Here is a 57,671-nt window from a genome sequence, read left to right on the forward strand (position 1 = left end):
ATTTTGGAGGCTGGCAAGCCTTTTTATTTTTTTGCTTGTGCAGCGTTATGTATTTTTACGCTGCATTACTATGTACTTTTATTTTGCCATATACAGTAGTTAAACTTTCAAGAAGACGGTCACTTAACGTAAAAAATTTTTTCTTTCGGTAATGGTCAATTGCTGTTTTCTTGGCAATAGAAAATATCCACGTTTTTATGCTGGACTGTCGCCTGTAAGAGTGGTAGCTTTTAATGACCTTTATAAATGTTTCCTGTGTTAGATCTTCTGCTTCCTGCTCATTGCCGGTAAAATAAGCTAAAAAGGAATATACCTCTTGGACATATTGACGGTAAAGGTAAGTTATTTCATCTTGTGGCGGATCAGCGCTCACTTTTGTCCCCCCTTTTTTTTTAGTTCAATGAATTAGTCGTATTATATTTATAAAAGGTTACAAAAATGGTAAAACAAATTACTACAAGAATTTCCATCAGGTATAGAATTTAAAAAGTGGAAATATGAATTTAAATATTTGGATACGAGATTTATGATGAAATAACCTCTTTTAAAAGGAGATATTTTTTAGAGAAACATATTAAAAAGGCAGATTAGCTGTTACCTTGGTAAAAGTAATTGTGTGACAATATGTTATAAGGTAAACTTAATTTAATGATTACAAAGGAGCCTATGCCTATGTTTGCGATAATTGCAATAGATGTTTTTGAAGGGAAATTCAAAAGAATATCAAGGGGGTACAGTAAGTAATACACCTGCTGTTGACCCCCAAAAAAATAGGGGGATTTTGATTTGATTAAGGAATATAGTGAAAAGTTTTTAAAAGGCAAAGACATTGTTTTGAAGGAAATTACAGCCGAGTATTATGAGGATTTCTTTTTGATCGAGAACGTTTCTGAAAGTCGTTTATTAATGAATGATGATACGCCATATCCACCGACAAAAAGTGACCTTGAGAAATTTTTAAATGGCATGAGTTCAGACCATGATGGTTATTTGTTCGGGATATATCGAAAAGAGGAAAATAAATTAATTGGCTCGATCGGGGTTTCTTCAGTTAATTGGAAAAACAGCACTTGCGATGTAGGGATTTCCTTAGGTCCAGATTTTCAAGGCAAGGGCTATGGCACGGATGCGATGAAGACATTAATAACGTTTATATTTAATTATCTGAACATAAATAAGATTAAGTTAAATGTTTTTGGATTTAATCAAAGAGCGATACGTTCATATGAAAAATGCGGTTTTAAAACAGAGGGTATCTTAAGGGAGGAACTTTTCCGTTTCGGCAAATTTAATGACATTTATGCCATGGGCTTGTTAAGAAGTGAATGGATACAATCCTAGATTAGTGGACGGTAAAAGGGAGCGTGGAAAACATCGTTCATGCTAAAGATGTTTTGTCCGATCAATTGTTAGCAAATGGCAATGACCCAAGCTGGTACATGCCATTTTCAGAATCAGTTGAAAATCTATCAGAGGAAGAGGCATTTTGGAAGCCAAATGAAGATAGCAATAGTATCGCTGAAATTGTGCAGCATTTGTTATATTGGAATGACACATGGCAGACAAGGTATGAAAAATCAGATGTCAATGCGGTGCCTTCAATTGGAGATAATAATAAAAGCTTCATCATACCAGAAAACAAAACATTTAATGACTTGAAAGAGCAGCTATTAAGGGTACTGTTGCGGTGGCAAGATCTATTAAGTGAAGAAAAGGTCGAAAGTGATGTGAATGGCTTCCCTGTATCTGTAAAATGGTGGGGGGTTCTAGGGAATGTAACGTCTCATAACGCCTATCATATTGGCCAAATCATATATATTCGCAAGCTGCAAAAAAGCTGGATTCCAAGTTAATTAAAGAGTTAAATCAAAACGGCTTCTCCTTTATGGAAAAGCGGTTTTTAAACTGTGGGCAAGGTGTTTCCTATTTCAAGCAAGCCTTTCTAGTCATATCAAGATGGCTGCACACCAATAGGAAGTTTTTTGTGATCATTTTGCCTAAAGAAGGTTTTCCCATAGCTGATAAGGAATTGTATTTAGAGGCGTTTTTGACACATATATTTAATTGAGCAAGATTGAACGGCAAAAATAATGTCAGGAGGGAAAAATGAGAAAAAGCCTGATCCTATTTATCATCATTTCATTCATTTTAGCTGGTTGTTGGGGAGAGAAAACAATTGAGTTTAGCGGTAAAACTAAAAATTGGTCAGTTAAATATATTTCCCATATTTATAGTTCAAATAGCGAAGGGATTGAATATACCATTAGATATATAGGTGATGGTCCAGCTCCTAAAACTATTGATTACAAATTAGGCAGTAATTCGGTAACAGGTCGTACCTTAGACGATAAAAGTTTTTCGATTAAAAGTAATGGAGGTAGTTGTTCGGGTTGTGGTGTGACCGACGAACATGATGACATTGAAGCGACAATAAAATGGAACGGACATAAGGAAACGTTTATTTTAACAACCGAGTAAATAAAGAGGAGGGTTTTGATGGGATATGTCACCGCAGGGTTAGTACTCATCATTCTAATAATAATCACTACAGTAAATAGCAAAATAAGTATGTTAGAAGCACAGATCAAGAGCATGAGGTACACCTTAGACCAAGTTGCCGATCAAGTAGATGTACCTGAACATCCCATAAATGATAAGCTGCGTCACCTTCTTAAAGAGGGAGAGGAAATTAAGGCAGTCAAAGAGGCTAGACAGGTTCTGGGGCTTTCTTTGTTGGAGGCTAAACAACATGTTGATGCCTTGAAATCCTGTAGTTAGCTCACCTGATTATAAGAGGAGTGAACGATGATAAAAAGCTGGGTCCGAATTTAATGCAGTCCTTTCTCTTTTAACACTTTTCTCTGCGCTTTTCCTTTTTTGGAAACATAGTTATTTTTCCACCAAGCAACGAGAGTAGCACCAACAGTGAGCACACCGGTTACAACAGTGTAAACTTGTTCATCAGACCAAGGCAATGGATTCCATCCGAACATAGTCAACACCTGGTTCACTAAGGCGATCAACAAAACAGATGTACGGGCGATTGTCCCTTTATCCATAGTCTTTCATCCATCCTTTTAGATTCTATTAGAGTATTTTAAATTAGCATATGCTCTATATTTTATAAAAACACTTCATACAACCTAGTAGAAAGCCTGAAATTCGGCCATTTTGAGCCCTTTTTTGCCGGTCCCGGACTAGTAGATTTTCAAAGCTGTTATTATTAGCGGAAGGGGCGCTAGTGATATACGCGCGCCCGCGGAAGGGAAACGGCATATGGTTTACGTGGGATCGGTACAGGGATCGCCATAATCCACCCACGCTTGACAGTTCCAACGCTCCCCATCAGGCTTGCTCCTGCGTGAAATCCACTATGCCCCAAAATATTCCTTATTCAACGTTTTAAAGGTATAATATACAAAAAAAGTGCCGGCTGAATTTGGGGTGAAATAATGGGCTTTCTTACGGATAAAGTGATATATATTGCTCTATTTATTTTAATCATACATACAATAGAAACGCTTGCATATGCTGTACGGCTTTCGGGGGCGAGGGTGGGTCTGATCGCTTCTGCATTGTCCCTTTTTAATTTAATGGTTATCGTGTCTAGAATGGCGAACATGATGCAGCAGCCTTTTACAGGTAGTCTGGTAGATACAGCCCCATCGTCAGACACGCTTTCCTTTGTGGAAAGTCAATATAGAGTCATTATCGGTGCATCGACGATCGGAACGTTAATTGGCATCATTCTGCTTCCTACTTTTGTTGCGTTATTTTCAAGGGCAATCATTCATTTATCAAAACAAAAGGGCTCAATCCCTTCTCTCTTCAAAACTGCGTTCTCCTTGGATTACATTAGAAGAGGGCTTAATCAAATGCACTTTCCAAACCTGTCATATCTAAAAGGGGTAACGCTTAAAAATGTCCCAAAAAGATTATTCTTTATAAATATGGTGGTGACGTCAATCTACACTATTGGCGTGTTATCGGCTTTGTACGCAGCGCTTCTAGCCCCGGAAAGGGCGTCCACAGCCATCATGGCTTCGGGATTAATAAATGGGATTGCAACTATACTTTTGGTCGTTTTTGTAGATCCGAAGATTTCCGTTTTGGCGGATGACGCTATTAATAAAAGAGGAAGCTATTTAAAATTAAAAAACGTATCTCTCATGATGATTGTCTCTAGATTCCTTGGTACGTTACTTGCGCAGATCTTATTTATACCCGGGGCTGAGTATGTGGCTTGGTTTACTAAGTTTATTGTTTGAAAAAAAGGGCGATTTGTTAAATTAAATTAAGTCACTAAAGGTGTTGAATCATGCCCGTGGACCGGAAAAAGCAGCGCTAGCGGTAACGTATCTATTATCCTTTAGGTGCCTTCACTTTTGCAGTTTAGCTTGACATGTCCCACTTTTCGGCATGGCTTTCAACCAATTCCATAAACCTTTTCATCGCCGGCGTGAGCCATTTGTTCTTGTGATATGCCAGTTGTGTTGTGATCGATTGTTCGGTATGAACCCAAGGCAGGCAGACTAACTTTCCTCGTTCCAATTCCTCATTTACTGAAATCCGGGAGAGATAGGCGATGCCAAGTCCGCACATCACGCATTGTTTGATGGCTTCGATATTCTGAAAATTAATCTGTGAACATTCGACGCCTCCTTTTTTTATCCAATACTCTATAAAATCTCTATAACTACCCGGTTCCGTTAGTAATAATGTTTCTTCCTGCAGATCCGCCGGCCCGACCTCGGTTTTTTTCGTAAGAGGATGCCCAGGGGCCGCCAGCATGACTAATCTCTCACGGATCAGCTTGTAAATATGAAGATCATTATCTTCTTTTTCAATATCGAACAAAAATGATAGATCGAGTTCTCCTGCTTTTAGTTTATGGCGTAATTCCTTGTTATCACCCGGATACAATTCGATAGTCACTTGAGGGTACGTATTCTTAAATTCTTTTAGGATAGAAGGCAGGCGGTGAACCATCGTTGACTCGTTCGCACCGAGGCGGATAGTCCCTGTCAACTGTCCGCTTATTCTGGATGATTCTACTGCCTCCTTGGAGAGGCGGAGTATTTCATTGGCATAAGATAGCATCTGTTTTCCTGCCTCGGTTAAAATGACCTTTTTCCCTAATCGGTCAAATAGGGGGTTGCCAATTTCCTCCTCCAGGGTTTGGATATGATTTGTAATCGTTCCTTGAGTGTACCCCAAATGTTCACCAGCACGGGTAAATCCGCCTTTTTCAACCACAACGATAAATGTTTTCAAATGACGAAACTCCAAATTTCCATCCGCCTTTCATCATTCATTAATTTTATTAATGAATTTTATTAAAACCATTGATTTTACATCTTGCTTCGCTGATTATACAATAAATATGTAAAAAAATCATAAAAAAACGCTCGTCAGAACGAAAGAGGATGGATATTATGTCAATGGTCGATGTCAAACAAGGTGTCAGGATCGAAAAGGATTTCTTAGGATCAAAGGAAGTACCAGGGGATGCATACTATGGGATCCAAACACTGCGTGCCGTCGAGAATTTCCCAATTACCGGAAATCGGATTTCTGAGGACTTAATTAAAGCTTTAGCTATTGTGAAAAAAGCGGCGGCTTTAGCGAATATGGATGTGAAGCGATTATATGAAGGGTTAGGACATCCAGTTGTTATGGCAGCAGATGAAATCATAGAAGGAAAATGGCATGATCATTTTATTGTTGATCCAATACAAGGTGGGGCGGGCACATCCATAAATATGAATGCAAATGAAGTGATTGCCAACCGTGCTCTCGAATTGCTTGGGCACGAAAAAGGGGAATATCATCACTTAAGTCCAAACAGCCATGTCAACATGTCGCAATCAACCAATGATGTATTTCCGACTGCGATTCATATTTCGACACTAAACCTGCTGAATAAATTACTAGATACGATGCAAGATATGCATCATGTGTTGAATAAAAAGGCGGAACAATTCAATCATGTGATTAAAATGGGACGCACACATATTCAAGATGCTGTTCCGATCCGTCTTGGCCAAGAGTTTGAAGCCTATAGCCGTGTGTTGAAGCGTGATATTGATCGTATTCAACACTCGCGTCAGCATTTATATGAAGTGAATATGGGGGCAACGGCTGTTGGTACGGGTCTAAATGCGGATCCCCGTTATATCGAAAATGTGGTGAAGCATTTAGTCGAAATTAGTGGTCTTCCCCTTGTTGGGGCCGAACATCTTGTCGATGCGACCCAAAACACCGATGCATATACAGAGGTGTCAGCGGCATTAAAGATATGTATGATAAACATGTCTAAAATAGCTAATGACCTTCGTTTAATGGCATCAGGACCCAGGGCTGGATTTGGTGAAATTACATTGCCTTCCAGGCAGCCTGGCTCGTCCATTATGCCAGGAAAAGTAAACCCAGTTATGGCCGAAATGATTAACCAAGTAGCTTTCCAGGTAAGCGGTAATGACCACACCATTGGGCTTGCATCTGAAGCAGGGCAGCTTGAACTAAATGTGATGGAGCCGGTTCTTGTCTTTAATTTACTTCAATCGATCAGCATCATGAATAATGCATTCCGTGCTTTTACGGATTACTGCCTGGAAGGGATAGAAGCAAATGAGGCGCGCTTAAAAGAATATGTAGAAAAAAGTGTGGGTATTATCACAGCGGTTAATCCGCATATCGGATATGAAGTAGCAGCCCGTATTGCGAGGGAAGCTATCCTAAAAGGCAAATCTGTCCGCGAGTTATGCTTACTATATGATGTTTTAACAGAGGATGAGCTTGATCTTATTTTAAACCCTTATGAGATGACGAGACCGGGCATTTCAGGGGCCACTCTATTTGATAGAGAATAACCAGGTATTGGCATGGTAAAAGCTATAAGCTATTCTTTCAGCATCTTGCGAAAGAATAGCTTTTCTCATTTACCCGCAGTCAAATCACAGGATAATATGGCTTATAGTGCGGGTTAATGTAATATGGCGGTCTTGATCCTATTTTCGGCTTTATCTGAGTGATTGGTTGTATAACGGACCTTAAGAATAAGGTTTTATCGATGTCGCCATCTCGAGTGCAGCGATGACATCCCTTTTTGAATGAATACGGTAGACATTCCTTTGCTCCTGCCATTTGATTGTGGTTCCAGGATGGTCCTTCCAGGTGCTGACATCTATTTCACCATACTCATGAGGGGCAGGCAGCATATGGGTCTCCAAATAATCAACGATTTTTTTCGCTAATTCTTTGTTTTCAGGATAATTGTTATCACGGTAGGATGGATCGGTTGGGCTGTCTATTTCAATCATCCAACGGCCTTCGTTCCATGCCGTATATACATGTCCGGCGGCCCCGCCTGTTCTCGCTTTAATCCCATGGCCCAAATCGAGATTGCCCTGAGTAACCTTAGGCTTTGGATTGAGCGCCTTATTTGCCTCATCCGAACTTTTATACTCTTTGCCGCTCACCTTTCCGATGACTTTATCAGGATCGTAACCCTTTGCGGTGTTGACCGGCACCGGCTTAGACATTTCAAGTAAGACCAGTTCATAACTATTAGTGTCCGACCCGGTGTTCGCTGTTAGGTACATATCAGCATCCAGTGGAAATTTTGCAGGTCCCATCTTTGGAACGGTTGTATCCAATTGCCCCATTGCTGCTTTCATCACATCTTTTGGTGAGTGGGAATCAGTATCTTCTGTTTGATTTGATGTATCATTTGAAACTGTTGCTTTGGAATCATCCTGAGTTGAGCCTGAGTTTTCCTTTGTGCTTGAATCTTCTCCCTTTGTGCTTTGTGTGCTTGAGTTATCCTTTGGCGCGGTTGAATGATCGGTTTGTTTCACTTGTTTTGTATCATCGTTCCCGCTGCATCCGGTGAGTGTCAAGGCACCTAGGGAAACAATTAAGATTAATGTAAAAACTTTTCTCATGTGTTTTCCTCCTTCATATAGACTTATTATTTCAATACCCTATTCGTACCATAGTTAATTGCCCCTTTTATTGAACATGTAAGGATTCGATGATAATGATTATTTAAACAAACGTTTGATTAAGAATATTGAACGGCAAAATATATTAAAGAAATGGATTTACTGTCTGTTGTAAATGTTAGTAAGTGGAATAGTCCGTCATTTTCTGGTATTATTCAAGCGTAAATCAGTGGGGAGAGGATGTTCATATAATGAAGGCGAACTTCTGTTTAAATTGCGGAAACAAAATGGAGACTAGGGACATCAATGGAACAGATAGAAGGGCGTGCCCGGCTTGTGAATTTGTCCTTTGGGGAGATTACAGTATTGGTGTTGGAGCTCTTGTTATGAAAGATGACAAGGTTTTATTGGTGCGGCGGATGGAGGACCCAGGTAAAGGGCTTTGGACAAACCCAGGGGGCTACAGCGAGCAATTGGAGTCTATCGATCAGACTGTTGTCCGCGAGGTGTTGGAGGAAACAGGTGTGACAACCAAGGTGAAGAGCGTGGTTGCCATTCGTGACCTTCCCCGGGAAGTGCATAATGTATACATTACCTTTGCGATGGAATATGTAGAGGGCGAGCCAGTACCGGATGGTGTCGAAGTGGATAAGGCAGGCTTTTATAGTTTGCAAGAAATGGAGACGATGAGTGTTGCGGGTCTAACACGTATTCTCGTAAATACGGCATTGCAGGGTCAAACCAATGGCCTAGAATACAGTAAAGACCCATATAAGGACGCAAGACTATTTAGTATTCCAACTAGCGGCGAGTAATAGTATAAAAACCCTTTCGCTAATTTTATTTCCAAACCGACAAATTTCCCGGGAAATTTTAGACAAGAAACGAGTGATTCTATGAATTTATTTGTGATAGGCGATATTCACGGTTGCTATCACACTTTTAAAGAACTTCTGGATAATCATTGGAACAAAGAAACAGAAAGGGTTATACAACTAGGTGATTTAATTGATCGAGGAGGGTATTCCCCGCAAACGGTCGATTTTGCAAGAAAAATAAATAATACCTACCCAAATCAAGTCATATTTTTAAAGGGAAATCATGAGTTTGAAATGATAGACCATTTTTTGCATGACCCGAACCATAATTGGTTACGGCAAGGTGGAGAAGACACGTTAGCTGAATATCAAAAGTCGGAAAGATCTATTGAAAATGATGTCAGCTGGTTTCAAAGGTTGCCTTTATTGTGGGAAAATGAAGACGTGTTAGTCACCCATGCCGGTATTTCACATCATGCAAGTAACCCATTTGACGAAGATGATTCATCTAGCGTGTTATGGAATCGTGGGAAATTGAAAAATATTAATAAGCTGCAAATTATTGGACACACACCATGCCGAGAACCTAGCTTCGATGAAGAAGGCAATGCCTGGAACATTGATACTGGTGCAGCTTATGATGGCTATTTAACTGGCATAAAGGTAAGTCCTGATGGCAGCGTAAGAAAATTTGTTAAACAGCAAACAGATTGGCGTGATAAGGCATTAATTTGAATGGAGGATGAATATTTCCGACACGCTATGCCACGTATCGGAAAGACAAATAAAAGCACGGATTCTATTTAACAAGGGGTGTAACCGATGACTGCTGTATTTAGTGTGTTAAGCATCGTGTGGGGTCTTATTATATTAATCATTTTCTCCCCCAAACTAAAGAATAAGGATTTAAAAGAGTATAAAGAAAAAGGCGGGGATGTTGATGATGGATTCCCCTTGCTGGTCATTTCGAATTGGATCCTTAGAAAAACGCCAATAGTATTTATAAAAGGTGTCGTTCTGACCATTGGATTAGTTTTCATTGGCATTGGTTTAGCATTGGTTTAGCGGGCTTTCTTACGAGCTGGTAAGGGCGGATGAGGATTTAATAGTTTCTTGGATTATAAAACATTGTGTTTGATTTATTAATTAAAATGAATGGCGGGATGCTGATATGACTTTAGAACAGGTTTATTTGGAAAATGTCCATGCAAGCTTTACAAGTATGAAAAAGCTTGCTGAAGGAGCGATTGACCAGCTGAGTTTTGAGGAGCTTCACTATGCACCTAATAGCGAGTCGAACAGCATTGCACTGTTGGTAAAGCATATGAGCGGTAACATGAAGTCACGATTCACATCTTTTTTAACAACTGATGGTGAAAAGCCGGACCGTGATAGGGACGCGGAGTTCGAAGGCGGTTATGAGTCAAAGGATCAACTATTGGATGTTTGGCATGAAGGCTGGGAGACGGTATTTCAAGCCTTATCTGAATTAAAGGAAGGGGATCTTTTGAGGACTGTGACCATCCGCAGTGAACCCCACACCGTGCTAGATGCCCTGCAGAGGCAAATTGCTCATTATTCAAACCATATTGGGCAGATTGTTTATACTGGCAAGGCCATTAAAGACGGAGAATGGCAATGCCTTAGTGTACCAAGAGGATCATCGCAGGAATTTACGAAAAAGACAAAAGAAAAATATGTTTAAAAAGAATGGGGCTGGGACAAAACTACAAGAGTTCATTCATACGCCGAACAATAAGGATATAGGCCTAAATTATGGTGTTTTTTAATGCGGAAGTTTACCTGTGGATACATTTGCAAGGCTAGTGACTCATATTCCGTTATTTGCTCAAAATCCTTGCAAATCCGAAGCGTAGTCAAAATACGAAAGACTCCTACGGGAACAGCACGTGTCCGAAGACCTCGCAAGGAAGCGATTTTTGCTTTCTGAGGAGGCTCGGGCCGTGCCCGTGGAAAGCAAAGTATTTTGACGGAGCGCTTCTTTGTTTTTTTCTAATAGTAAAAAACGTCTGTCCCAGCCTCTTTTTGGTTAAGCGATTCGATTCATGCCTTTGGAAGGAGAAATGGACCGCTGGCGGGCATGCAAAGGGTTGGATCGGCCCCATGGATGGCAAAAAGGAGCTTCAAGGGGGACGAATAAGGGTTATTCATGCCTGTGGAATTTTTACCAACTTCGGGTGTTCATTGCCACTATGAACGACCTCGAGACCGTATTTTTACCGACTTCGGGTGTTCATCGGCACTATGAACGACCTCGAGACCGTATTTTTACCGACTTCGGGTGTTCATCACCACTATGAACGACCTCGAGACCATATTTTTACCGACTTCGGGTGTTCATCGCCACTATGAACGACCTCGAGACCATATTTTTACCCACTTCGGGCTTTCATCACCACTATGAACGACCTCGAGACCGTATTTTTCATGCCAGATGGACAATATGCCTGGATAGTGACGCTGTATGACGATGCTGTGGCGGTTTTGAAGGACGACAGACTCATTAAGGATCCAGCAAGTCTTTTTGAAAACGAGGAAGAAAGGGTGGCCTATAAATTGGAAAGCGGTGTTTTCATGAACACAATGCTCTTCTCGGATATGCCTGATCATAGACGGCTTCGCGGGTTGGTTCATCAGGGGTTCACACCACGCATGATCAAAGGACTGCGAGGGCGGATCCAGGAGATTACGGGCGAACTGCTGGATGATATTCAAAAGAAAAATAATATGAATGTCATTCTGAAGACCGTGATAAGTTCCGTGAGTGGTCAAATACACTGGTCGAAGCCAGCAACAACCCCGACCAAGTGAAAATGTTAAAGAGGATATGGAAGCCTTTGTTGGCTATATCCATCAACTGATTACGTTAAGGCGGCAAGCCCCGCAGAATGATTTAATCAGCAGCTTGATTCAGGCTGAAGAGGAAGGAGACCAGCTGACTAAGCCTGAACCGGAGCTTATTAAATCAGCAATAGAAGAATTTCTACGTTATAACGGACCGGTAGAGTTCGGTATAAACCGTTGGGCCGGCGAGACGATTGAACTTGCCGGGCAGATTATTCCAAGGCGAGCTGGTTTTAGTTGCCCTTGATTCGGCGGACCAAGACTCCGAGCAATTTAACGATCCTGAAGTGCTCGATATCACTCGCAAGCAAAATCGCCATTTAGCATTTGGTAAAGGCATTCACTTTTGTCTCGGCGCACCATTAGCCAGACTTGAGGGAGAGATCGCCATTAGCACCTTATTAAGCCGGATGCCAGATTTACAATTAAACATTGATCCGGAAAAGCTTGAATGGCGCCCCGGCATGTTAATGCGCGGTTTGAAGCATTACCTGTATCATTTTGAGGTATAGAAACCATAAAAAAACATCACCCTCTACAAGGGCGATGTCTTAGGGCCTTACACTACTCTTCGCCAAATTAAAGCGCCATTTTGGCCGCCGAAACCAAAAGAGTTAGTTAGCACGTTTGTCATCTCATGCCGGACTGCCTGATTTAAAACTAGATTAGCAGGTGCGATAGGATCGGGATCAGGACAATGGAGTGTTGGCGGGATCAAGCCTGTTTGGAGCGACATAAGGCATGAGATGCTTTCAATCGCACCGGCGCTGCCAAGCAGATGGCCAATAGCTCCCTTGATGGAATTAACCGGGATATCCGTGAGAAGATCACCAAATACCTCTTGTAAAGCAATGGATTCAGCTTTGTCGCCAGCAGGGGTTGCTGTGGCATGGGCATTGATATAATCAATATCCTTTGCGGCCAATCCAGCTGTTTCAAGCGCTCTGTTAATCGCAATGGCCGCCCCTTCCCCATTAGGATGAGGTGCTGTTTCATGATAGGCGTCATTCGAGGCACCGTATCCCGTGAGTTCGCCATATATTTTCGCTCCGCGCGCCAACGCACGTTCATAAGATTCCAATACCATGATGGCTGACCCTTCTCCAGCGACCATTCCGTTGCGATTAAGATCAAATGGCCGGCTCCAAGCACTTTTATCATCCGGTCCGCTGGTTGCTATGGCGCCTGCTGAACGAAGACCTGAGAGAACAACAGGCGAAAAAAGGTATTCCGCACCGCCGGCAAGAACCAGATCCACTTCACCGCGCTCGAGCCAGTACATTGCCTCACCGATTGCATTGGCTGATGCGGCACAAGCAGTCGTATAGGTCATGACTGGACCTTGTATCTTGTGCTGCATAGCAAGTGCAGATGCTGCCGCATTTGGGATCGATTTAGAAAGAAGACGCGGACTCATCCGTTTGACAGAATTAATGGCTAGATCACCCGCACCTTCCCCAAGAGTGTTAACACCGCCATAGGCTGTTCCTACCGAAATCCCCATCCGATGCGGCGGGGGCCAATCCTCCGGCAATCCAGCATCACTCACAGCTTCAGCTGCTGCAATTAGTGCAAGTTGTGTAAAACGATCAGTATTTTTCACTTGTTTTTTTGATAAATGATCGAGTGGATCAAACTCGGGGATTTGGGCCGCTGCCGGGGTCCATTTTCGCCATTCGGAACGGTTCGTTTCTTGTATTGCAGATTGTCCCTTAAGTAAGGCATCCCAAAACCGTGGGACGCCTATGCCGAAAGGTGTAATGGCGCCAATCCCGGTTACGACGACTCGTGATTTAGTTACAGTCACTATTTCATCTCCTTATTTTCCGAAGCAGCTTTATCAAGACGTTCATTTGCAGGCTTATGAAAACGGAATTTTTGCTGAGAGGCCATTCTTTAACTATCAGACAACTCGCTTAATTATTTCGATAATTTGCACTATGTATTATAATCCTAGAATATTATTAACTCAAATATTTGGTTTCATACTCTATTTGAATGTCCTTGTAATAAAGCTTCATTTAAATGTTTTTAAGAGGGAATCCAAAATGTTTGGCGAACTCTTCTATTGATATAAAAAAGGAGGGGTTTTTGTGTTTGAAACTTTAGACGGCTTTTTAAAACTCTGGGAATACGAAGCGGCATCAACCCAAAAGGTTATGGATCAGCTCACTGATGAGTCACTTGGCCAAGAAATCACCCCGGAAAATTGGACGTTAGGGCGTATTGCATGGCATACCGTTTGCGCCATCCGCATCATTACATCAAATACGGGTCTAACTTTTCAAGCCCCTGATAAAGATAATGCTGTACCAACCTCAGCAAAAGTTATTGCAGATCAATATCGTGAAGTGAGTTCAGCCTTTGCCGAGGCTGTGGAGACACAATGGACTGATAAAGAGTTAAACGTTATTAACGATTTTTACGGAGAACAGCAGCCTAATGCATTATTTTTGCAAATCGTGATCCACCACCAAATCCATCACAGGGGACAGATGACGGTCCTTTTGCGGCAGGCGGGATTGACTGTTCCCGGGGTTTATGGTCCTGCAAAAGAAGAATGGGCCGAGATTGGGATGGAATCGCCAAAATAAAAAGTTGCAAATTCCTTGCGGGCGCTTTTGGTGCCCTTTTTCTTTTTCACCTTTTTTAAAAATAACTTCACCTAATTTTCCCTTTTTATGATACCTTTGTTAAAAAGGGGTGGTGATTTGAACCGAAATCGGATTCTTTTGGGGTTGCTTGGCCTCTCACTCGTTCTTTTAGTTGGTGCACTCACGTACAGTTTCGTTCGCAATGATGATTCGTATAAGTATTTCACAGGACTTGGAGATAGCTTTTCAATTTCTCCGGATGATAAGAGCATTGTTTTTTCTTATTATCAAAATGGTAAAGAAGCGATTTATACAGCAAAGATTGATGGGAGGGATGTCACCAAAATTACTGAACCTAATCATCACCGCCATCATGATCCGAAGTATTCTCCTAATGGGGGAAAACTCCTTTACCTGTCCAAAAACAATAAAGGGGTTAATACTCTCTGCATTTCTAACCGGGATGGGACAAAACCGCGACGATTAACAGATAAAAGTATCCATGTTGGAGATACCGTTTTTTCTCCTTCTGCCGATAAAATTTATTTTACCGGTATACCTGCAGAGGATTTAAAGAGGAAGGAAGGTGAAAAGAAGAACGGTGTTGATCTCTATTCGGTGAGTGTTGACGGTAGCCATATGAAGCAATTGACTAATGACGACCGATTTACGATGGATAATCTCTCAATTTCCAAGGACGGGAAGGTCATCTATTTTAGTGACTTTGATGGCAACAGCGAAAAAATTCGTTCGTATTTACTTGAAGAAGGTAGGGAACGTGGTCCAATTTCACCAAAGGGACTTTCAGGAGATATGTCGGCTTATCATTCACAGCTGTCACCGGACGGCAAGTGGTGGGCTTTTACCGCAGTCTCCAAGAAAGCCCAACATAGTTCTCTTTTTGAATATGACTTATTTTTGATGGATACTAAGACTGGTCGTACCAAAAGGATGACGGATCTTAATGATTCTGTGATGTCACCCGTATTTTTTCATCACGGTCAAAAAATTGCGTTTCTCGAAAACACCAATTGGGCTGCTGAGCCAGCCGAATACCGTTTGAGAACGATCAACCTTGAAAGTAAAAAACTTGGCACAATTCATCTGGATATGCCAGCTGCCCATGAAAGCGTGTGGTTCGGCAAGCTATTAGATCGATCAGTGAACGGCTTCACAATCGCTGTGCTCTATATTATTTTATTTGCTTTAGGTGCCGTATACATGCACTATAACCATCCAAAGAGGAGTTATCTGCCTGCAATTATAAGTTTTGTTCTCTCTATATCACTGTTTATCGCTAGTTTCATAGTGGCAGGAACCATTGATCCGTGGATGGCTATCGGCGTTGGTATAGTATCAGCTGGTATATTTATTTGCTCGATCATCGTGTTTATTTTTACTTTTGGTTTTAAGCGTGTGACTTCGGCTTTAAATAAAAAAAGATTATAGGGGTAAATATAGAAAAAGTACCGAGCGTCATACTCGGTACTTTTCGGCTCAGACTTTAGGAAAAGCCTTCTTAATATACTTATACAACTCCCCATCCACTCCGTATTGCAATGGGTTCCCTGGGTTTTCTGCATGGAAACGTTCTGCTGCTTTAACGATCTCAGGGTCTCCGCCGGTGAATTTGTTCGTCATGTCAATCCATTGTTTGGCCAGTTTCACGACTTCAGGGCTTTCAGCCGGAGTTCCCTTTCCTAATTCTTCACGTATCTTACTGAGTAATTCAGACCATTCTTTATCATGTTTCTTTTTATCCTCTGGACTGAACCCTTCGCCCCGCTTTTTCATTTTATCTATTTGCTCTTGTGTTAAATAATTATTCATATTAATCACCTCAATTAATTTAATAAATTGTTCTGCCGACACTTCCTGCTTAGCTGTTAACAATTGATTGATGTCCAGCAGCTTGCTACGCAGGTTTTCCTGCATTTGGATCTGTTCATTCAATCGTTCCAGCTGGATCCGAATCACTTCATCTGGCTTGAAGCTTGGGCTTTCAATCATTTCTTTGATCTCCTCGAGTGCAAACCCTAACTGCTTAAGTGATGTGATTTGCTGCAGTTTGGCAATATCAGCTTCGGTGTAAATTCTGTGTCCGCTATTAGTGTGCTGTGATGGTGAAAATAATCCGATCTGATCGTAATGATGGAGGGTGCGAACTGTGAGACCGGTCTGCTTAGCTAATTCTCCTACTTTCCAAACTTTCATCATCATCTCCTCATTTCGCGCGATTCATTTTTACCGGTAATTTTACTTTACAACCTAACGTTGCGTAAGGAGCAAGTATTTTATCCATTTTTTTATTTTGGTTTTCAAAATGCATCTCATGGTTAAGGCCACTAATGCGAGAAAACAGAATCAAATTTGTTATGCCCGCTTCGCTACAGCTATCGCTCATTCCACAACAAAATATAAAGTCGGAAAATTGAGACGCAAATCTTGTTTTCTTAATTTACATATGAAAATTGGAAGTGTTGTTCTCGAAAATTATCGGAATATCTAAGCGCTAGTCACAAAGGTAAAATTTCTTAAATATAATAATACGGATAATGACCATATTTTATAAAGGAGCATTCCTGTTAGAAGGATTTTCGGGGACTTGAACAAAAGCCAACACTCGTTCGTCGTTACCATCAGCTAGAACAGGATATCGAAAGCATGACTCAACACTTAGTTGAGCTTGTAAAAACGTCTGTAGAGTACGAATGGCTATCAACGGTTCCCGAGCTTGGAGATACAATGATTGTTGATCTATTAGCTGAAATCGGAAGTTTTTCACACTACAAAGATCCACGCCAACTCATCAAACTCGCGGGGTTAACGTTACGTGAAAACTCCTCTAGTCAGCACAAAGGACAAAAAAAGACCTGGACAACAGGATGACACGGAGAAGCTGGCAAAATATTCACCATTCGACAGTCCCTAAAGGAGCTTCGCTAGCCTCTGCCTTATGACTAGACCAAACGAAGGAATGTAGACACATTGATGTCCAGAGACATGGGAGGGTACGTCATCATATGCTACGCAGAGATCCATTGTGCATCGTAAATGAAACTATCATCTCAACCATTATTATCCAGCAGTGACCGCGTAGTGTACTACCGTTTGAAGATTCATGAATCTATAGAAACATTAATAATCAGCGTGTCAAAAATTTTTTTTGACACCCTTAAAACGGCTTAAGCAGTTGATACATCAACATTTATAGAGGGAGGAAAACAATAGAATGCCTTATAATAATATGTCATCTCAAATGTATCCCGGACAACAAGTGCCTTATTGTCAAATGCCATCCCAGGAATATTTTGGCCAACAGATGATGCCTATGGACAGTCAGATGTTTGGTGATCCACAGATGGTTCCTCATCCGGTTCTTCTTGTTGCAAGACAAACAGCGCCTAATCAAATTGAAATATTTTATGATCAGCCAACTGATCTGGAATCTGCGACAAAGGTACAAAATTACTGGATTAGAAATAATTTAGATAGGCCACACGACATTGCTACAGTTGAAAGTGGTAATATGATGCTCATACCTGCCAATAGTCTTATGCCTAGTATGGCAAGAATCACTCCTGTTGACCATTCAAGAAAAAGGTTTGTCATAACATTTAATGTGAATGCGACACCCGGTGTCCATTATACAGTTCTGCCATGCTTTGTTAATTTAGAAGGGAGACAAGGGTTTAGAGGAGAAAATTGGAATCAACAAAGCATGAAAACCTTTATCGCACGATAAATTGAGTAACATTTAAAGCCAACAATCATTGCTTGAAATGCTTCTTTGTAGGTAAACATTAACGGCCTTTCTCCGAACGATTTCTGGGAAAAGGCCGAAGTTTAATATGCTGCTCTCTCTTTGTTATCCGGATAGGATTTGGATCCATAGGTCATCTGTTATTTGTCTTGACCCAAGAGGATTAATGGGTGATCCGGAAGTGACGCGGTACTTTGAAAACGTAGTGATTGAAGCCAGGGTTAAAACCGAAGAATCAGAAGACCGAGTCAAAGAATTGCAAGAAAAAACCGATCAGCGTTGCCCTGTTTTTACAATGTTAAAAGCTGCGTGCATTGAACTTGAACCAGACTGGACGAAAGCCTAATGCCTTTTCGCATAGAGTGGACTGTGCTACTTGATCTTAAATAAAGCTCTATGTACTGACAGGTATTGCAGTTCTTATTGTGATTATTTTTTATTGTCCCCCCATGGAAAGAGGCCATTATTGATTTATTTCAGTTAGAAACTATTGCAGAGATTCGTGATTCCATCCGCTCTATTGGAATATGGGGTCCGATTCTGTCCATTTTACTGATGATCTTACACAGCTTCAAATGTTGTTTCTATGTTCACTTTGTTCACAGCATATGCCCCTTCGGTTTTTTGGATTTAATTAGTTGTATGCACCCAAACCTTCGAATGTGTGGCTGCGGACCCAATTTTGGCGATGTTGTCACCGGGGTCAAAGTGATCAAGTATAAGGATTATTTTTATAGTACTCTGAAATTCCCTCTAGAGAATGGACAAAAAACAGCCATATCATGACGCTGTTTATGCTTTTCTATGTGTTTAAAAAGGTTTTTCAGGCAGGAGGGACTCAAGATTTTTCGTACATCATATAGGGAAAAGCATTTATCCTATGCTTCCTTTCAGTTCTTCTCCAGCCTTTTCTACATCGATTTTTAACGAAAAAAGTGTTTTTTGCACAATTTTTTCTTTTTTTAATTGGCTGAGCGTAGCGCTTACGGTTTCACGGGTCGATCCGATCATAGTAGCAAGATCATGATGCGTAATTTTAATATCAATGGTTTGCCACTGATTCGTTCTTTTTCCAAAACGCTCGCTTAATTTTAATAATAAAGCCAGCATACGGTAACGCACACTCCTTAACGCAATTTGTTCACTCAATTCATACATTTCTCTCAGACGGGCGGATAAAATTTCAATGAACTTAATAGCTAGGGTTGGACTCTTTTTCATTAAAGATTCCATTTCTTCTTTGCCGATGATGCAAATATAAACATCGGTTAGAGCTTCCGCGTACACATCATCATCGTGGAGAGAAAAAGTTGATGTTTCCCCAAAAACGTTGCCGTCCCCAAGCAAATCGACGGTGAGTTGTTTTCCTTCCTCGTTGGATCGATAAAGGCGGACAGTCCCTTTTTTTAATAAAAAAAGCGCATGCATGGGCTTTAAAGGGTTCAAGACAATGGTTCCTTTTTTCATCGGGTACATATCACTCATTTTGTCAATGACCTTTAGTTCATCCATTGGCAGCTCTTCAAATAAATTGATTTGTGACAAAAGAGACAGTTTGTTCATATTGGCATTCCTTTCTCTTTTTGGTTCATTATACACCACACAATCCCATTTTGTTTTGTAAGGTAGCTTACGGTAATTGGGGTGCCCTTTGGATAAAATTATGTTGATGAGGTGATTGGTTATGAAACAGGCCATTTGCTATACGATCTTCGGTTGTCCGAAATGCCAATCTGTCATGAGGTATCTTAATAAAAAGGATGTTGATTTTGAAGAGGTCAATATAATGGAACAACCCGAGCGGGCGAATGAGGTTGAAAATGTAGTGGGAGAAATCGTAACACCGGTTTTAATCGTTGGTTCAAAGGCAGTCGTAGGGGACGATTTAGGGGGTATTGAGCGAATACTGTTTGGTTCAGGTGACCTAAAATAGGATTTTTAAGCATGCTCAACATGCAGTTCAAGACAACTTTGGGGAGGAAAGGAAATGTCGATATTCCCAAGTTTGCCGTTTACCATGCCGTTCCTTACAAAGGACTCCTTTGCCCAACAATCTGAAAGGGTTATATTTTTAAGGTCTCGTTTGTCGAAAATGTAAGATACCTTACGGCTTCGGTAACTTTATTCATATAAAATGAAATAAATAGCGCGTTTGCATGCAGTGGAGTTGATTCTGTGAAAACATGGCCAAAGTGGTTCAAAATCGTGCTGGTTTTAATTGTCATAGCGGCTGTACTTGCCTTTAACCGTACTTATCTAAACTTCAATCCAAACGATATCAGGGATTGGATTTTATCATTTGGTTTGTGGGCGCCGCTCATTTACGTGATAATTTATTCGTTAAGACCCTTTATTTTATTTCCGGCTTCCGTTTTATCCATTGTCGGCGGACTGGCTTTCGGCACTTTATGGGGGACGGTTTTTACCGTAATTGGAGCAACCGGAGGTGCGATCCTGTCCTTTTTGTTTGCCCGGCGATTAGGAAAGAATATCATCGGACGCGATTGGAAGGGTAAAGCAAGAAAACTTCAAAAACAGCTTGAAAAAAACGGATTTTTTTACGTCCTCTCGGTTCGTTTGATTCCGCTTTTTAACTTTGACTTGATCAGCTATTCTGCGGGCATTTCCAACATCCGATTTTCAGCATTCTTGATGGGAACGATCATCGGGATTTTACCCGGCACCTTCGCTTACAATTTTTTGGGAAACGGGATTGGCAGCGGGAGTCTAAAGGTGTTGATTATCAGCATCTTAGTATTTGCTGTTTTAACGGTTATCCCTGTGATCATTCGAAAAAAATGGATGTAAAAAAACAATCGAAAGGAGATGAAATGGATGAAAACCTATGATCTGATTGTTCTTGGAGGTGGAGCAGGAGGACTGACCGTTGCAGCCGGGGCTGCCGGACTCGGAGCAAATGTTGCCTTGGTGGAAAAGAACGCCCATCTGGGAGGGGACTGTCTCCATTACGGTTGCGTTCCGTCAAAAGTTTTTATCGCCAGTGCCAAAAAGGTATATGAGGCCCAAAAGAGTACTGAGCGGTTTGGATTGACCTTGACCGGGGAACCGGATATTGCAGAGGCGATGGATCGTGTGAAAGCGGCGATCGCAGAGATTCAGGAAGAAGATAGCGATGAACGTTTTAAAGATCTTGGTGTCGATCTTTATAAAGGCAAGGGACGTTTCATCAATGAGCACCAAATTCAGGTTGGATACGGGAATGTCATAGAGGGAAAGCGCCTTGTTGTTGCCACCGGTTCAAGACCATCCGTTCCCCCGATTGACGGAATAAAAGACATTTGGTACTTAACAAATGAAACGGTCTTTGATGTGAAGGAAACGCCGAAACGCCTTGTTGTGGTTGGCGGGGGCCCTATGGGCTTGGAACTGGCTCAGTCTTTTGCCCGTTTTGGTGCCGAAGTGACCGTATTGGAGACCAATTCCACAATTTTTGGCAAGGAAGACGAGGACGTGATTCCGGTGATCAAAAAATCATTGGAACAAGAGCTAACGTTTCAATTTGAGGCAGTGGCGAAAAAAGTTCGTGAAGAGGATGGTACGAAGGTTGTGACCTATGAGCAACATGGGAAGGAAATCGATATCGTCGCAGACGAAATTTTAATGGCAACTGGACGGAAACCCAATACCGATGAAATGTGTCTCGACAAAAGCGGCGTTAACGTCGATGATCGAGGGAACATTAAGGTAAACGAGTATTTGCAATCTTCTCAAGCGCACATTTTCGCCATTGGCGACACAAACGGGCAATATCCGTTTACACACGCAGCCGGGATGGAAGGGAAACTGGTGGTTCGAAATGCCCTGTTCGGGTTTAAGGGTAAGGTGAGTTACGAAAATGTTCCGTGGGTGACTTATACCGATCCCGAAGTTTTTCATCTCGGATTGACGGAGAAAGAAGCCAAGGCAAAGTTTGGGATGAACATAAAGGTATTTAAGGTTCATACGGACAAAGTGGATCGATTTATTGCCGACCGTGATGAAGTAGGGTTCGCAAAAGTGGTGACGGACAGCAAGGGGCATATTTTAGGGGCCCATGCTATCGGTACAAATGCCGGTGACTGGATGCAAGAGATCATCTTTGCCAAAGCGCAGGATCATAAGATTGGGGACATTTCCAATGTCATTCATCCTTACCCGACGCACGGAGAGATTCTTCAACAATCCGCTGATTTATATTGGCGGGAGAAGCTTTTTGACGGAGTGTTACCCAAGATGGCTGAAAAATACATTCAATGGTTTAGATAATGGGAACTTTAATCTAAATTTATAGCAAAGTGTATTGAAAGCTGTACAATGCTGGCACGTTATTTTGAAAAGCATGGTTTCAGTACGGTTGTCATTACAATGATGCCGTATTGGTCCAAAATTATAGGGATTCCGAGAACAATAGGTGTAGAATTCCCGTTTGGTCATCCCTTTGGTTTGCCAGATCAACATTCCATGCAAGAGCAAGTGTTAAATGAAGCCGTTAAAATGTTGCAAACGGCGCGTCATCCCGGAGAGATAAGAGAATTAGACATTCCATGGCCTCAATCGTTTGACGTGGGTTATCATGCCTCACATCCTGAAGAACCTTCTCAGATTATAAGACATTTGCGAGAGAAAGCTATGGCACAAGTATACGAAGAAAAAGAGGGAAAAACGGGAATGAAACTTAATGTAAAGGGACGCATTCAAAATACAGGATGTAACAATGCAAAGGTGAAAAAAAAGAGGAACGAAATCATCAGTGTCATTATTCCGACTTTAAATGAACAAAAAAATGTACGCCGTTTAATTGGTACGCTCCAACCTATCGATCGACTTGAAATCATTATCGCCGACGGAGGAAGTGAGGATAGAACCCGTCAAATAGCGGGGAAACATTGTAACGTGATTTCATCCGGGCGGGGACGGGCCAATCAAATGAATAAAGGGGCCGAACAGGCGGAGGGGGATATTTTATGGTTTTTACATGCTGATTCCGTCATTTCGGAAAAAGCTCCCGATCAAATCCGGCATGCCATGCGGAATGAATCGGTCGTCGGGGGATGCCTTACCATGCGCTTCGATGACCGTTCGCTTTTATATAAAATGATTGCATGGGGATCGAATTGGCGCGCGAAATACCGGAAGGTGATTTTCGGTGACCAGGGTTTTTTTATTAGCCGTTCAACCTTTCAAGAAATCGGCGGATTTCCGCCTGTTCCCCTAATGGAAGATTGGATGATTTCGCAAAGAGCCCGGAAAAAAGGGAAACTCATCGTGCTTCCGGAGAGAATCATTACCTCGGCCCGCCGTTTTCACGAAAACGGCCCAATGCGGACGCTTCTTACGATGTTGTGGATGCAGTTTCTTTTTCTTTGCGGGGTCCCGACTTCCAAACTAGAAAGGATGTATCCCGGTGGCTGAACGAACAAACAAACCGGCAATACTGATCATGGCCAAAGCGCCGATTCCCGGATTTTGCAAAACAAGAATGCAGCCGGCCTTTACGCCTGAACAATGTGCAAGTCTTCAGGACGCCCTCTTTAAGGATTTGATGGCGTTAAAAAAAGAACTGGAACCTCGTGTCCATGTCTGGGTTTCCTTCACCCCGAAAGATAGTGAAGTCTATTTTCAAGCGTTTTCTTCCCGTATATTCGGACAAAAGGGAAAGGATCTGGGGGAACGGATGCATCATGGTTTGGCATACCTGCTTGCGCAATCCTATCAACCGGTTCTTGTGATCGGAACGGATACGCCGTTAAGGAAACAGGACATTTATAAGGCGTTTGAACTGTTAAAAGAAGATTCCGTTGTACTGGGGCCGGCAGAGGACGGAGGCTATCACTTGTTGGGCGTAACCCGCGACTTTCCGGTACTCTTTTCAGATATGCCCTGGGGGACAAACCTCGTTTTGGAGGAAACTGAAAGGCGGGCCGCGCGATTGGGTTTAACAGTGCGTATGCTGGATAAAAAGCGGGATATTGATAATCCTGACGACCTTAGGGTCTATGAAAAGTTAACAACCAATCATCATTTGGACAAATGGAAAGAGGAAAATCTGAATAGACTTAAATGATCGAATAAGGAGGGGGTATACGGTGGAATATCGTAAATTAACAGCTGAGGATGCAGTCGAATACGTCAAATCCGTTCCGGGTTTATTTTCAAAACAGGCGACGTTATCGGGCAGCGAAATCAGTGACGGCAATATGAATTTTGTTTTCCGGGTGGCAGAACGTGAAAATGAGGAAAAAAGTGTGATTCTCAAACAAGCCCTTCCATATATGCGCGCCGTCGGCCCTTCGTGGCCGCTAACTCCGGATCGAATCCGGGTCGAATATGAAACATTGACCATACAAAATGAAATTTGCCCCGAGCTCGTCCCGAATATCTATCATTATGACGAAAAACTGAAATTAATGGTAATGGAGGATTTAGTTTCCCATCATATTCTTCGGGACGGGCTTATCGCTGAAAAACACTATCCATCTTTGGCGAAGCAGATCGGAACGTTTTTGGCGCGTATGTTGTTTTCAACCTCTGTTTTTACGCTTACTGACGAAGGAAGTCAGAAGTTTAAATTGAAATTTGAAAACCGGACCATGTGCAAGATTTCTCAGGACTTTATTTTTACTTACCCCTTTCAAAACCATCCTATGAATCGTTACAATCCGCTGATTCAAAAGGAAGTATCCGATATATGGGGAAACCACAAATTGAAAGTGGAAATCGAGAACATCAAACATCAATTTATGACAAACAAACAGGCTTTACTCCATGGTGATCTCCACACAGGAAGCATCATGGTCACGGACAACGACACAAAGGTGATTGATGCAGAATTTGCTTTTTACGGTCCAATGGGTTTTGATATCGGTTTATTTTTCGCAAACGTGTTAATGGATTATGCTTCCCACCGGAAAGAAGAACATGCGGACGATCAAGATGATCTATTAAATTTAATTCGGATGAGTTGGGATGAACTTGAACGCCAGTTTCGAAAACTATCCAAACAACACAGAAATTATGCGAGCTTTCCTGATATGGATGAGTTCCTTTCATCGTTATTTCACGATTCCCTGGGGTTTGCCGGCTGCGAGATGATGCGGCGTGTCATGGGGACTTCCCATGTTGAGGATATTGAAAGAATCGTAGAGGATGAGGCGCGTGCCAATGCCGAAACGTTTGTGCTATGTATGGGACAAAAACTCATCATGGAGAGAAATTACATTCAAAATCCCCGTGAACTGTTTCTTGCAATCAAACAATTGGAGGAACAAAGAGATCAATCATTGTAAGAAATCTTACATCCAATTGATAAAGATCAGTTATGTTGGCAATAGATGAACTGGACTGGAGTGAATAGCATGAAACGTCCAAAGTTTTTTTATTTGATCGCAGGTTTTTTCATTCTAGCGATATTTTTGGCGGGATGTGCCGGGCAAAAAGGAAATGAACAGGGAAAATCGGCTGGCCATCCAAATGTATTAAAGGCAAACTGGCAAGATGTTTTGTCTCAAGCTAAAGGTCAAACGGTCAATATTTACTTATACGGTGGAAGTGAATCGACGAACAATTATATTGATAACTGGGTGGCCCCGCGGTTAAAGAAACAATTCGGCGTTCAGTTGAATCGTGTTCCCGTGAATGATACCAAAGATATCATCAACAAACTGGTATCCGAAAAACAGGCCGGTAAAAAAGATGGTAGTATTGATGTGATGTGGATCAATGGAGAAAATTTTCTCATGAGCAAAAAAAACAACTTGTTATGGGATTCTTTTTCCCCAAAACTGCCGAATGTCAAGAAATATGTCAATCAGAATTCACCTGCTATTAAAAATGACTTTGGCGAACCAACCCAGGGGGTGGAAGCTCCCTGGAGTCAGGCGCAGTTTGTATTCACTTATGATTCAAATAAGGTGAAGCATCCACCAAAGTCAGCTGAAGCTCTCAAACAATGGGTGAAACAACACCCAGGGAAATTTACGTATCCGGCTCCGCCTGATTTTACAGGCAGTGCTTTTATTCGAAATATGCTATATGAAACAACAGGTGGTTACAAGCAATACTTAAAACCGCTGGATAAACAGACAGGGTTGGACAACATAGTCAAAGCACTATGGAACTACTTAAATGCTATAGAACCTTATTTGTGGCGAAAGGGAGAGACCTATCCGGAAAGCGCCAGCAAACTGGATCAACTTTATGCTAGTGGTGCGGTCTGGTTGACGATGGGGTATGATCCGGCCCATGCAGCAAATGAAGTGAAAGACGGAAGGTTTCCGAAATCAACCCGTACCTTTGTTTTGAAGGACGGCACGCTTTCCAACACGAGTTATTTGTCGATCCCGTTTAATTCACCGCATAAAGCTGCGGCGATGGTGGCGATCAATTTCATGTTGTCACCGAAGGCCCAAATCGCCAAATCCGACCCGGAAAATTGGGGAGCCCTGATGGCCATCGATCCGAACAAACTGTCTTCTAAAGGGCAAAAACAATTAAATGCGATAGACCGGGGCAAAGCGACATTGCCTTCAAAAGTATTGGCGAATCATCGCGTGCCGGAAATTCCGGCGGGGTACGTTGATTACCTTGAAAAGGGATGGATGGAGCATGTGGCCAAACATTAAACCGTATATTTATGTGCTGCCAACAGCCGGCGTGCTTCTTATCCTGTTTGTTGGCGGCTTGATCGAGGGTCTTATCCAAAGCCTCGGTTATTTCCCGGCCGCTGGCCAATACGGATTTTCGTTGGATTATTATCGGCAATTATTGTCTTCTTCTGATTTTTGGGATTCGTTGATTTTAACCTTTCGGATCGCTTTGCTTTCCTCATTGTCGGCAGGAGTACTTGGGATGTTTGTCTCTGTCTGCCTGTTTATGTTGAAAAGGCCGGGCAGCGGGCGGAAAAACCAGATCTGGCAGCGGTTTTTCCAATTACCGTTAATTGTCCCTCATTTGGTGTGGGCTTATTTGATGGTGTTGTTATTCACGCAAAGCGGATGGCTTTCGCGAATTCTGGCATCACTTGGCTGGATTCATCATATCAATGATTTTCCCGTGTTGGTAAATGACTCGTTCGGGGGGGACATCATTTTTACGTATGCCTGGAAAGAAGCGCCGTTTATTGCTTTGATGATTTATCCGGTGCTTTTGCGCATTCACGGCTCGTGGTTTGAAGCCTCAAGAGTGTTTGGGGCAAACCGATGGTCATTTTTTCGGGAGATTTTATTGCCGTTGTTGATGCCAACGTGGATTTCTTCAAGCTTTATTGTATTTGCCTTCACGTTTTCCGCCTTTGAAGTTCCGTTTTTGTTGGGCGTGACATATCCGAGAATGCTTCCGGTGCTGTCTTACAATTTGTATACGAGCGGGGGACTGGAGGCTCGCCCGGAAGCGCTGGCTGTTAACGTCATTTTAGCCGTCATCGTCAGCATACTCGGTGTTGCGGCTTACCGGTTAAGCCAACGTTGGAGTATGGACGAACAAGGAGGATGGTGATATGAGGCGAATCGGACATTTCATGCATGCGGCTGTTACCATTATCCTGCTTATCGCGATTGCGATTCCGTTCATTCCCTTGTTTTTTTCAAGCTTTTCCCACGGTTGGCGATGGCCGGAGGTCATTCCGCATGCATTCAGTTTACGGGCCTGGGTGTATGTATTTTCCGGAAACAGTGGAACATGGGAAGCCGTCTGGACGAGCTTGGAAATTGCTTTTATCGTGACATTGATCAATTTACTATTGGCTCTTCCTGCAGCTAACGTCTTGGGGCGTCTGAGGTTCCGCGGAAAATGGCTGATTGAGGGACTGATTTATGCCCCGATCATTATCCCAGCCTTCATTTCTGTGATGGGGATGTATATCTCTTTTATTCGATTAGGGTTGACCGATTCAGTTACCGGCGTGATCGTCGCACATATTATCCCAACTTTACCCTATATGGTTAGGGCTTTAATTGTCAGTTACAGTACGCTCGGGTTTCAATGGGAAGAGCAAGGGCAAATGCTCGGAGCCAGTGGTTTTCAGCGCTTTTGTTACATTGTGATGCCTCACTTGATGCCAGGAATCGTGGCCGGGGCCAGTTTAAGTATTTTGGTTTCACTTAGCCAATATCTTGTCACCTTTCTTGTTGGCGGAGGGCAGGTCATGACATTGCCGCTTATTCTGTTCCCTTTCATAAGCGGAGGGGATCCTGCAATTGGCTCAGCGTACACGTTAATTTTTGCCGGAATGGCTGCGTTTGCCCTGTTTCTCATGGATTTTTTGTTAAAAAGGTATTACGGAAAAAAAGTCACGGTTCACTTGTAGAGCGAGGGATTGGATATGGAAACTTTACAATTACAGGCCATCGAAAAACATTTCAAGGAAACCAATAAAAAATCAAAGGAGGGCTCGGTTTTTTCCATTAAACCGACAACAATTACGATCCAGGAGGGAGAAGCGTTTTCTCTTTTAGGCCCTTCGGGATGTGGGAAAACCACTTTGTTGAAATTAGTCGCCGGATTGCTTACACCCGATAACGGAGACGTTATTTTAAACGGCAATAAAATCACCTCGGTTGTACCGGAAGACAGAGGATTCAGTATGGTGTTTCAGGAAGCATTGCTATTCCCTCATATGATGGTCGAAGAAAATGTCGCATTCGGGTTAAAAATGAAAGGAATCCGCAAAAAGCAAAGACTAAAAAGGGCGAGAGAGACCCTCACGTCAGTTGGGCTGGAAGGTTTCGGAAAGCGATATCCGTCAGCATTGAGCGGCGGACAAAAACAGCGGGTCTCTCTGGCCCGTGCGATTGTAACCAAACCGCGTCTCCTTTTGATGGATGAACCGTTCAGCGCGCTGGATCCCGGGCTTCGCGAAGAAATCCGCGATCTGGTGGCCCGTATGCATAAGGAATACCGCATGACGATTCTTTTTGTGACCCATGATCGCGAAGAAGCCTTTCAATTATCTGATCGGATCGGGGTAATGAAAAACGGGGGAATTTTACAAATTGATCGGCCGAGGAATCTGTATGAAAAACCGAAAGACCCACATGTCGCCCGGTTTTTAGGAGCCAAAAATGTTTTTTACGGCAAACTTCAGGAAGGGAAGTTTGTTTCGGATGATTTTCAGGTCCAATTAACTTACGCTCAAAATCCTGAACAGTCAGGTTGGCTTGTGATTCGGCCTGAAACCTTATCGATTCACAAAGAATCAGCCGAACAGGAATCAAACGTGTTTCAAGGTACTGTCCAAAAGCTGTCTTTTCGGCAAGGATTTTATTATATAAAGATTCAAACTGGTTCAAAGGTGCTTGAGATTGTGCAACATGCAGATGTAAGGTTAGATGAATCAGAAGGTAAGGCAATATGGCTGCGAGTTGATCCGAATCAACTGTATTTCATACCTGAAAAGGGATAGGGGTTTTCTTATGGAAAAAGTGATTTTTGATTGTGATAATACGATCGGCGTTCCGGAAAGGGACGTGGATGACGGGTTGGCGCTCTTATACTTATTGGGCAGGGAAGACATTGAACTAATCGGCGTAACGACTACCTTTGGGAACAGTACGATTGATACGGTTTATGAAGCGACAGTACGAATGTTTGACGATTTGGGATTGCATGATTTGCCTCTGTTGAAAGGGGCGGGTGGCACAGAGGACAGGCGAAGTGAATCCGCTCGATTTCTTGCCAAAACAGCTGCCGAACACCCAGGTGACATCTCTTTGCTTGCAACAGGATCCTTGACCAATCTTTATCAGGCGTATCAAATAGACCCAGACTTTTTCGGACATTTGAAACAGATCGTGCTGATGGGCGGGATCACAGAACCATTGGTGATCAACGGCAATCGACTGAATGAATTAAATTTCTCATGTGATCCGGAGGCCGCCCTTCAAGTTCTGCGGTCAGAGGCAAAGGTTACTACATTGACCGGAAATATTTGCCTTCAAGCTTTTTTCGGTGAAAAAGAACTGGCCTGGGTAAAACAACATCAACAAGAAAAAGTCTATCAATACATTCTGGATAAACTTTTGCCCTGGGTTCAATATAACCAAAAGCAATTCGGACTGAACGGCTTTTATAATTGGGATACGACAGCAGCGCTTTACCTGACACACCCAGGGCTTTTCGATGACAATCTAAGTACAGTAGTTTCGACTCAAGATGATTTAAAAAGCGGGTACCTGAGTGAAAGTAAGTCTGTTGCAGATGGCTTTATCGTCCACGTTCCGGAAAAAATTAAGGACATTCATCGATTCAACCAGGTCATTCTTGAAACGTGGGGGAGAGTGTCTCTTTAAGGTTCCATTATTGGTTTATTAAAAAGGGATAGGGACACTCGTGAGGATGAGAACTTTATTTTATGGATGGCTTGGCGTTTTCTTGTTTTTGGATTTGTGGACAAAAGGGTGGATGGAAAAGCACTTGTCCCTTGGTGAAACTTGCCACGTAATCAAGGGCTTTGCTGTCATGGAAACTGATTCACAACGTCTGACCATAGTACCCAATCAATTTGATTACCGATTCAGGTACTTCATAGTTGCTTGATAAGATGGTGTCCCATTCCCCAGCTCCAAATGGTTCGATATCACCAGTGTTTGCAAAAGCTGAGACGGGAATTAACCTTCGTGGTTTCTTGGCATTCGGGTTTGAACACCTTTGCGACGGTGCCACCAAAACAATAGCACTAAATTAAGAATGATAAGAATGGATATTAAAATGCCTGCTTCAGGGCCAAGTTCTCCGCCATTTAACAGTAAGTGATTGGCGTCTATTCTAGTCATAAAAACGCCGTGATCACCCTGTCCGCTTACAGGAAAGCCATAAATGGTACCTTGGAAATAGTTCCATGCAATGTGGAATCCGATAGAAAGCCAAAGTTTCCCTGTAAGAAGATACATATAAGCAAAAAGGACACCGACCAGAAATTGATTAAAAAGGTTTTATTAGATTAAATAAGTGAGAGAAAAGGTCTTAGATGAAGACGCAAAATTAGCAAATAAACAAGCAAGTATCATTAAAAGGGCACCAGGTATTTCTGGTTGACCATTTTTCCATCCTACTTGTGATGAAAGCCCAAAGGGGATAAAAAATTGTGCGGAAGGTCGTTCATTAAGGCGATGAAGATATCAAATCGATAAAAAGGCAGGGGAAAACGTCTTCATAAACCAACCCCTACTAAAATTTAGAAGGGGTTGGTTTATGGTTGGTCAGGCATGAAATCCTTCGCCAAGTACTTCGATCGAATTAGATACGATAACAAAAGCCTTGGGATCAACGCGTTCGACCAGCTGTTTGAGCTTGGTCAGCTCGCTTTGATCAAGGACACACATCAGCACAGGTCGATCATCATTCGTATAACCGCCGATGCCGGGGATTTTGGTCACGCCGCGGTCAATCTCCTTTAGTATGGCTTGCTGGATATTAACCTCATGATCCGAGATGATGAATGCCATTTTTGTCTGGCTAAATCCGACCTGGACGACATCGATGATCTTTCCGGTGAGATAAATGCTAATCAGTGCATAAAGTGCCTTTTCCAGACTGAAGACAAAAGCGGACATGATGACAATTGTCCCGTCAATAAGCACCATCGATATCCCTTGAGATAGATGGGTGTACTTATGAATGATTTGGCCAATCAACGCTGTTCCGCCTGTTGATCCTTTTCCACGGAACACGATACCGAGCCCAAGTCCAACGCCGATCCCGCCAAACAAAGCCCCAAGCAGCGGTTCGTTTGTAGGGGGCTCAATGTGCTGCGACAAATAGACAACGAATGGCAGAAAACTCGTGCCGACTAATGTCTTGATACTAAAGTCTTTTCCAAGGATAACAATACCCAAGATAAATAGCGGGATATTAAATGCCCATTGCACGTAAGCGGGATTCCAACCAAATGTTCCGTACAACACCGTGCTAACACCGCTGATGCCGCCTGCTGCGATTTGGTTTGGGAATAGAAAAAGGTTAAAGGCGAGAGCTACTATCGAAGCTCCAATCAATATCTCAATATATTCTAATGATAAGATGACCCTAGGATTTAAAGTCATGATTTTGCGATAAAGTTGTGCCATGATGCTCACTCTTCCTGTTAATTCTTATTTGATATAAGTCCATTTGACAGTATAACACTAAGAACAAAGGCGTGGCAACGTATGTTAAATTAAGACAATCTTAAGAAATCCTTTCATAACTCTTTAAAGTTAACCACTATAATTAGAATCGGAAATCAATAGTGGAGGGGTAGAGATCATTATGGAAATTGTCAAAGCCAGCGGACTAAGTAAAATGTAGGGAACCGCTAACATTTTGACGGTTGTACGCTAAGCAAAATTCAACAGGGAAAAAGCCAAATACCTGTGTGTCATTTGTTACAATATTATTAAAACATTTCGTTTTTATTGCAGGGATTTGTAAAGATTTGTAGAAAAGTTATATAATTGGAATTTTAAAATTAATAGAGATATTTATTTTAGTATTTGCTGATAACTCTTTATATAGACCTTCCCCAAAGAGGGAACTTATTTGGTTGATAAATCTTCCTTAACCAAATTAATAAATTTGCTACTTATTTTAATTTTCTATTTACTATATCAACCTTTAATGTTACTATTTACCTGTAATTGAATTACATAAAATTTATAAAAGGGGGTGAAGAGATGACGTTAAGGAAGAAGGTGTACACTGTTGTACTAACTGCTGCAATGGTTTTGTCTATTGGTTTTTCTACTGCTATACCTACCTTTGCTAATAACTATCATGATACGGATTATGTGTTTAACTTTCCAATGGGTACGAATGTAGCCTATACAGGTATCCGGTCCAAGTCAGATGATTCATCGGCTTATATGAAACTTAAGGAAATTGGCCCAAGAACCTACAACCCAGCCTATACCGCTTCGGTTGTAAATTTATATGGGAAGAACTTTTCAAGAACTTGGTATTATGTATTTGATAGTTCAGATATAAATCGGGGACGCTACCTTTCCAATTATGCATGGGAGGATAACCATCGGGTTGTTTCGGTGCAAATAAAGGCAGTCAGAAGAGCAGCCCATGGTTACTATGCCTCAGGAGTTTGGAGTCCTGATTCAATTTAGTATCATTAATACAAACAACGATGGGTAGTTTACAAAATACCCATCGTTGTTTTGAGTGGAGGTTATATTAATCTAATTAATATTTGGAGGATTAGGTTATGAAAAAAAAGTTACTACCTATTTTTCTAGTTTCTTGTTTATCCCTTATTCTATTGGGGATTAAGGTCTATCCCAAACTATCAACTACATTAGAAAATACATTTAATGATAAAGACACAAGTACTGAGGTTCAGGGTAAGCAGGGTAACGATCCAACTAAAAACAATATTCAACACCGGAATAAATTATTAAGTGTAACATTTCCCTTTGAAACAAAGGAAAGAGAAAAGTTCGCAAAAGAACATGCAGATCAATTTAATATTGTAAAAAAGATGTATTACTCTTGGGACTATATTCGAAATGTCCAAGGCGAATTTGAATGGGGGGATCCTGGTGGAGAAACATTTTATAATAAGTTTTACGTTGACTTTATAAAGAAAAAAAATCATGCAAAAAATGAACGGCTAAAGAAAGGAAAAGTTATTGAGACACAAAATCTATTATTTAAGGATAATGTTGCAATACTCCAAATGCCAAAGAAAGGTATTTTCACAAAAAAGTCTATCGAAGAATACAAAGGGGGAAGTGCTGAGGCTTTTGAAGCTGATTATCTAGGGGCGTTCAATAGAATGGTTACCAACAGTGAGTGGTTCACCCTTATATATGATGATTATAAAAATTGGACATATAAAGAAGGGGAAAAGTTTGGTATACCTGTTTATGAAATTAAAGGTGAAATACCAAAAAATAAATCTAATTCTTTAACAGGGCCTTTTACAATGGTCGTTTCTAAAAGGACGGGCGTCCTACTGGATTTAAAATGCTATGGGGACGGAAATAATATAAAATTTTTTGTTACTGCTAGAAATATAGAAATCAATAAAGGGATCAAAAATGATGTATTTAATTTGGATGTTTCAGGAAATAAAGAGGTATCAAATTTAAATAGTGTTGGTGACCACGCAGTTGAAAATAAATCCGGAGGGGTCAAAACAGATTAAGCTTACAAAACTATTTATTTTAATTGGTATTTATCTTTAAAATTTGTTCTTCACTAAATGTGAATTTCCTTGTAAATTCAGGGTCAGACATTGGATTGTAACAACGGGAGAGGCTTGTAATGATTGAGCTTAAATATATTTCAAAAAGAATGTTACTTTTAAGCTTTAGTTACCTTCTGTTAATCATTACTTTTAGTATAGTAAGGGTTTCACGGGGAACAGGTAATTCGCTCTTTGATTATATTTTAAATATGAGGTGGGGAGGAAGTGCCAGTCTGGTAACTTTAACTATTGGTATTATCCCAATTTTATCCATATCTATTCCGTTGATTATGGATAGATTAGAAAACGAAATGATTATAACTAGGATCAGATGGAAGAGAAAGCTGTTTTACGGACATTTTGCGTTTTTCTTTTTAATAAGTGGCTTTCTTACTATATTAATTACTGTAAGTGGTGTTATTGGCTCACTTATTGCAACTGGACAAGCACAGAATCTATGGGGGACAAAAAAAGGGATGATTTATTTCCTTCTAGACAATAAGGCGTATTTTTCATTTTATCCCCCCCATGTTACAAGTTTTAAAGTTTGGGTCTATCTTCTAAGTTCAAGATTCCTGGCTATCCTTTTTATAACAACGTTTATCTTCTTACTAAAATTAATATTAAAAAAAAATGTCTATGTATTTTTTACCTCCTTGGTTTTCCTAGGGACAGATGGCCTTCATATAAACCACTTTAGTTTGTTTTTAGGAAGAGCACGGATAACATTGGAAACTTGGATATCCCCCGAAGATCAAATATTTAATATTATCTATTTTATCCTAATGATCATTGTCTTCTATTTTCTTTGTAAAAAAATATATGATAGAAAAGAATATTACCATTAAACAGGGCAGGGTGAGTATATGCTTAATATGGAAATCAATCGAATTTATAAGCGACCAGTTTTTTGGCTATTAATCCTTGTAGGATTAATCCTTGCATTGTGGCCGGTTATTCAGACATGGCCACCACATGTGGTAACCGACAGATATTATGTTTTTTACCCAAGAAGTGCGTATGTGAGTTGGATGTATTTTATATCCCCAATTTACTATATTTATGTTTTAATTTTCCCCTTGCTTTCAGCTTTAGCTTATTCGGATGCTTATGCTGAGGATTATAATACGGGGCTCGTGAAAGGTATCCTAACCAGAATCGAAAAGAAAAGTTATCTGCTGGTTCGTTATGGGGTGAATTTTTGTGTAGGGGGCTTTGTTGCTACTTTCCCACTCTTTGTTAATTTCATAGGTGAAATGGCTGCATACCCATTAATTGAGAATAATTATTTTTTCGGTATGGCCTTAGTAAAACAGGATTCTTTTTTTCCGGAATTGTTTTACAATCACCCACTAATTTACACTTTGGTAAGATTACTTTTGGTATTTTTACTTGGTGGTATGCTTGCTTCATTAGGTCTTGCTTTTTCAACATCTGTAAAAAACCGATACATAGTTCTTGTCTTTCCTTTTCTCATTTTTATGGTAGTAGATATTCTGACCGCCACTATTAATGAAAAATATTCACTTACAACATTATTTTTACAAAATTCACAAGGAAATCGAGGTATTCCATTTTACTTATTAGTTGGTATCATTGGGAGTTTTATTTGGTACTATATTGCAGGTGATCATAATGAAACGATCTAAGATGCTCAATGTTTCGTTTAGTGGGTTGTCTTTGCATAAAAAGGTGTTGGTAATGGCGAGTATTTACTGTCTGATAGCTGTGACTTGTTTATTATTTATTACTAAAAAGGGAAAAGGATCTAATTGTGGTATTTTTGATTTAATGGCTGATATAGGTGGTTTAATGGGGAGTACTAATCAACTTATGTTTCTAATTGTGGCCATACCTCTTATTGTATTGGTATTAATACAATGTATTGAAAAGAGTGAAAGAGGCTTCTCTGTTGTTAAAATGGGCTCCCGATTCCATACTTGGAATATTCATGTAATTTTAACCATCTATTTATCATTTATTATGACAAGCTTCCTTTTAGTCATCTCCTTTATTATTGCCGGATTTTTTGTTGGTTTCGAGAATACATGGTTAAGTTATAAAGGAACAATAAGTAAGATGATACATAACCAGGAAAAGTTTGAATCTATTGTAGCGCATCTGTTTACATATAAAATTATATTAACTATATTCATCACTAAATTTTTAGGGTTTCTAATGATTTCCTTTTTAACGCTATTTTTAAAGCAATTTGTTAAGAACACTGCTCTAATAATTATTATTTTAATCGTAATTGCTGGATTGGATGGACTTGGTACTTTACCATTTTCGTTTTTTTCATGGGCTGCAAGTTTAAATATTAGGAATTGGATAAATCCGATGATCACGGTTTATCATTGCATTTATTTGTTTATAGTTTCCATGGTCTTTTATGGCGTGACAGGGCTGCTATATGAAAGGAAGGATTTCCTTTCATGAAAAAACGGCCAATGCTCAAACTTTTTTTTCATGATTTTACTTATGGTTTCTCTTATGGAAAACATAAATATATCGTTTTTTATAGTATGATCGGTTTATTATCGCTTATGATCAGTTTCCAATTGAAGCCCCTTGGTAGTAATAGTATTGCGACATTTTTCTTATTATTAAAAGATAATGGCTATATTAAACAACTATCTGATTATCAGGTCCCTTTTTATTGGGATTTCATACAATTTTCTGTTTTATTTTTGATTGGTGACTTTCTATTTCAAGATATTGAAAATAAACGAATCTATTTATTATTAAGATCCCGTTCAAAGTCACATTATATTCTTTCAAAGATTTTCTGGGTAGTTGTTCAAAATATTCTAATCTATATAGGGCTTTTTACCACAATTTACATCATATCCAGCCTTGCATTAGGTGATTTTTCACTTGGCAAATCACCTTATTTTAAACAAAATATCGTGCCGTTGATGGTCACAAAAGTAACTCCTGGACAATTGTTGCTAAATATATTATTGGGATTTATCATAACAAGTGTCCTTTTGTCTAGCATACTGTTGCTTTTCATACAATTTTCCCCACCAATTATGATTTTCTTTGGTGTGATTGTAATCAGTAGCATTTCAACCTTTTCCAGTATCAAATGGCTACCTGCTATTCATTCTATGATTTTGAAACGAGATATTTTTAACATGGAACATCATCTTACATTAGGTTTTTCAATAATATATTGTTTGGTTCTTTATGCCTTTGTAACTACTTTTACATTTTTCGTTTTTAAGAAGATAGATACCCCTTAGGAGGAATGAGAAAAATGATAGAAACCGCTTATCTAAAGACAGATCATTTATCGAAGGAAATAAAAAGACAACCAATATTAAAAGATATAAATTTGACTTTAAGAAAAGGTGCGATTTATGGATTTAGAGGAAAGAACGGCTCGGGCAAGACCATGTTGTTTAGAGCATTATGTGGGCTTATTTTGCCAACAACAGGGACTGTTGAAGTTGGGGGAGTTCGTCTCGGGAAGGAGATTTCCTTTCCCCCGAGTGTCGGTGTATTGATTGAGAATCCGGGTTTCTTAAATGGTTATACAGGCTTTAAAAATTTAAAAATGCTTGCTGGTCTAAATAATTTGATTAATGATGATAGGATCAAAGAGTCAATTCGGTTAATAGGGTTGGATCCCGAAGATAAGCGGAAGTATCGAAAATATTCACTCGGTATGAAACAACGCCTGGGGATCGCACAAGCTATTATGGAGGAACCTGATTTGCTTATTTTAGATGAACCTACAAACGCGTTAGATTCAGATGGTGTGGAAGAGTTTAAGGCAGTATTGTTGGATCTAAAAGCAAAGGATAAGTGTATTTTAATTGCTAGCCATGATAAAGAAGAGCTTGATTATTTGTCGGATGAAATTTTCATGATGGAAAACGGTGAAATTACCGACAAATACCATTTGCAAGGAGTCGGGCAATGAGGAGAAAAAGGAGTGTTATCCTTGTTTTGTCAATGATTGCATTGGTTGTATGGGGTGTTAGGGTGTATTACGTCAATCATGGCGTGGCAAGAAACTATAAAATTAAAACATATCAAATCGGGGATACTATATCTTTTGGGGATGCCACTTTCAAAGTAAAAAAGTTTTTTTACGGTGATAATACCAAAAAGGAAGGTGGATCTAAATGGATTCCTGTTTCGGTAGAGATGGAGGTTAAAAATACATCAGATAAGAATATTTCTATTAAAAAAGTTGTTGAAGCAAAGTTAGCTTATGGTATGGACTATTACCAAACTATGGAGGGGAATTTTGATGTGAATAAATTACGTAAGTTACCCCCAAATGCTTCCACGAATATTTCACTTAAATATGATGTTAACATTAACCATAAAGGGGAAAATGCAAAACTATACATTGACCAAACTTTATATGAAAAGATTGTTAGAGAAAAATATGAACAAGGGATAAGATACGGTATTTCAATTAATTTAACATAGTTCCTCGCTATTTCAATACAGGAACAAGCGATAAAGCAAAATCACATCCGAAGGAGACAACAGGACACCTCTAAGCGTTACAGTATTGTGACATTCACCGCGCGGCAGCAACTTGTTGACTTTTCTATAACAAAAGAATCTGCCGTTATCGCCTGCATTGTCCTGCTTCTGCAGGGATTATATTTTGCGGCGGTTCGTTGGTGCTATTTGCTGCATTTAAAACGGAGACTCATTTAATCTAAAATTCAGTATAACTTTCAGCACTTTGCCTCTTGCTATTCTTTGAACAATGTGGTTTGATATAAATAACAAAAAACGGGAGGGTGACCCAAGTACAATGATTTTATAATCCTATTTTAAGAAAACATTCGTTATATGCTTTTGGAATGATTTTCTGAATGGGATAAATCTGTACTTTTTTAACATCATAAGCCCTAAATGTGCATAAAATTTAGCGCTGGTGAATCCTATTCAGAATCGAATCTCAAGGTAACGATATCTTTTCTGAATAGGATGTGTCATGTGCTGTATATAGACAGAAAGGCTGATTCATGTCTTTTCTGCTGTATGATTCATAGCCTCCTATTCGGATACCGAATAGGAGGTTTTTTGATCATACTTGAAGCAAATCATATTAAAAAAATGATAGGTGATCGAGAGCTTTTTGCGATAGAACAGGTGCGGATCCAAAGCGGTGACCGCATTGGCTTAGTCGGGCGAAATGGCAGCGGTAAAACCACTTTGTTTAATGTTTTGACCGGAGTATTGGAAGCGGACGAAGGGGCTGTTGTAACAACCGCTAGGCATTATTTATTGCCTCAGTTGAAAAAAACCAATCATCTAAAAAGCGGTGGAGAAGTCACGAAAGGCTACATTGATAAGGCATTAGCCGCGAAACCCGATATTTTATTTGCAGATGAGCCAACAACCAATCTTGATATTGACCATATCCAGGAACTTGAACAACACCTGAAAAGATTTCAGGGTGCGATTGTTCTTGTCTCGCATGACCGTTCTTTCCTTGACCAGATTTGCAATAAACTATGGGAGCTTGAGGATGGGGAGTTGACGGAGTTTAACGGCAACTACTCGTATTATCTAGATCAAAAGGAACTGCTAAGGAAGCAGCATCAGGGGAAATATGAAAAATATGTAGAAAAGAAAAAACAGTTGGAACGGGCAAAACAGATAAAAGAACAGAAAGCAGTAAAAATGATAAAGCCGCCATCAAAAAGTATGGGGACATCTGAGTCACGGATCTGGAAAATGCAGCATGCAACGAAGCAGAAGAAAATGCATCAAAATATCAAAGCTATAGACACGCGAATGGAAAAGCTTGAGAAGGTAGAGAAGCCAAAAGAGCTGCCGATGGTTAAACTGGATATACCAAATGAAGAGGCCATTAAAGGAAGGACTGTCGTTCGAGTTAAGAAGCTTTCTGCGGGCTATGGCGATCGTGTCTTATGGAAGGATGCCTCGTTCGCGGTAAAAGGCGGGGAAAAGGTTGCAATAATAGGCAAGAATGGGTCCGGGAAAACAACCTTGTTAAAGCGGATTTTGGATCATCCTGTGGAGGTTACCCATTCCCCGGCGGCTAAAATAGGCTATTTTAGTCAAAACCTGGATATATTGAATAAGGAAATATCGATATTGGAAAACGTTAAAGCAACGGCTGTTTTCCCAGAGGAACTGATTCGAACAGTGCTTGCACGCCTGCATTTTTTACAAGAGGATGTTTTTAAGCCAATTGAAGTATTGAGCGGCGGGGAACGAGTAAAGGTTGCTTTTGCAAAAGTGTTTTTAAGCGATATGAATGTGCTTGTTATGGATGAACCAACAAACTATTTGGATATAGATACGGTAGAGGCCTTGGAAAAATTACTCATTGATTATAAAGGAACGGTTATTTTTGTGTCACATGATCGCCGCTTTGTCGGGCATATAGCGACAAAAGTCATTGAAATTGAGGAGCAAAACATCATCGAATTCACAGGTCCATACCAAGAATATCTGGAAAGCAAGCAGAAAAAGGGCCATGATGATAGGCAGGATCAGTTGCTTAGGATTGAAACAAAGCTAACCGAAGTCATCGGCAGACTCAGCATGGAGCCTCCCTCTGAAGAACTTGAAATAGAGTACCAAGCGGTGCTGGCGGAGCGAAATCAATTGAAGGAAAAATTGTAAACAGAACAAATCAGAGGAGTGGGTAACTATTATGGAGCAAGTACAGCAGCAATCATTTGAAAATGTTAAGAAAGGGCCTATCGTTGCCGTATTATTGTTTGGAGCATTTGTTGCCATTTTAAATGAGACATTGCTAAATACGGCACTGCCGCAAATCATTAATGAATTTAAGATTTCGCCTAATAAAGCGCAGTGGTTAACAACAGCCTTTTTACTAACCAATGGCGTCATGATCCCAATATCGGCATTTTTTATTGAAAAATTCCCAATGCGGAAGTTATTTCTCACAGCAATGTGCATCTTTACTGCAGGGACATTGGTTGGGGCGATATCGACGACGTTCACGCTTCTGTTAGTCGGGCGGGTCGTTCAGGCAGCAGGGGCGGGGATTATGATGCCCTTAATGATGACAGCCTTTTTAACCATTTTCCCTCCTGACAAACGAGGGGCGGCAATGGGGATGGCGGGTCTAGTGATTAGTTTTGCACCGGCGATAGGTCCAACGTTATCAGGTTTCCTTGTGGAATTTTACTCTTGGCGGTTGTTGTTTTACGTTGTCTTGCCATTTGCCGTCATTGAAATAGTCTTTGCAGCTTTATTATTGAAAAATGTGACGAACCTAACCAATCCAAAGGTTGACGTCCTATCTATTTTTTTATCATCGGTTGGCTTTGGGGGCTTATTGTATGGCTTCAGCATCGCTGGTGAAAAGGGATGGAGCAGCTTGCAGGTAGAAACATCACTTGCCATCGGCGCGGTCGTGCTTGTGTTGTTCATCTGGCGGCAATTATCCATTAAGACACCGATGCTTGAATTTAGGGTGTTTAAGTTCAGCATGTTTTCATTAACCTTATTTATCGGCATGGTGGTCATCATGGCGATGCTCGGAGCGGAGCTGCTTTTGCCGATTTATATGCAAAATATGCGCGGATTTACTGCCCTCGAATCAGGGCTCGTTCTTTTGCCTGGCGCCATCGTCATGGGGATCATGTCGCCGATTACCGGCATGGTCTTTGATAAAATCGGTGCGAGATGGATGGCGGTTAGCGGTCTCGGAATTACAACCATTACAACATTTCTCTTTACCGATCTTAATGAATCAACATCGTTTACGTTTATTACGGTTATTTATGCGATCCGAATGCTAGGACTTTCGCTCGCAATGATGCCAGTTATGACAGCAGGGTTAAACCAATTGCCTCAGCGGCTTCACCCTCATGGCACAGCGATGGCAAATACCTTGCAGCAAATAGCGGGTTCAATTGGTTCGGCTCTTCTTGTTACGGTGATGACGATTCAGGCTAAGGGACAAATAGATGAGGCAAATGGTATGCCTTTAATTCACGGACTTAACGCAGCCTTTATGGTCGCTACCGGTCTTGCGCTGCTCACAGTCATTATGTCGTTCTTCATTAAACGAACATCACCTCAGGAAGAAAGTGATGGTCAAAATAAAGAACAGGAAGTTCAAGAGTCTTGATGAAAGAGGAGTGCGGCAGCCGCACTCCTCTTATCATGTCGCGGTATAAACATTTCTCTCATATTGAATACAATGTAGCTTCGCAAAAATCCCGCCGCGGTTCAGCAATTCATCATAGCTGCCTTCTTCTGCAATGCCATCTTCGGTCACAATCACAATTCTGTCCGCATTTCGAATCGTTGCAAGTCGATGAGCAATGATCAGTGTTGTCCGATTTTCGGCTAATTCGCTTAAGGCGTGTTGAATCATTTTTTCCGTCTCAGTGTCTAATGCTGAGGTTGCTTCATCCAAAATTAAAATCGGCGGGTTCTTCAGGAACATTCTGGCGATCGCGATCCGCTGCTTTTGCCCTCCTGATAATTTCAATCCTCTTTCGCCAACCGGTGTCTCGTACCCTTGCGGCAAAGAATGGATAAATGATTCCATATGAGCGCGCCTTGCGGCTTCTTGAATGTCCCTCTCTGTTGCATTTAAATTCCCGTAGGCAATATTATCGTGAATCGTTCCGGTGAACAAAAAGACATCTTGCTGCACGATCCCGATTTGGGCCCGCAGCGATTGTTTTGTCATCTCGCTAATATCGATCCCATCAATCGTAATTTTTCCGTCGTCAAGGTCATAGAAGCGCGGCACAAGCGAACAAATCGTTGTTTTGCCCGCACCTGAAGGACCGACAAAGGCGACGGTCTCGCCAGCTTTTACCTGCAAGTCGATACCTTGAAGGACCGTCTGATGGGAGTCGTAGCCGAAAGTGACATCATCAAACTGGATGTCACCTTTCAATAAGGGTACTTTGATGGCATCTTCTCGGTCTTGAACATCAGGTTCTTGATCAACTAAATCGGAAAAACGTTTAAAACCGGCCATCCCTTTTGGATAAAGTTCCATTAAAGCGCTGATTTTATCAACCGGTTTCATTAGCACATTGACATATAAAATAAAACTGACTAATTCTCCATTGGTCAATTGGCCGTGAAAGCTTAACCAAGCACCAAACACTAATACGACAAGGGTGACGAAACGCGTCATCATGTAAATGCTTGAGCTCGTATATGCCATGACCTTATAGGCTGTAAGCTTTGCTTTGCGGAATTTGCCATTATCATGATCGAAGCGTTTCTTTTCAAAGGATTCGTTCGTAAACGATTGGACGACCCGAACCCCAGAAACGCTGTCTTCCACTCGTGAGTTAACATCGGCTATTTTTGAATACATTCGCTTCCATGCCTGGTTCATGCGAATGTTGCAAAATGTTATCACCCATACGAGAAAGGGGACGACCAAAATCGAAACAATCGCCAGCTTCACATTGATAGTCATCATAATCCCAAAAGCGCCGAAGAAAGTCATTATGGCGATGAAAAAATCTTCAGGGCCGTGGTGAGCGAGCTCACCAATATCAAATAAATCATTTGTGATCCGGCTCATAATATGTCCTGTTTTCGTGTTGTCAAAAAAACGAAAGGACTGCTTTTGAACGTGATAAAATAGCTCCCGGCGCATATCGGTCTCAATATTAATGCCCAATTTATGTCCGAGGAAACTGACAATATACTGTAAAAAGGTGCTTAATACATAGACACCAAGCAACAGAATGCTCACAGTGAGAATCATCGGCCAATCGCCACTCGGCAATAATCTGTCGATGAACCGTTGCACAGCAACAGGAAATGCCAATTCAAGAATGGCAACAATGACCGCACTTGAAAAGTCAATGATAAACAGTCTCCTATGAGGCTTGTAATATGAAAAAAAGCGGCGAATCATGCGAACAAACTCCTTCTTTTGCAGGCTGGTATAGTAGCTTGATTATAACCTTATATTTGATATGTGGGTACAAAATTGCCCGGATTATTAGAGATTAGATTTAATATTGCATAAATCCTTTTTTGCCGGTATAATAACATATAAATTTATAAGGTTTTGAATCGCTTATATAATAATTTATATGCCAACCCGATTGTCAAACAAGGAGAATATGATCCAGATACAAGGTGATCTCGTGTACTTGGAAAATTCGAATGAAAACAAAAAACAGCTATACCGAATTTACAATGAGGTTTCAAAAGAATTGTTGGGTGTAGGCACTATTTCATTAAAGGTAGATATCGAAAATGATCTCATAACTTTTCGGGCCAAACATCGGCGAGCACACCGCTCAACCTCGTTGGAAAAAGAGGTTCCCGATCTTAAACAAAAATTGGACGTTCAATTGTCAATGATGTTTAAAACCAGGGTAAAGGAAAAGTTAGAGGGAGAACTAGGCTTAGAAGTTGCCGCGATATTAAGGGACTATGATTCACAGACACAATTAGCTTTTACAAATGCAGTTTTAAGCCGGTAAAAAATTTATATTAACTTATCTCTTTTGATTTATCTTAGGAGATAGTTCATATTAAACAGCAGGTGACACAACCCTTTGTTTACAAAGAAAAGTGCTCTTGTTAGATGAAAGATCATCTATCAAGAGCACTTTTCTTTTTTGTATAGAAGAATGGAAGTGCCTTATTGCCATAAAATAAGGAAATATTTTTAATCATGATAAGGAGGGATTTATTTTGAGAAGCTCTATTGAACGTTTTTTTCGATTGGCTGAGAATAACACAAATGTTCGCACAGAATTCATAGCGGGCATGACGATCTTTATGACCATGGTGTACGTCCTGATTGTTGTACCGGGGATTCTTGCGGAAGGCGGTATTCCAAAAGGACCGGTAACAGTTTCCGTGATTCTGATGACGGGGTTAACGAGTATTATTATGGGCCTTTACAGCAACCGCCCATTCGCCTTAGCTCCCGGATTAGGTTCAGTCGCTTTTCTAGCCGTGACATTGGTCGAGACGGAAGGCCTTCCATGGCAAACCGCGATGGGTATGGTTTTTATTTCAGGCATTCTTTTTCTTCTGCTGACTATTTTTGGCCTTAGACAACTAATCGTTAAGCTCATCCCGCCAGCCATCAAGCTGTCGATCGGAGCCGGTGTTGGCTTGTTCATTGCATTAATTGGCTTTAGAAATGCTGGACTCGTTGCTGCCAATGAGGATGCCAATTCTTTGACCCTTGGAAACTTGGGATCGCCAGAGGCACTTTTATCCATCATAGGTTTTTTCATCATGAGTATTCTAATGGCAAGGAAAACGAGGGGTCATCTTCTGATAGGCATCGTTGTGACGACCCTTATTGGCATTCCTATGGGTGTTACTCAAATTCCCGACTCAATTTTCTCGCTTCCTCAAAGCATAGGGCCTGTCTTTCTAAAGCTGAATATCACAGATGCGCTGCAACTGGCTTATTTTCCATTTATTCTGGCGTTCTTTGTACCTGACTTTTTCTCTAGTCTTGGAACCACACTGGGTGTTGCCGGAAAAGGCGGCATGCTTGATAAGAACGGTGATTTGCCCCAGATCAACAAGCCATTTCTAGTCGACGCTGGTGCGGCTACCTGGGGTTCGCTCTTTTCGGTACCGGTCATGGCAACTTATGTTGAATCATCTGCAGGAGTGGAGGCTGGCGGCCGTACGGGACTCACCGCGGTTTTTACAGGATTGTTGTTTTTGCTTACGCTGTTTATCACACCTATCATTAAGATTATTCCAGGGGAGGCCACGGCACCTGCGCTTATTCTCGTTGGTTTGATGATGATGTCGAGTGTCAAAAATATAAATTTTAATGATACAACGGAATCGCTGCCAGCCTTTATGACAATCGTCGTGACTATTTTCACCTTTAATTTTGGCAATGGCATTTCCGCAGGTATTATAACTTACGTGTTCGTCAAAGCCTTGTCGGGCCGTTACAAGGAAGTTCATCCCGGTTTATACATTTTAGTTATTCCGCTTATTTATTACTTCATGACGTTGGCAGGAAAGTAAGATATTTTACATCAAACATCATTGTTACAGGAGGTTCATATATGCATAGTCATCGCAGTCAAATTGTGGCCGCCGCCCGGGGGGACATCCCCATGGATCTTGTTGTCCGCGGTGCCAAGCTCGTTAATGTTTTTACTGCAGAAATATATACCGCTGATATTGGGATAAAAGACGGGCGTTTCGCAGCAATTGCGCAATATAAACATGGAAAACCAGATTTTGAAATTGAAGGCGGGCAAGAGGTAGAAGCTAAGGGTCGATATGCTACACCTGGTTATTTCGACTCACATGTTCACATCGAAAGCACAATGGTTACGCCAGATATGTTTGCCTCCGCAGTGCTTTGCCGCGGGACGACAACTGTGGTCATTGACCCCCACGAAATAGCTAACGTAATGGGGGCAGAGGGGGTCAAATACATGGTGGAAGCAAGCCGTGGTTTGCCTGTCAGGATTCTGACGACTGTACCTTCTTGTGTACCCGCCGTCCCCGGTTTGGAGACTGCAGGTGCCGAATTTCTTGAACAGGACATTGCGGCACTCCTCAGTCTTCCAGATGTGGTGGGCGTAGCTGAATTGATGGATTATCCCGGGGTTATTAATCAGCATCCCCGTATGGCCGGGATTGTAGAAACTGGATTGGAGCATAAGGTGCTTAATGAAGGCCATGCACCAAGGGTTTCCGGCAGGCAATTACAAGCGTACTTGGCAGCAGGCGTGACATCGGACCATGAAGGCCGCAGCTCTGAAGAAATTTTGGAAAAACTGCGTGATGGCATGACGGTCTACATCCGCGAATCAAGCGTAAGTAAGTTTGCTGATGTTGCGGCCAAAGCAGTGGAGGAAGTGCCGCATGTTATGAATATCGCGATGTGTACCGATGATGTTGAACCATACGATATGCTTAAGAATGGACAAATGAACCGTGTGATTCGCCGAACGATTGAAGAGGGCATTCCTGCACCGCTCGCGATTCGCTACGCCACAATCGGTGGTGCAATGCGTTACGGTAAGCGTGATTTGGGTGCGATTGCTCCGGGTTACATTGCCGATTTGGTCCTTGTCGACTCTTTGGAGACAATGGAAGTGAGTGAAGTGTATGTTGCTGGGAAGCAGTGGGTCGCCGGCGGGGAGCTGACAGCCGAGATAACAAGCCAAGTGCCGCCGAAGTCAGTGAATGCTGTTCGGCTTCCGGAGTTGAATGAAGATGACTTTACAATACAAGTCCCATTAGAGCAGGGAATGGCAAAATTGACAACGATCGAGGTGACGGATTCCGGTGTGACGATTCAAGACACCGTTGAAGCAGAGGTTACCAACGGGAGAGTCACATCATTACCTGCAGATCATGTGTTTGTTTCGGTAACAGGCCGGCACGGGCAAAATAAAAAGCCGTTTGTTGGCGTTTTGAAAAATTCGGGCTTAGTAAAAGGTGCGTATGGTACGACCATTGCCCATGATAGTCACAACCTCGTAGTTGTTGGAACAAATGCGTCTGACATGCTGCTGGCTGCCAAAAAATTGCAAGTCTGCGGTGGGGGACTTTGCCTGACAAGAGACGGAAAGGTGCTTGATAATGTTGCACTCCCCATAGCGGGTCTTATGGCGTCTGAACCGATTGAAATACTTGGTCCGAAAGTTGAAGCTTTCAGCCGGACAGCTTTAGAGATGGGGGTCGCGGTTGGCAGGAGGTCCCCGGCAATGGCACTCTCATCATTAGCACTTACGGTGACGCCGGAAATCAGAATCACCGATTTAGGTTTAGTAGATGTTGCGAAGCAAGAATTAATACCACTATATCAGGGTTAAGGAGATTAAAAAGAAGGGCCTAAGGGTCTTTCTTTTTTATTTTTTTGTTTTTTGGGGAAGATAATCCAGTTAAGGAAAAAACCACTTTTCATGGTATGATTAAATTCAATATAACATTATAACGTTATATTGAATTTGTTGTCTTTCTGTGCTATTCTACATGTGTAGATCAAAAGGTTTTGTAATGTAAGCGTATCTAAATATAGAAGGTGAAATAAATGAACAAGCGGTTCGTTTTGCGTAATGTAAAGCATGTGACTGAAGAAAAAGTCGATATTGTGATTGAAGACGGTAAAATTGCCGAGGTGACAAAGCCTGGAAGCGCCAATGGGCAAAAGGTGTTTGATTACTCCGGTGCGTATGTTTCCAGCGGCTGGATTGATTTGCACGTCCATGCCTTCCCTGAGTTTGATCCATATGGCGATAAAATCGATGAAATCGGAGTAAAACAAGGTGTAACCACCATTGTTGATGCCGGGAGCTGCGGGGCAGACCGCATTGCGGATTTAGTTGCAAGCAGAGAACAAAGCAAGACGAACCTGTTTGCATTTCTAAATATTTCCCGAATTGGTTTGAAGCGAGTGGACGAATTATCCAACTTGGAATGGATTGATAAAAAGAAGGCGGCGGAAGCGGCAAATAGGTATAAAGAAGTCGTCGTTGGATTAAAGGCCCGGATCAGTAAAAGTGTTGTTAGGGAAAGCGGGATTGAACCTCTGCGTATTGCGCGGGAGCTTTCTAGTGAAACATCGCTGCCTTTAATGGTTCACATTGGGTCCGCCCCGCCATCTATTGAGGACGTTATTCCCCTCTTAGAAAAAGGTGATGTCGTCACCCACTATCTTAATGGAAAATCCAATAATCTCTTTGATGAGAATGGGGAACCGCTTCAAGTGCTGCTGGACGCTATCGACCGTGGTGTCCATTTGGATGTCGGCCACGGGACGGCGAGCTTCTCATTTAAAATAGCTGAAGCAGCAAAGCGGCACCAGATTGGTTTAGACACAATCAGTACTGATATTTATCGGGGGAACCGTTTGAATGGACCGGTGTACAGTATGGCAAATGTCTTGTCAAAGTTTCTATATTTGGGCTATTCGCTTGAAGAGGTCATCGCTGCGGTCACAACACATGCTGCAAACTGGCTGAAAAAACCAGAGCTCGGCCGCATTAAAGTTGGTGATCCAGCTAATCTAACGTTGTTTGCAGTTCAAGATGGTCCGGTAACACTTACCGATTCAGAAGGGGAACAGCGTGTCGCAGAGAGAAGAATAGAAACAAAGGGAGTGGTTGTTCATGACGAGCTCATTGAATGCTAAATATGGTCTTAAGCGCGTTATAAATGCTAGTGGGCGCATGAGTATCCTTGGTGTGTCAGCACCTACAGATACAGTAATGGAAGCGATGAAACAAGGCGGGCAAAATTATGTTGAGATTGCTGATCTAGTTGATAAAGCTGGTGATCATATTGCGGGTATTCTTGGCTCAGAGGCGGCCGTTGTCGTTAATTCGGCATCAAGCGGGATCGCTTTGTCAATTGCGGCACTCGTAACGCAAGGAAATCGCCGCAAGAGTGAACGTCTTCACCAAGAAGATATTGCAAAAAATGAAGTCATCATGCTAAAAGGCCACAATGTCCAATACGGAGCTCCTGTAGAAACGATGATTTACTTAGGCGGCGGCAAGCTTGTCGAAGTCGGCTATGCTAACGAAGGTAAATCTGAACATATTGAAGAGGCTATATCCGAAAATACAGCGGCCATCCTATACGTAAAGTCACACCATGCCGTGCAAAAGAACATGATTTCCGTTGAGGAAGCATGGGAAGTAGCAAAACGAAATGGTGTTCCGCTTATCGTCGATGCTGCAGCAGAAGAAGATATTCAAAAGTATGTCAATGTCTCGGATCTTGCGATTTACAGCGGATCTAAAGCGATTGAAGGGCCAACATCAGGCATTGTTGGCGGCAAGCGGAAATTTATTAAATGGATCAAAGTCCAATTGCATTGTATCGGACGCAGTATGAAAGTCGGCAAAGAGACAACCTTTGGACTGCTTCAGGCGCTTGATGAATATGGTGTCAAAGCTGATAAAAGCAAGCAAGAAAAGGAAAGCTTGCAAGTGTTGATGCCTTTAAGTGAACGCGATGGTGTCAAAGTGACGATTGTGCAAGATGAGGCAGGCCGGGCGATATTCCGTGCCCGCATTCAAATTGATCCTGAGCAAACAAATACATCCGCAAAGCAAGTTGCCGAAGAACTGCGGGAAGGCGATATTGCGATTTATACGCGGGATTATGGAATCAGACAAGGCTTTTTTGATATTGACCCGCGTCCGCTCCAGGGCGATGATATCCATGTCATCAAATCCAGACTACAAGAACTAATAGGTGGGAAATAACATGACCAATATAGCTAAGCGATTTTACAGAGACCGTGCGGCATTAAATGTCTTAGCGGGCGGTATAGAAAATGCCAAAGAAATATTTGAAGCGTCCGAGGGACATGTGCTAATCGGTGTTCTATCAAAAGATTATGCAACAGTTGAAGAAGCTGTGGCAGCAATGAAAGATTACGGAAAAGAAATTGATGAAGCTGTATCAATCGGATTGGGTGCTGGTGATAACCGCCAAGCTGCTGTTGTGGCTGATATTGCAAAATACTATCCAGGAAGCCATATCAATCAAGTCTTTCCTTCTGTAGGGGCCACGCGCGCCAATCTTGGCGGAAAAGACAGCTGGATTAACAGTTTGGTTTCGCCAACAGGGCAAGCCGGCTATGTCAACATATCTACTGGTCCGATCAGCGCAGCACAGGAAGAACAGGCGATTGTACCGATTAAAACCGCGATAGCCCTTGTGCGCGACATGGGTGGCAATGCCTTGAAATACTTCCCAATGAAAGGATTAAGCCGTGAAGACGAATTCCGTGCAGTCGCGCAAGCTTGCGGTGAAGAAGGCTTTGCGTTAGAGCCAACAGGTGGAATTGACAAAGAGAACTTTGAAGAAATCTTGCGTATTGCCCTAGAAGCGAACGTGCCGAAAGTTATCCCTCATGTCTATTCATCAATTATCAACAAAGAAACAGGGGAAACAAATATTGAGGATGTCCGCGAATTAACTGCTCTGATGAAGAAATTAGTTGATAACCATGAGTAAACGGATCGCTGCTTTTGGAGAAGTCATGATGAGGCTGCAAGTGCCAGGGTATGAGTCCTTGGCACAAAGCAGTACATTAAGGTATTCTTTCTCTGGTACAGGAGTGAATGTCACCTCAGCATTAGCGCAATTAGGGCATAAAGGCTACCTTGTATCTACTTTGCCAACGAATGCTATTGGTGATGCTGCCATGTCATATATTCAGAAGCTAGGCATTATACCTTCATTCATTACTCGGAGCGGGGACAGCCTTGGCATGTACTTTTTGGAAAATGGTTTTGGCGTACGTCCGAGCCGAGTGACATATTGCAATCGTCAGGCAAGCAGCTTCAATACTGCACATGCGGAAGCATATAACTTTGAGGACATAGCTAGAGACATTGATATCGCCCATTTTTGCGGGATCACTCTTGCCATGAATGACAATGTTCGGAGCCAGATGAAGGCATTTGCGCATGCTGTTAAAAGAAACGGAGGCCAAGTCGTCTTTGATTGCAATTATCGCCCATCACTTTGGGGTGAAGACGGCTATACCAAGGCAAAACCGCATTATGAGGAAATGCTGGATTTAGCCGATATCGTCATGATGAATGAAAAGGATGCCCGATTTATCCTTGGCATGGAAACAACGAAAGAAGATCGTAAAGAACAGCTTATGGAGCTGATACCATTAGTTGCGGAAAAATATAATATCTCCGTAATAGCTGGTACACACCGTTCAATAGGCGGCAACAATACTCATTCATTGGTTGGCTTTCTTTTTAAGGATCGGTCATTTTCATTTTCAGAAAAGATGACCTTTTCTGTCTTTGATAGAATAGGTGCAGGTGATGCCTATACAAGTGGTATAATATATGGGGAAACGAAAGGGTTTTCGCCAAATAAGACAGTTGCGTTTGCAGTAGCAGCAGGAATGCTGGCACATACCGTTTCAGGTGATACGCCAACATCCTCAGAAAACGACATCTTATTGGCGATGACAAATGAAGCAGGCGATGTAGAAAGGTAGTGTGGTTTAATGAACATTACCCGTAAAAAGGGACCGCTGTACTTGCAAATAAAGAACATCTTGAAGGACAGAATACTGCACGGAGCCTATACGATTGGAACGAACATACCTCCGGAACCTCAATTGGAAGAAGAGTTTGGCGTCAGTAAGGTGACAGTCCGCAATGCTATCAAGGAACTTGTTCAGGAAGGCTACCTTGAAAAGAGGAGCGGGAAGGGAACGAAAGTCATTCGGAATACATCGGCGTCAAAACTTTCTAAAGGAAAGCGTTTTACAGAAGTTCTTGTTGAAGAAGGCCATAAAATTCAAAAACAATTAATAAAGTTAGAGGTTATCTATAACCAAGTGGGTTCAAAGCTTTATCAATTATTTGGGGAGCATTGTCTTCGAGTGGAACGACTCTATCGTCTTGATGAGATGCCTTATATCCATTACACGCACTATTTAACTGAAAGAATGGAGGGGGCGGACCACGCCGATTTTAATTGCGGATCCTTATACGAATTAATTGAAGAGCAAAATATTTCTTTGGAGAAGTTTCGCGATCAGTTCGCTGTAGCTGCCGCACCTTCCTATGCGGCGGACAGATTAGGTGTAAAAAGGGAAACCCCTTTACTCAAGCGATCACGCTATTCCTATGATGAACGGGGTGATTTGGTCGAGTACAGTGAAGGGTACTACAACACCGAATTGCAAGATTATATCGTTAATTATGATGTGTAAGTAAAAAGGTTATCTCATTACATTCTGCCGCGGTTCCTTTGAAAGCGTTTACTACAAAATGGGAAAAGGGGAAATTGCATATGGACATATATCTATTAATCATCACATTGCTTGCGATTGTTATCGTTATTTTAGGGGTTTCATGGTGGCACTGGCATGCATTTATTAGCTTAACCGTTGCCAGTTTGTTCTTAGCAATTATGTCTGGCTTATCTATGGATAAAATTGCTGGAGCCTTTGAAACAGGGGTTGGCAGTGTTTTAGGCCATTTAGTCGGTATTTTGGCGCTTGGGACGATCCTGGGGAAACTGATGTCAGAATCCGGTGCAGGTATGCAAGTAGCAGATTTTTTTGTGCGAAAATTTGGCGTTAAAAGATTGCCATGGGCGATGTTACTTTCTGGTTTTATTATTGGCATACCGGTTTTTTTCGAAGTAGGTATTGTAATCTTAATGCCTTTGGTTATTTCAATTTATAAGACAACCAAACAAAATATATTATTAATCGCGCTGCCAGTCATTGCGGGGTTATCCATTGTACACGGTATTGTGCCGCCGCATCCTGGGGCGTTGACTGCCATAAGCATTTATCATGCTAATCTCGGCAAGGTTCTGCTTTATTCACTTATTATTGCCCTGCCAACAGCAATCATTGCGGGTCCAATATTTGCCAAATGGGTAAACAAACGTGTTATTCCTGAAGGTGAGCCGGAGTTAATTCGGCCAAATACATCAACCCAAAGTTTACCTAAAACAGGGGTATCATTTTTGGTCATCTTATTACCGATTATTTTAATCTTGTTATCGGTTTTTGCGCCATATGCACCGCTGCCAGGCGGGTTGACTAAATTCTTTGTATTCATCGGCAGTCCTCTTGTTGCGCTTCTCATCTCTTGTTTTGCAGCATTCTACTTTCTCGGCTTTCGCCAGGGGATGGATAAAAAGCTCATTAAGAAGTTAACAGATGACTGTTTGCTGCCGGTAGGTTCAATCATTTTAATCATCGGCGCTGGGGGCGGTTTCAAACAAATTCTCATTGACAGCGGCGTCGGTGACGCCATAGCCCAAATGTCCGAACATTTATCCCTGTCCCCAATTGTTCTGGCATTTGTGGTAGCTGGATTAATTCGGGTGGCGACGGGATCAGCGACAGTCGCACTGACAACCGCGGCGGGTATTGTGTCGCCGGTTGTTGCCCATATGACAGGTGTGAACTTGGAATTGCTTGTTATTGCAACAGGGGCAGGCTCTCTTATGCTATCACACGTCAATGACGCTGGTTTCTGGTTAGTAAAAGAATACATGGGATTAACTGTTAAAGAAACATTTAAAACGTGGACAGTATTGGAGACATTGCTTTCCTTTATCGCCTTTGGTCTTGTTTTAGTAGTCGATATATTTATATAAAATAAACTTAGGAGTACGGTGAATAGCGCACCGTACTCCTTTTTGATATCTGACAGCAAATTTCAGCAATCCGGTGTGTTATTGTACCCCAAATTGAGCACATTATAGTTAATTGGACATAACAGGAAAGGTGAATTGGATTTGAATAAATACATATTTTCGGAAAATGGAAAGCTCCAAACGGTTTTGCGGGGGCGTGATGTTTTGGCAAATCCCGTTTTAAATAAGGGGGTGGCTTTTAATAAAACAGAAAGGGAAGAGCTTGGTTTAAAGGGGCTGCTTCCACCAGCTGTTTTAACAATCGAGCAGCAAGTGAAACGTGCTTACAAGCAGTTCTGTTCACAACAGGATGATTTGGGAAAAAATGTTTACTTAACATCTTTGCAGGATAGGAATGAGGTGTTATTTTACCGGGTGTTATCTGAACATTTAGAGGAAATGCTGCCGATTATCTATACCCCAGTAGTTGGGACAGCTATCCAAAAGTATAGCCACGGCTATCGCCGTCCGCATGGTGTCTATTTATCAATCGATGAACCTGATGGTATTGAAGACGCCTTTCAAAATTTTGGCGCTAAAGGAGAGAATATTGATCTCATTGTTGCCACAGATGGTGAAGCGATATTAGGAATCGGTGACTGGGGTGTAGGAGGCATTAACATTTCGATTGGAAAACTCTCGGTCTATACTGCTGCGGGAATTAATCCAAGGCGAGTCATTCCAGTCATACTGGATGTTGGAACGAATCAAGAAAGACTTTTGAATGACCCGCTTTATATAGGAAATAAACATTCTCGTGTTCGTGGAAAACGTTATGATGAATTTATTGACCGCTATGTTCAGACTGTGACAAAGCTGTATCCCAAAACCTTGTTGCATTGGGAGGACTTTGCCACAGGAAATGCACGTCAGATTTTAAATACATATCGCAAAAAGATTTGTACGTTCAATGATGATATACAAGGGACGGGGGCAGTTTCACTTGCAGCGGTATTAGCTGTTGTTAAAGCTTCAAAAGTGCCGCTTCGAGAGCACCGTGTTATTGTTTTTGGCGCAGGCACAGCGGGAGTAGGCATCGCTGAACAAGTACGTGATGCTATGGTTCGTGACGGCCTCCTAAAAGATGAGGCAAATCGCAAGTTTTGGTGTGTCGACCGGCAGGGATTGCTTCTCGATAATATGGAAGGGCTCCGCGATTTTCAAAAGGAATTTGCCAGGCCTGCAGCAGAAGTTAACAATTGGAAACGTTATGGAGATGGGATCGCTCTAGATCAGGTTGTTCGGCAAATCCACCCTACAATATTAATTGGCACATCAACGGTAGGCGGTGCTTTTACAGAAGATATCGTTAAAGAAATGGCCGAGCATGTTGAAAGACCGGCTATTCTGCCCCTGTCTAATCCCACCCGCTTATCGGAGGCGAACCCTGAAGATTTAATCAGATGGACCGATGGCAAAGCACTTATTGCTACAGGGAGTCCGTTTGGGCCTGTCACATACAACAACACAACATATGTCATTGGGCAATCCAATAATGCTCTCATTTTCCCTGGCTTAGGACTTGGAACAATCGTGTCGCAAGCCAGACTTATGACAGACAGCATGTTTGCCGCAGCATCGGAAGCTGTGGCAAGTATGGTCAATATCACTGAATCAGGGGCATCGGTTTTACCGAAAGTTGAAGATCTCAGGGTTGTATCCGCTGCTGTCGCTGTAAGGGTCGTCGAAGCGGCCATTGACGAAGGTGTTGCGGAGAGAGAACCCAAAGATATTATTCAAGCCGTACAAGACGCGATGTGGCACCCCGTCTATCCCCAAATAGAAGCGGTGACCAAAGCCAAAAGGTAGGCTTATTGTGAGAATATCACAGGTACCCAAAAAGGAGAGAAAAAGATGCGAAATACGATTTCTAATTCAATTATCAAAGCATTGCTGAACGCCGGCATTACGAGGATTTATGGGATTGTAGGAGACTCTCTGAACGCTGTCCTTGATGCTGTCCGGCGCTCAGAAAAAATAGAGTGGATTCATGTTCGTCATGAAGAGGTTGCCGCGTTTGCCGCAGGTGCGGATGCTGAGGTAAGCGGGAGTATCGCAGTATGTGCAGGAAGCAGCGGCCCCGGCAATCTTCACCTTATAAATGGATTATACGATTGCCAGCGCAGCCGTATACCAGTGCTTGCGATCGCGGCGCAAATTCCAAGCGATGAGATTGGCAGCGGTTATTTTCAAGAAACAGATCCTGAGAAGCTTTTTCAGGACTGCAGTCATTACTGTGAGGTTGTAACGAGCTCTCACCAAATGCCGCGTGCTGTCACGATGGCTATGCAAAAAGCCGTTTCTGAAAATGGCGTCTCGGTACTCGTTCTGCCCGGCGATGTTGCCGCGCTGACAGATGAACATAGTGTTCCAGAACAGGTCATGCATGTCACAAGGCCGGTGGTTCGTCCATCTGATGCGGAGCTTAAGCGGTTAGCTGAATATTTGAACAAGGGCAAGCGAATTTCCTTATTGTGCGGTGCCGGCTGCGCCGGGGCGCATGAACCGCTTATGCAGCTTTGTGAAAAGCTGCAGGCGCCCATGGTTGTAGCGCTGCGGGGCAAGGAGTATTTAGAATATGATAATCCTTATTTTGCGGGTCTGAATGGACTTATTGGCTATTCCTCAGGTTATCATGCCATGATGGACTGTGATGTTCTATTAATGCTTGGCACAGACTTTCCGTACAGACAGTTTTATCCAGACGAGGCTGTTGTTCTGCAGGTGGACATTGAGCCGCAGCATCTTGGCCGCCGCACTGCACTTACTTATGGGGTATGCGGTGATATTAAGGATACGATCGAAACGCTATTGCCACTATTAATTGAGGGACATGATTCAGGCCATTTGAAGAAAGCGAAGAAAAACTATCAGCATGTCAGAAAAGAGCTTGATGATCTTGCCATAGGCAAACCAGGACGGAAACCAATCCATCCGCAATATCTGACAAAGGTCGTCAGCGACTTAGCCGCCGAGAACGCTATTTTCACATGTGATGTTGGTACGCCGACACTTTGGGCGGCGCGATATTTACAAATGAATGGCATGCGGCGGCTTCTGGGATCTTTTAATCATGGGACGATGGCCAACGCCATGCCGCAAGCAATTGGCGCTCAAGTCGCAAGGCCGAATGGCCAAGTCCTCGCACTGTCAGGGGATGGTGGCTTAACAATGTTAATGGGTGATTTATTGACTCTGAGGCAGCATCAATTGCCAGTTAAGGTCGTGGTGTTCAATAACAGTTCGCTAAGCTTTGTGGAATTGGAGATGAAAGCCGCCGGTTCTTTGGAAATTGGAACGGACCTCGATAATCCCAATTTCGCAACAGTCGCAGAAGCGATAGGCATCAAAGGCATTCGTGTCGAAGATCCCGCTGACCTCGAGAGCGCG

Annotated in this window: 59 protein-coding genes and 1 pseudogene (1 of these 60 running past the window's edge); 50 read left to right on the forward strand and 10 right to left on the reverse strand. The window is 41.9% G+C overall.

All coding sequences use genetic code 11. From position 1 onward, the window contains the following. Positions 1-55: 55 nt before the first annotated feature. Positions 56-373: an RNA polymerase sigma factor gene (locus EV207_RS06760; protein ID WP_132744985.1), complete on the reverse strand. Its 318-nt coding sequence runs from the start codon at positions 371-373 to the stop codon at positions 56-58. Positions 374-786: 413 nt separating this feature from the next. Here EV207_RS06760 and EV207_RS06765 point away from each other — a divergent pair, with 413 nt between their 5' ends. The 4 genes from EV207_RS06765 to EV207_RS06780 all read left to right on the forward strand — a co-directional run bounded on the left by EV207_RS06765 (position 787) and on the right by EV207_RS06780 (position 2,778). Beyond that, positions 787-1,341 (forward strand): GNAT family N-acetyltransferase, encoded by a 555-nt coding sequence (locus tag EV207_RS06765; protein ID WP_132744987.1) that lies wholly within the window; start codon positions 787-789, stop codon positions 1,339-1,341. A gap of 32 nt (positions 1,342-1,373) precedes the next feature. Further along, complete coding sequence (locus tag EV207_RS06770; protein WP_132745214.1) at positions 1,374-1,853, forward strand: DinB family protein; 480 nt, start codon at positions 1,374-1,376, stop codon at positions 1,851-1,853. A gap of 253 nt (positions 1,854-2,106) precedes the next feature. Beyond that, positions 2,107-2,478, forward strand: coding sequence for a hypothetical protein (locus tag EV207_RS06775; RefSeq protein WP_132744989.1), 372 nt, complete (start codon positions 2,107-2,109; stop codon positions 2,476-2,478). 18 nt (positions 2,479-2,496) lie between these two features. After that, positions 2,497-2,778, forward strand: coding sequence for a hypothetical protein (locus tag EV207_RS06780; protein ID WP_132744991.1), 282 nt, complete (start codon positions 2,497-2,499; stop codon positions 2,776-2,778). Positions 2,779-2,828: 50 nt separating this feature from the next. Here the strand turns inward: EV207_RS06780 and EV207_RS06785 are convergent, their stop codons facing one another. Continuing rightward, on the reverse strand, positions 2,829-3,059 hold the full coding sequence (locus tag EV207_RS06785) for a phage holin (protein ID WP_132744993.1): 231 nt from the start codon (positions 3,057-3,059) through the stop codon (positions 2,829-2,831). Between the two features lie 393 nt (positions 3,060-3,452). Here EV207_RS06785 and EV207_RS06790 point away from each other — a divergent pair, with 393 nt between their 5' ends. Next, positions 3,453-4,268: a lipid II flippase Amj family protein gene (locus EV207_RS06790; protein WP_132744995.1), complete on the forward strand. Its 816-nt coding sequence runs from the start codon at positions 3,453-3,455 to the stop codon at positions 4,266-4,268. Positions 4,269-4,392: 124 nt separating this feature from the next. Here the strand turns inward: EV207_RS06790 and EV207_RS06795 are convergent, their stop codons facing one another. Next, positions 4,393-5,274 carry a LysR family transcriptional regulator gene (locus EV207_RS06795; RefSeq protein WP_243646975.1) on the reverse strand — a complete coding sequence of 294 codons (882 nt, stop codon included), beginning with the start codon at positions 5,272-5,274 and terminating at the stop codon, positions 4,393-4,395. 167 nt (positions 5,275-5,441) lie between these two features. On the opposite strand from EV207_RS06795, the gene aspA reads away from it, so the two are divergent. Next, the gene (aspA, locus tag EV207_RS06800) at positions 5,442-6,872 is read left to right on the forward strand and encodes an aspartate ammonia-lyase (protein ID WP_132745216.1); all 1,431 of its coding nucleotides are present in this window, start codon (positions 5,442-5,444) and stop codon (positions 6,870-6,872) included. Positions 6,873-7,052: 180 nt separating this feature from the next. On the opposite strand, the gene EV207_RS06805 is transcribed toward aspA, so the two are convergent. After that, entirely contained in the window at positions 7,053-7,946 is an 894-nt protein-coding gene (locus EV207_RS06805) for a hypothetical protein (protein WP_132744999.1), read from the reverse strand. Positions 7,947-8,197: 251 nt separating this feature from the next. Between EV207_RS06805 and EV207_RS06810 the strand changes: the two genes are divergently transcribed. The 7 genes from EV207_RS06810 (at position 8,198) to EV207_RS23420 (ending at position 12,141) form a co-directional block, all read left to right on the forward strand. Further along, a complete protein-coding gene (locus EV207_RS06810) occupies positions 8,198-8,761 on the forward strand; it encodes an NUDIX domain-containing protein (protein WP_132745001.1) in 564 nt (187 codons plus the stop codon). 81 nt (positions 8,762-8,842) lie between these two features. Then, positions 8,843-9,499 carry a metallophosphoesterase family protein gene (locus EV207_RS06815; protein WP_132745003.1) on the forward strand — a complete coding sequence of 219 codons (657 nt, stop codon included), beginning with the start codon at positions 8,843-8,845 and terminating at the stop codon, positions 9,497-9,499. Positions 9,500-9,586: 87 nt separating this feature from the next. After that, on the forward strand, positions 9,587-9,829 hold the full coding sequence (locus EV207_RS06820; RefSeq protein WP_132745005.1) for a hypothetical protein: 243 nt from the start codon (positions 9,587-9,589) through the stop codon (positions 9,827-9,829). Positions 9,830-9,935: 106 nt separating this feature from the next. After that, the gene (locus EV207_RS06825) at positions 9,936-10,469 is read left to right on the forward strand and encodes a DUF1572 family protein (protein ID WP_132745007.1); all 534 of its coding nucleotides are present in this window, start codon (positions 9,936-9,938) and stop codon (positions 10,467-10,469) included. Positions 10,470-11,212: 743 nt separating this feature from the next. Beyond that, positions 11,213-11,596, forward strand: a complete 384-nt coding sequence (locus EV207_RS23410) for a cytochrome P450 (RefSeq protein ID WP_243646976.1) — start codon at positions 11,213-11,215, stop codon at positions 11,594-11,596. Between the two features lie 16 nt (positions 11,597-11,612). Next, positions 11,613-11,876: a cytochrome P450 gene (locus tag EV207_RS23415; protein WP_243646977.1), complete on the forward strand. Its 264-nt coding sequence runs from the start codon at positions 11,613-11,615 to the stop codon at positions 11,874-11,876. Continuing rightward, positions 11,830-12,141 carry a cytochrome P450 gene (locus EV207_RS23420; RefSeq protein ID WP_243646978.1) on the forward strand — a complete coding sequence of 104 codons (312 nt, stop codon included), beginning with the start codon at positions 11,830-11,832 and terminating at the stop codon, positions 12,139-12,141. Before EV207_RS23415 ends, EV207_RS23420 begins: the two co-directional genes overlap by 47 nt. Before the next feature lie 47 nt (positions 12,142-12,188). On the opposite strand, the gene EV207_RS06835 is transcribed toward EV207_RS23420, so the two are convergent. Then, entirely contained in the window at positions 12,189-13,436 is a 1,248-nt protein-coding gene (locus tag EV207_RS06835; RefSeq protein WP_132745008.1) for a beta-ketoacyl-[acyl-carrier-protein] synthase family protein, read from the reverse strand. 286 nt (positions 13,437-13,722) lie between these two features. Between EV207_RS06835 and EV207_RS06840 the strand changes: the two genes are divergently transcribed. Then, positions 13,723-14,223 (forward strand): DinB family protein, encoded by a 501-nt coding sequence (locus EV207_RS06840; RefSeq protein ID WP_132745010.1) that lies wholly within the window; start codon positions 13,723-13,725, stop codon positions 14,221-14,223. A 117-nt stretch (positions 14,224-14,340) separates the two neighbouring features. After that, positions 14,341-15,672, forward strand: a complete 1,332-nt coding sequence (locus tag EV207_RS06845) for a TolB family protein (RefSeq protein ID WP_165886850.1) — start codon at positions 14,341-14,343, stop codon at positions 15,670-15,672. Positions 15,673-15,720: 48 nt separating this feature from the next. Here EV207_RS06845 and EV207_RS06850 read toward each other — a convergent pair whose 3' ends face one another. After that, complete coding sequence (locus EV207_RS06850) at positions 15,721-16,437, reverse strand: MerR family transcriptional regulator (protein ID WP_243646979.1); 717 nt, start codon at positions 16,435-16,437, stop codon at positions 15,721-15,723. A 405-nt stretch (positions 16,438-16,842) separates the two neighbouring features. Here EV207_RS06850 and EV207_RS23690 point away from each other — a divergent pair. The 3 genes and pseudogenes from EV207_RS23690 to EV207_RS06865 form a co-directional block, all read left to right on the forward strand. Then, a pseudogene (locus tag EV207_RS23690) lies at positions 16,843-17,094 on the forward strand (transposase); the annotation flags it as partial. Positions 17,095-17,455: 361 nt separating this feature from the next. Further along, a complete protein-coding gene (locus tag EV207_RS06860) occupies positions 17,456-17,968 on the forward strand; it encodes a hypothetical protein (RefSeq protein WP_341539795.1) in 513 nt (170 codons plus the stop codon). A 184-nt stretch (positions 17,969-18,152) separates the two neighbouring features. Next, positions 18,153-18,332, forward strand: a complete 180-nt coding sequence (locus EV207_RS06865; protein WP_243646980.1) for an OsmC family protein — start codon at positions 18,153-18,155, stop codon at positions 18,330-18,332. A 527-nt stretch (positions 18,333-18,859) separates the two neighbouring features. Here the strand turns inward: EV207_RS06865 and EV207_RS06870 are convergent. Beyond that, entirely contained in the window at positions 18,860-19,549 is a 690-nt protein-coding gene (locus EV207_RS06870; RefSeq protein ID WP_132745018.1) for a Crp/Fnr family transcriptional regulator, read from the reverse strand. Positions 19,550-19,670: 121 nt separating this feature from the next. Here EV207_RS06870 and EV207_RS06875 point away from each other — a divergent pair, with 121 nt between their 5' ends. The 11 genes from EV207_RS06875 (at position 19,671) to EV207_RS06925 (ending at position 30,270) form a co-directional block, all read left to right on the forward strand. Then, positions 19,671-19,919: a glutaredoxin family protein gene (locus tag EV207_RS06875; protein ID WP_132745020.1), complete on the forward strand. Its 249-nt coding sequence runs from the start codon at positions 19,671-19,673 to the stop codon at positions 19,917-19,919. A gap of 242 nt (positions 19,920-20,161) precedes the next feature. Beyond that, positions 20,162-20,794, forward strand: a complete 633-nt coding sequence (locus EV207_RS06880; protein ID WP_132745022.1) for a TVP38/TMEM64 family protein — start codon at positions 20,162-20,164, stop codon at positions 20,792-20,794. 27 nt (positions 20,795-20,821) lie between these two features. Next, a complete protein-coding gene (locus EV207_RS06885; protein WP_132745024.1) occupies positions 20,822-22,252 on the forward strand; it encodes a dihydrolipoyl dehydrogenase family protein in 1,431 nt (476 codons plus the stop codon). A 48-nt stretch (positions 22,253-22,300) separates the two neighbouring features. Beyond that, complete coding sequence (locus tag EV207_RS06890) at positions 22,301-23,398, forward strand: TIGR04283 family arsenosugar biosynthesis glycosyltransferase (protein ID WP_132745026.1); 1,098 nt, start codon at positions 22,301-22,303, stop codon at positions 23,396-23,398. Further along, positions 23,391-24,050, forward strand: a complete 660-nt coding sequence (locus EV207_RS06895; RefSeq protein ID WP_132745028.1) for a TIGR04282 family arsenosugar biosynthesis glycosyltransferase — start codon at positions 23,391-23,393, stop codon at positions 24,048-24,050. The genes EV207_RS06890 and EV207_RS06895 overlap by 8 nt, the downstream gene beginning before the upstream one ends. A gap of 22 nt (positions 24,051-24,072) precedes the next feature. Continuing rightward, the gene (mtnK, locus tag EV207_RS06900; protein WP_132745030.1) at positions 24,073-25,272 is read left to right on the forward strand and encodes an S-methyl-5-thioribose kinase; all 1,200 of its coding nucleotides are present in this window, start codon (positions 24,073-24,075) and stop codon (positions 25,270-25,272) included. A gap of 69 nt (positions 25,273-25,341) precedes the next feature. Further along, positions 25,342-26,607, forward strand: coding sequence for an ABC transporter substrate-binding protein (locus tag EV207_RS06905; RefSeq protein ID WP_132745032.1), 1,266 nt, complete (start codon positions 25,342-25,344; stop codon positions 26,605-26,607). Further along, positions 26,591-27,478 carry an ABC transporter permease gene (locus EV207_RS06910; protein WP_132745034.1) on the forward strand — a complete coding sequence of 296 codons (888 nt, stop codon included), beginning with the start codon at positions 26,591-26,593 and terminating at the stop codon, positions 27,476-27,478. The genes EV207_RS06905 and EV207_RS06910 overlap by 17 nt, the downstream gene beginning before the upstream one ends. A 1-nt stretch (position 27,479) precedes the next feature. Next, positions 27,480-28,289, forward strand: coding sequence for an ABC transporter permease (locus EV207_RS06915; protein ID WP_132745036.1), 810 nt, complete (start codon positions 27,480-27,482; stop codon positions 28,287-28,289). Between the two features lie 15 nt (positions 28,290-28,304). Next, positions 28,305-29,384: an ABC transporter ATP-binding protein gene (locus EV207_RS06920; RefSeq protein WP_165886851.1), complete on the forward strand. Its 1,080-nt coding sequence runs from the start codon at positions 28,305-28,307 to the stop codon at positions 29,382-29,384. A 10-nt stretch (positions 29,385-29,394) separates the two neighbouring features. Further along, positions 29,395-30,270: a nucleoside hydrolase gene (locus EV207_RS06925; RefSeq protein ID WP_132745038.1), complete on the forward strand. Its 876-nt coding sequence runs from the start codon at positions 29,395-29,397 to the stop codon at positions 30,268-30,270. Between the two features lie 318 nt (positions 30,271-30,588). Here EV207_RS06925 and EV207_RS06930 read toward each other — a convergent pair whose 3' ends face one another. Then, a complete protein-coding gene (locus tag EV207_RS06930) occupies positions 30,589-30,894 on the reverse strand; it encodes a CPBP family intramembrane glutamic endopeptidase (RefSeq protein WP_132745220.1) in 306 nt (101 codons plus the stop codon). 285 nt (positions 30,895-31,179) lie between these two features. Continuing rightward, entirely contained in the window at positions 31,180-32,046 is an 867-nt protein-coding gene (locus EV207_RS06935; protein ID WP_132745040.1) for a YitT family protein, read from the reverse strand. A 585-nt stretch (positions 32,047-32,631) separates the two neighbouring features. Here EV207_RS06935 and EV207_RS06940 point away from each other — a divergent pair. From EV207_RS06940 to EV207_RS06985, 10 genes are all read left to right on the forward strand, one after another. Continuing rightward, positions 32,632-33,072, forward strand: coding sequence for a hypothetical protein (locus tag EV207_RS06940; protein WP_132745042.1), 441 nt, complete (start codon positions 32,632-32,634; stop codon positions 33,070-33,072). A gap of 98 nt (positions 33,073-33,170) precedes the next feature. Then, positions 33,171-34,112, forward strand: a complete 942-nt coding sequence (locus EV207_RS06945; protein ID WP_132745044.1) for a hypothetical protein — start codon at positions 33,171-33,173, stop codon at positions 34,110-34,112. A gap of 119 nt (positions 34,113-34,231) precedes the next feature. Next, a complete protein-coding gene (locus tag EV207_RS06950; RefSeq protein ID WP_132745046.1) occupies positions 34,232-35,002 on the forward strand; it encodes a hypothetical protein in 771 nt (256 codons plus the stop codon). Positions 35,003-35,020: 18 nt separating this feature from the next. Next, positions 35,021-35,803: a hypothetical protein gene (locus EV207_RS06955; RefSeq protein WP_132745048.1), complete on the forward strand. Its 783-nt coding sequence runs from the start codon at positions 35,021-35,023 to the stop codon at positions 35,801-35,803. Further along, positions 35,790-36,593, forward strand: coding sequence for an MFS transporter (locus tag EV207_RS06960; RefSeq protein ID WP_132745050.1), 804 nt, complete (start codon positions 35,790-35,792; stop codon positions 36,591-36,593). The genes EV207_RS06955 and EV207_RS06960 overlap by 14 nt, the downstream gene beginning before the upstream one ends. Beyond that, the gene (locus tag EV207_RS06965) at positions 36,590-37,402 is read left to right on the forward strand and encodes a hypothetical protein (RefSeq protein ID WP_132745052.1); all 813 of its coding nucleotides are present in this window, start codon (positions 36,590-36,592) and stop codon (positions 37,400-37,402) included. The genes EV207_RS06960 and EV207_RS06965 overlap by 4 nt, the downstream gene beginning before the upstream one ends. Before the next feature lie 14 nt (positions 37,403-37,416). Then, on the forward strand, positions 37,417-38,085 hold the full coding sequence (locus EV207_RS06970; protein ID WP_132745054.1) for an ABC transporter ATP-binding protein: 669 nt from the start codon (positions 37,417-37,419) through the stop codon (positions 38,083-38,085). Continuing rightward, a complete protein-coding gene (locus tag EV207_RS06975; protein ID WP_132745056.1) occupies positions 38,082-38,603 on the forward strand; it encodes a DUF4352 domain-containing protein in 522 nt (173 codons plus the stop codon). Before EV207_RS06970 ends, EV207_RS06975 begins: the two co-directional genes overlap by 4 nt. A gap of 609 nt (positions 38,604-39,212) precedes the next feature. Then, on the forward strand, positions 39,213-40,787 hold the full coding sequence (locus tag EV207_RS06980; RefSeq protein WP_132745058.1) for a Vga family ABC-F type ribosomal protection protein: 1,575 nt from the start codon (positions 39,213-39,215) through the stop codon (positions 40,785-40,787). Between the two features lie 31 nt (positions 40,788-40,818). Continuing rightward, positions 40,819-42,267: an MDR family MFS transporter gene (locus tag EV207_RS06985; protein ID WP_132745060.1), complete on the forward strand. Its 1,449-nt coding sequence runs from the start codon at positions 40,819-40,821 to the stop codon at positions 42,265-42,267. A 33-nt stretch (positions 42,268-42,300) separates the two neighbouring features. Here EV207_RS06985 and EV207_RS06990 read toward each other — a convergent pair whose 3' ends face one another. Further along, complete coding sequence (locus tag EV207_RS06990; protein ID WP_132745062.1) at positions 42,301-44,034, reverse strand: ABC transporter ATP-binding protein; 1,734 nt, start codon at positions 44,032-44,034, stop codon at positions 42,301-42,303. Between the two features lie 211 nt (positions 44,035-44,245). Between EV207_RS06990 and EV207_RS06995 the strand changes: the two genes are divergently transcribed. The 11 genes from EV207_RS06995 to poxB all read left to right on the forward strand — a co-directional run. Then, complete coding sequence (locus EV207_RS06995) at positions 44,246-44,611, forward strand: Na-translocating system protein MpsC family protein (protein WP_132745064.1); 366 nt, start codon at positions 44,246-44,248, stop codon at positions 44,609-44,611. Between the two features lie 214 nt (positions 44,612-44,825). Next, positions 44,826-46,139, forward strand: coding sequence for an NCS2 family permease (locus tag EV207_RS07000; RefSeq protein WP_165886853.1), 1,314 nt, complete (start codon positions 44,826-44,828; stop codon positions 46,137-46,139). A gap of 41 nt (positions 46,140-46,180) precedes the next feature. Next, positions 46,181-47,947, forward strand: coding sequence for an adenine deaminase (gene ade, locus EV207_RS07005; RefSeq protein ID WP_132745066.1), 1,767 nt, complete (start codon positions 46,181-46,183; stop codon positions 47,945-47,947). 218 nt (positions 47,948-48,165) lie between these two features. Then, positions 48,166-49,266 carry an amidohydrolase/deacetylase family metallohydrolase gene (locus tag EV207_RS07010; RefSeq protein ID WP_132745068.1) on the forward strand — a complete coding sequence of 367 codons (1,101 nt, stop codon included), beginning with the start codon at positions 48,166-48,168 and terminating at the stop codon, positions 49,264-49,266. Continuing rightward, positions 49,244-50,347, forward strand: coding sequence for a DgaE family pyridoxal phosphate-dependent ammonia lyase (locus tag EV207_RS07015; RefSeq protein WP_132745070.1), 1,104 nt, complete (start codon positions 49,244-49,246; stop codon positions 50,345-50,347). Before EV207_RS07010 ends, EV207_RS07015 begins: the two co-directional genes overlap by 23 nt. A gap of 1 nt (position 50,348) precedes the next feature. Continuing rightward, positions 50,349-51,104, forward strand: a complete 756-nt coding sequence (gene dagF / locus EV207_RS07020; RefSeq protein WP_132745072.1) for a 2-dehydro-3-deoxy-phosphogluconate aldolase — start codon at positions 50,349-50,351, stop codon at positions 51,102-51,104. Next, on the forward strand, positions 51,097-52,113 hold the full coding sequence (locus tag EV207_RS07025; RefSeq protein ID WP_132745074.1) for a sugar kinase: 1,017 nt from the start codon (positions 51,097-51,099) through the stop codon (positions 52,111-52,113). The genes dagF and EV207_RS07025 overlap by 8 nt, the downstream gene beginning before the upstream one ends. A 9-nt stretch (positions 52,114-52,122) precedes the next feature. Then, positions 52,123-52,836: a GntR family transcriptional regulator gene (locus tag EV207_RS07030; RefSeq protein ID WP_132745076.1), complete on the forward strand. Its 714-nt coding sequence runs from the start codon at positions 52,123-52,125 to the stop codon at positions 52,834-52,836. A gap of 80 nt (positions 52,837-52,916) precedes the next feature. Further along, positions 52,917-54,242, forward strand: coding sequence for a GntP family permease (locus EV207_RS07035; protein ID WP_132745078.1), 1,326 nt, complete (start codon positions 52,917-52,919; stop codon positions 54,240-54,242). A gap of 141 nt (positions 54,243-54,383) precedes the next feature. After that, on the forward strand, positions 54,384-56,090 hold the full coding sequence (locus EV207_RS07040) for an NAD-dependent malic enzyme (RefSeq protein WP_132745079.1): 1,707 nt from the start codon (positions 54,384-54,386) through the stop codon (positions 56,088-56,090). A gap of 45 nt (positions 56,091-56,135) precedes the next feature. Continuing rightward, a protein-coding gene (gene poxB / locus EV207_RS07045; RefSeq protein ID WP_132745081.1) for a ubiquinone-dependent pyruvate dehydrogenase crosses the window boundary here: on the forward strand, positions 56,136-57,671 show its 5' portion. The gene runs 189 nt beyond the window's last position; the window shows 1,536 of its 1,725 coding nt (coding positions 1-1,536); it begins with the start codon at positions 56,136-56,138; its stop codon lies off the right edge, out of view.

Origin of the sequence: Scopulibacillus darangshiensis (assembly GCF_004341035.1) — a bacterium.
Taxonomy (GTDB): Bacteria; Bacillota; Bacilli; order Bacillales; family Sporolactobacillaceae; genus Scopulibacillus; species Scopulibacillus darangshiensis.

Bases quoted from the DNA above. Each gene is read 5' to 3' on its own strand.
- EV207_RS06790 (WP_132744995.1), top strand. From the start codon at position 3,453: ATGGGCTTTCTTACGGATAAAGTGATATATATTGCTCTATTTATTTTA.
- EV207_RS06970 (WP_132745054.1), top strand. From the start codon at position 37,417: ATGATAGAAACCGCTTATCTAAAGACAGATCATTTATCGAAGGAAATA.
- EV207_RS06780 (WP_132744991.1), top strand. From the start codon at position 2,497: ATGGGATATGTCACCGCAGGGTTAGTACTCATCATTCTAATAATAATC.
- EV207_RS06850 (WP_243646979.1), bottom strand. From the start codon at position 16,437: ATGAAAGTTTGGAAAGTAGGAGAATTAGCTAAGCAGACCGGTCTCACA.
- EV207_RS06775 (WP_132744989.1), top strand. From the start codon at position 2,107: ATGAGAAAAAGCCTGATCCTATTTATCATCATTTCATTCATTTTAGCT.
- EV207_RS06810 (WP_132745001.1), top strand. From the start codon at position 8,198: ATGAAGGCGAACTTCTGTTTAAATTGCGGAAACAAAATGGAGACTAGG.
- EV207_RS07010 (WP_132745068.1), top strand. From the start codon at position 48,166: ATGAACAAGCGGTTCGTTTTGCGTAATGTAAAGCATGTGACTGAAGAA.
- EV207_RS07015 (WP_132745070.1), top strand. From the start codon at position 49,244: ATGACGAGCTCATTGAATGCTAAATATGGTCTTAAGCGCGTTATAAAT.
- EV207_RS06965 (WP_132745052.1), top strand. From the start codon at position 36,590: ATGAAAAAACGGCCAATGCTCAAACTTTTTTTTCATGATTTTACTTAT.
- EV207_RS06975 (WP_132745056.1), top strand. From the start codon at position 38,082: ATGAGGAGAAAAAGGAGTGTTATCCTTGTTTTGTCAATGATTGCATTG.
- EV207_RS06885 (WP_132745024.1), top strand. From the start codon at position 20,822: ATGAAAACCTATGATCTGATTGTTCTTGGAGGTGGAGCAGGAGGACTG.
- EV207_RS06955 (WP_132745048.1), top strand. From the start codon at position 35,021: ATGCTTAATATGGAAATCAATCGAATTTATAAGCGACCAGTTTTTTGG.
- ade (WP_132745066.1), top strand. From the start codon at position 46,181: ATGCATAGTCATCGCAGTCAAATTGTGGCCGCCGCCCGGGGGGACATC.
- EV207_RS06915 (WP_132745036.1), top strand. From the start codon at position 27,480: ATGAGGCGAATCGGACATTTCATGCATGCGGCTGTTACCATTATCCTG.
- EV207_RS06945 (WP_132745044.1), top strand. From the start codon at position 33,171: ATGAAAAAAAAGTTACTACCTATTTTTCTAGTTTCTTGTTTATCCCTT.
- EV207_RS23415 (WP_243646977.1), top strand. From the start codon at position 11,613: ATGGAAGCCTTTGTTGGCTATATCCATCAACTGATTACGTTAAGGCGG.
- EV207_RS06805 (WP_132744999.1), bottom strand. From the start codon at position 7,946: ATGAGAAAAGTTTTTACATTAATCTTAATTGTTTCCCTAGGTGCCTTG.
- EV207_RS23410 (WP_243646976.1), top strand. From the start codon at position 11,213: ATGCCAGATGGACAATATGCCTGGATAGTGACGCTGTATGACGATGCT.
- EV207_RS06910 (WP_132745034.1), top strand. From the start codon at position 26,591: ATGTGGCCAAACATTAAACCGTATATTTATGTGCTGCCAACAGCCGGC.
- EV207_RS06860 (WP_341539795.1), top strand. From the start codon at position 17,456: ATGCCTTATAATAATATGTCATCTCAAATGTATCCCGGACAACAAGTG.
- EV207_RS06785 (WP_132744993.1), bottom strand. From the start codon at position 3,059: ATGGATAAAGGGACAATCGCCCGTACATCTGTTTTGTTGATCGCCTTA.
- dagF (WP_132745072.1), top strand. From the start codon at position 50,349: ATGACCAATATAGCTAAGCGATTTTACAGAGACCGTGCGGCATTAAAT.
- EV207_RS06865 (WP_243646980.1), top strand. From the start codon at position 18,153: ATGGGTGATCCGGAAGTGACGCGGTACTTTGAAAACGTAGTGATTGAA.
- EV207_RS06875 (WP_132745020.1), top strand. From the start codon at position 19,671: ATGAAACAGGCCATTTGCTATACGATCTTCGGTTGTCCGAAATGCCAA.
- EV207_RS06820 (WP_132745005.1), top strand. From the start codon at position 9,587: ATGACTGCTGTATTTAGTGTGTTAAGCATCGTGTGGGGTCTTATTATA.
- EV207_RS06935 (WP_132745040.1), bottom strand. From the start codon at position 32,046: ATGGCACAACTTTATCGCAAAATCATGACTTTAAATCCTAGGGTCATC.
- EV207_RS06985 (WP_132745060.1), top strand. From the start codon at position 40,819: ATGGAGCAAGTACAGCAGCAATCATTTGAAAATGTTAAGAAAGGGCCT.
- EV207_RS06815 (WP_132745003.1), top strand. From the start codon at position 8,843: ATGAATTTATTTGTGATAGGCGATATTCACGGTTGCTATCACACTTTT.
- aspA (WP_132745216.1), top strand. From the start codon at position 5,442: ATGGTCGATGTCAAACAAGGTGTCAGGATCGAAAAGGATTTCTTAGGA.
- EV207_RS06990 (WP_132745062.1), bottom strand. From the start codon at position 44,034: ATGATTCGCCGCTTTTTTTCATATTACAAGCCTCATAGGAGACTGTTT.
- EV207_RS07035 (WP_132745078.1), top strand. From the start codon at position 52,917: ATGGACATATATCTATTAATCATCACATTGCTTGCGATTGTTATCGTT.
- EV207_RS07030 (WP_132745076.1), top strand. From the start codon at position 52,123: ATGAACATTACCCGTAAAAAGGGACCGCTGTACTTGCAAATAAAGAAC.
- EV207_RS06905 (WP_132745032.1), top strand. From the start codon at position 25,342: ATGAAACGTCCAAAGTTTTTTTATTTGATCGCAGGTTTTTTCATTCTA.
- EV207_RS06920 (WP_165886851.1), top strand. From the start codon at position 28,305: ATGGAAACTTTACAATTACAGGCCATCGAAAAACATTTCAAGGAAACC.
- EV207_RS06870 (WP_132745018.1), bottom strand. From the start codon at position 19,549: ATGAACAAACTGTCTCTTTTGTCACAAATCAATTTATTTGAAGAGCTG.
- EV207_RS06925 (WP_132745038.1), top strand. From the start codon at position 29,395: ATGGAAAAAGTGATTTTTGATTGTGATAATACGATCGGCGTTCCGGAA.
- EV207_RS06940 (WP_132745042.1), top strand. From the start codon at position 32,632: ATGACGTTAAGGAAGAAGGTGTACACTGTTGTACTAACTGCTGCAATG.
- EV207_RS07025 (WP_132745074.1), top strand. From the start codon at position 51,097: ATGAGTAAACGGATCGCTGCTTTTGGAGAAGTCATGATGAGGCTGCAA.
- EV207_RS06825 (WP_132745007.1), top strand. From the start codon at position 9,936: ATGACTTTAGAACAGGTTTATTTGGAAAATGTCCATGCAAGCTTTACA.
- EV207_RS06995 (WP_132745064.1), top strand. From the start codon at position 44,246: ATGATCCAGATACAAGGTGATCTCGTGTACTTGGAAAATTCGAATGAA.
- EV207_RS06890 (WP_132745026.1), top strand. From the start codon at position 22,301: ATGCTGGCACGTTATTTTGAAAAGCATGGTTTCAGTACGGTTGTCATT.
- EV207_RS06950 (WP_132745046.1), top strand. From the start codon at position 34,232: ATGATTGAGCTTAAATATATTTCAAAAAGAATGTTACTTTTAAGCTTT.
- EV207_RS06960 (WP_132745050.1), top strand. From the start codon at position 35,790: ATGAAACGATCTAAGATGCTCAATGTTTCGTTTAGTGGGTTGTCTTTG.